The 55565-nt window shown below is 73.3% G+C and carries 54 protein-coding genes, 1 pseudogene and 1 riboswitch (2 of these 56 cut by a window edge); of the genes and pseudogenes, 27 read left to right on the top strand and 28 right to left on the bottom strand.

Features of this window, described 5'->3' with window-relative positions; all coding sequences use genetic code 11:
- Positions 1–765, top strand: partial view of an RICIN domain-containing protein gene (locus BJ961_RS33990; protein WP_271416604.1) — the 3' portion only. The gene continues 696 nt to the left of window position 1, outside the view; only the last 765 of its 1461 coding nucleotides appear in the window; the start codon falls outside the window, past its left edge; it ends in the stop codon at positions 763–765.
- Between the two features lie 21 nt (positions 766–786).
- Here the strand turns inward: BJ961_RS33990 and BJ961_RS33985 are convergent, their stop codons facing one another.
- The 3 genes from BJ961_RS33985 to BJ961_RS33975 all read right to left on the bottom strand — a co-directional run bounded on the left by BJ961_RS33985 (position 787) and on the right by BJ961_RS33975 (position 4372).
- The gene (locus BJ961_RS33985; RefSeq protein ID WP_381158786.1) at positions 787–2832 is read right to left on the bottom strand and encodes an AAA family ATPase; all 2046 of its coding nucleotides are present in this window, start codon (positions 2830–2832) and stop codon (positions 787–789) included.
- Positions 2829–3506 (bottom strand): DUF4255 domain-containing protein, encoded by a 678-nt coding sequence (locus BJ961_RS33980; RefSeq protein WP_271416603.1) that lies wholly within the window; start codon positions 3504–3506, stop codon positions 2829–2831. The genes BJ961_RS33985 and BJ961_RS33980 overlap by 4 nt, the downstream gene beginning before the upstream one ends.
- A gap of 182 nt (positions 3507–3688) precedes the next feature.
- On the bottom strand, positions 3689–4372 hold the full coding sequence (locus BJ961_RS33975; RefSeq protein ID WP_271416602.1) for a helix-turn-helix transcriptional regulator: 684 nt from the start codon (positions 4370–4372) through the stop codon (positions 3689–3691).
- Between the two features lie 349 nt (positions 4373–4721).
- On the opposite strand from BJ961_RS33975, the pseudogene BJ961_RS36320 reads away from it, so the two are divergent.
- Positions 4722–7984: pseudogene (locus BJ961_RS36320) on the top strand (AAA family ATPase).
- 29 nt (positions 7985–8013) lie between these two features.
- Here BJ961_RS36320 and BJ961_RS33960 read toward each other — a convergent pair.
- The 3 genes from BJ961_RS33960 to BJ961_RS33950 form a co-directional block, all read right to left on the bottom strand.
- Positions 8014–8895, bottom strand: a complete 882-nt coding sequence (locus BJ961_RS33960) for an aminoglycoside phosphotransferase family protein (RefSeq protein ID WP_271416600.1) — start codon at positions 8893–8895, stop codon at positions 8014–8016.
- 104 nt (positions 8896–8999) lie between these two features.
- A complete protein-coding gene (locus tag BJ961_RS33955) occupies positions 9000–10511 on the bottom strand; it encodes an MFS transporter (RefSeq protein ID WP_271416599.1) in 1512 nt (503 codons plus the stop codon).
- 79 nt (positions 10512–10590) lie between these two features.
- Positions 10591–11571: a zinc-binding dehydrogenase gene (locus BJ961_RS33950; protein WP_271416598.1), complete on the bottom strand. Its 981-nt coding sequence runs from the start codon at positions 11569–11571 to the stop codon at positions 10591–10593.
- Between the two features lie 145 nt (positions 11572–11716).
- On the opposite strand from BJ961_RS33950, the gene BJ961_RS33945 reads away from it, so the two are divergent.
- Complete coding sequence (locus BJ961_RS33945; protein ID WP_271416597.1) at positions 11717–12430, top strand: pentapeptide repeat-containing protein; 714 nt, start codon at positions 11717–11719, stop codon at positions 12428–12430.
- Positions 12431–12899: 469 nt separating this feature from the next.
- Here the strand turns inward: BJ961_RS33945 and BJ961_RS33940 are convergent, their stop codons facing one another.
- Together BJ961_RS33940 and BJ961_RS33935 are read right to left on the bottom strand one after the other, a co-directional pair.
- Positions 12900–13358 carry a glycine-rich domain-containing protein gene (locus tag BJ961_RS33940; RefSeq protein WP_271417254.1) on the bottom strand — a complete coding sequence of 153 codons (459 nt, stop codon included), beginning with the start codon at positions 13356–13358 and terminating at the stop codon, positions 12900–12902.
- Positions 13359–13512: 154 nt separating this feature from the next.
- Positions 13513–13893 carry a DUF6415 family natural product biosynthesis protein gene (locus BJ961_RS33935; protein ID WP_271416596.1) on the bottom strand — a complete coding sequence of 127 codons (381 nt, stop codon included), beginning with the start codon at positions 13891–13893 and terminating at the stop codon, positions 13513–13515.
- Between the two features lie 342 nt (positions 13894–14235).
- Between BJ961_RS33935 and BJ961_RS33930 the strand changes: the two genes are divergently transcribed.
- Both BJ961_RS33930 and BJ961_RS33925 read left to right on the top strand, forming a co-directional pair.
- Positions 14236–14838: a DUF5919 domain-containing protein gene (locus BJ961_RS33930; RefSeq protein WP_271416595.1), complete on the top strand. Its 603-nt coding sequence runs from the start codon at positions 14236–14238 to the stop codon at positions 14836–14838.
- Positions 14839–15124: 286 nt separating this feature from the next.
- The gene (locus BJ961_RS33925) at positions 15125–15322 is read left to right on the top strand and encodes a hypothetical protein (protein ID WP_271416594.1); all 198 of its coding nucleotides are present in this window, start codon (positions 15125–15127) and stop codon (positions 15320–15322) included.
- A 6-nt stretch (positions 15323–15328) separates the two neighbouring features.
- Here BJ961_RS33925 and BJ961_RS33920 read toward each other — a convergent pair whose 3' ends face one another.
- A complete protein-coding gene (locus BJ961_RS33920) occupies positions 15329–16078 on the bottom strand; it encodes a hypothetical protein (RefSeq protein ID WP_271416593.1) in 750 nt (249 codons plus the stop codon).
- A gap of 22 nt (positions 16079–16100) precedes the next feature.
- Positions 16101–16607 (bottom strand): hypothetical protein, encoded by a 507-nt coding sequence (locus BJ961_RS33915; RefSeq protein ID WP_271416592.1) that lies wholly within the window; start codon positions 16605–16607, stop codon positions 16101–16103.
- Positions 16608–16788: 181 nt separating this feature from the next.
- Here BJ961_RS33915 and BJ961_RS33910 point away from each other — a divergent pair, with 181 nt between their 5' ends.
- The gene (locus tag BJ961_RS33910; RefSeq protein WP_271416591.1) at positions 16789–18531 is read left to right on the top strand and encodes a protein kinase domain-containing protein; all 1743 of its coding nucleotides are present in this window, start codon (positions 16789–16791) and stop codon (positions 18529–18531) included.
- 231 nt (positions 18532–18762) lie between these two features.
- Positions 18763–19734: a bifunctional GNAT family N-acetyltransferase/NUDIX hydrolase gene (locus tag BJ961_RS33905; protein ID WP_271416590.1), complete on the top strand. Its 972-nt coding sequence runs from the start codon at positions 18763–18765 to the stop codon at positions 19732–19734.
- 24 nt (positions 19735–19758) lie between these two features.
- Here BJ961_RS33905 and BJ961_RS33900 read toward each other — a convergent pair whose 3' ends face one another.
- Together BJ961_RS33900 and BJ961_RS33895 are read right to left on the bottom strand one after the other, a co-directional pair.
- On the bottom strand, positions 19759–21186 hold the full coding sequence (locus BJ961_RS33900) for a M1 family metallopeptidase (RefSeq protein ID WP_271416589.1): 1428 nt from the start codon (positions 21184–21186) through the stop codon (positions 19759–19761).
- 166 nt (positions 21187–21352) lie between these two features.
- Entirely contained in the window at positions 21353–21928 is a 576-nt protein-coding gene (locus BJ961_RS33895) for a TerD family protein (protein ID WP_271416588.1), read from the bottom strand.
- 176 nt (positions 21929–22104) lie between these two features.
- On the opposite strand from BJ961_RS33895, the gene arfB reads away from it, so the two are divergent.
- Entirely contained in the window at positions 22105–22542 is a 438-nt protein-coding gene (gene arfB, locus BJ961_RS33890) for an alternative ribosome rescue aminoacyl-tRNA hydrolase ArfB (protein ID WP_271416587.1), read from the top strand.
- On the opposite strand, the gene BJ961_RS33885 is transcribed toward arfB, so the two are convergent.
- Positions 22466–23020 carry a GNAT family N-acetyltransferase gene (locus BJ961_RS33885; protein WP_271416586.1) on the bottom strand — a complete coding sequence of 185 codons (555 nt, stop codon included), beginning with the start codon at positions 23018–23020 and terminating at the stop codon, positions 22466–22468. The genes arfB and BJ961_RS33885 overlap by 77 nt on opposite strands.
- 49 nt (positions 23021–23069) lie before the next feature.
- Complete coding sequence (locus BJ961_RS33880; RefSeq protein ID WP_271416585.1) at positions 23070–23669, bottom strand: flavin reductase family protein; 600 nt, start codon at positions 23667–23669, stop codon at positions 23070–23072.
- A 325-nt stretch (positions 23670–23994) separates the two neighbouring features.
- On the opposite strand from BJ961_RS33880, the gene cdgB reads away from it, so the two are divergent.
- Together cdgB and BJ961_RS33870 are read left to right on the top strand one after the other, a co-directional pair.
- Complete coding sequence (gene cdgB, locus BJ961_RS33875; RefSeq protein WP_271416584.1) at positions 23995–25662, top strand: diguanylate cyclase CdgB; 1668 nt, start codon at positions 23995–23997, stop codon at positions 25660–25662.
- Between the two features lie 119 nt (positions 25663–25781).
- The gene (locus tag BJ961_RS33870; RefSeq protein ID WP_271416583.1) at positions 25782–26768 is read left to right on the top strand and encodes a carbohydrate-binding protein; all 987 of its coding nucleotides are present in this window, start codon (positions 25782–25784) and stop codon (positions 26766–26768) included.
- 20 nt (positions 26769–26788) lie between these two features.
- Here BJ961_RS33870 and BJ961_RS33865 read toward each other — a convergent pair whose 3' ends face one another.
- The 3 genes from BJ961_RS33865 to BJ961_RS33855 form a co-directional block, all read right to left on the bottom strand.
- Positions 26789–27721, bottom strand: coding sequence for a 1-phosphofructokinase family hexose kinase (locus tag BJ961_RS33865; protein ID WP_271416582.1), 933 nt, complete (start codon positions 27719–27721; stop codon positions 26789–26791).
- Positions 27722–27846: 125 nt separating this feature from the next.
- Complete coding sequence (gene nagA, locus BJ961_RS33860; RefSeq protein WP_271416581.1) at positions 27847–28992, bottom strand: N-acetylglucosamine-6-phosphate deacetylase; 1146 nt, start codon at positions 28990–28992, stop codon at positions 27847–27849.
- Positions 28992–30053 (bottom strand): ROK family protein, encoded by a 1062-nt coding sequence (locus BJ961_RS33855; RefSeq protein WP_271416580.1) that lies wholly within the window; start codon positions 30051–30053, stop codon positions 28992–28994. Before BJ961_RS33855 ends, nagA begins: the two co-directional genes overlap by 1 nt.
- A gap of 99 nt (positions 30054–30152) precedes the next feature.
- Here BJ961_RS33855 and BJ961_RS33850 point away from each other — a divergent pair, with 99 nt between their 5' ends.
- From BJ961_RS33850 to BJ961_RS33835, 4 genes are all read left to right on the top strand, one after another.
- Positions 30153–31418: an ABC transporter substrate-binding protein gene (locus tag BJ961_RS33850; protein WP_456300704.1), complete on the top strand. Its 1266-nt coding sequence runs from the start codon at positions 30153–30155 to the stop codon at positions 31416–31418.
- A 39-nt stretch (positions 31419–31457) separates the two neighbouring features.
- On the top strand, positions 31458–31691 hold the full coding sequence (locus BJ961_RS33845) for a DUF3263 domain-containing protein (RefSeq protein WP_271416579.1): 234 nt from the start codon (positions 31458–31460) through the stop codon (positions 31689–31691).
- Between the two features lie 65 nt (positions 31692–31756).
- On the top strand, positions 31757–32638 hold the full coding sequence (gene otsB, locus BJ961_RS33840; protein WP_271416578.1) for a trehalose-phosphatase: 882 nt from the start codon (positions 31757–31759) through the stop codon (positions 32636–32638).
- Positions 32639–32777: 139 nt separating this feature from the next.
- A complete protein-coding gene (locus BJ961_RS33835) occupies positions 32778–33350 on the top strand; it encodes a hypothetical protein (protein WP_271416577.1) in 573 nt (190 codons plus the stop codon).
- A gap of 16 nt (positions 33351–33366) precedes the next feature.
- Here BJ961_RS33835 and BJ961_RS33830 read toward each other — a convergent pair whose 3' ends face one another.
- On the bottom strand, positions 33367–34770 hold the full coding sequence (locus BJ961_RS33830) for an alpha,alpha-trehalose-phosphate synthase (UDP-forming) (RefSeq protein WP_271416576.1): 1404 nt from the start codon (positions 34768–34770) through the stop codon (positions 33367–33369).
- A gap of 93 nt (positions 34771–34863) precedes the next feature.
- Positions 34864–35808, bottom strand: coding sequence for a glucosyl-3-phosphoglycerate synthase (locus BJ961_RS33825; protein WP_271416575.1), 945 nt, complete (start codon positions 35806–35808; stop codon positions 34864–34866).
- A 141-nt stretch (positions 35809–35949) separates the two neighbouring features.
- Positions 35950–36097: riboswitch (SAM riboswitch) on the top strand.
- Between the two features lie 17 nt (positions 36098–36114).
- Between BJ961_RS33825 and thrC the strand changes: the two genes are divergently transcribed.
- The 6 genes from thrC (at position 36115) to BJ961_RS33795 (ending at position 43251) form a co-directional block, all read left to right on the top strand.
- The gene (thrC, locus tag BJ961_RS33820) at positions 36115–37425 is read left to right on the top strand and encodes a threonine synthase (RefSeq protein ID WP_271416574.1); all 1311 of its coding nucleotides are present in this window, start codon (positions 36115–36117) and stop codon (positions 37423–37425) included.
- Complete coding sequence (locus BJ961_RS33815; RefSeq protein ID WP_003974680.1) at positions 37422–37697, top strand: MoaD/ThiS family protein; 276 nt, start codon at positions 37422–37424, stop codon at positions 37695–37697. Before thrC ends, BJ961_RS33815 begins: the two co-directional genes overlap by 4 nt.
- Positions 37698–38115: 418 nt before the next feature.
- Positions 38116–38319, top strand: a complete 204-nt coding sequence (locus BJ961_RS33810) for a cold-shock protein (protein WP_004929928.1) — start codon at positions 38116–38118, stop codon at positions 38317–38319.
- Between the two features lie 383 nt (positions 38320–38702).
- Positions 38703–40328: a chaperonin GroEL gene (gene groL / locus BJ961_RS33805; RefSeq protein ID WP_007388714.1), complete on the top strand. Its 1626-nt coding sequence runs from the start codon at positions 38703–38705 to the stop codon at positions 40326–40328.
- Between the two features lie 201 nt (positions 40329–40529).
- Positions 40530–41660 (top strand): NADH:flavin oxidoreductase, encoded by a 1131-nt coding sequence (locus BJ961_RS33800; RefSeq protein WP_271416573.1) that lies wholly within the window; start codon positions 40530–40532, stop codon positions 41658–41660.
- Between the two features lie 49 nt (positions 41661–41709).
- The gene (locus BJ961_RS33795) at positions 41710–43251 is read left to right on the top strand and encodes a carboxylesterase/lipase family protein (RefSeq protein WP_271416572.1); all 1542 of its coding nucleotides are present in this window, start codon (positions 41710–41712) and stop codon (positions 43249–43251) included.
- Positions 43252–43386: 135 nt separating this feature from the next.
- Here BJ961_RS33795 and BJ961_RS33790 read toward each other — a convergent pair whose 3' ends face one another.
- Positions 43387–43995, bottom strand: a complete 609-nt coding sequence (locus BJ961_RS33790; RefSeq protein ID WP_271416571.1) for a TetR/AcrR family transcriptional regulator — start codon at positions 43993–43995, stop codon at positions 43387–43389.
- Between the two features lie 95 nt (positions 43996–44090).
- On the opposite strand from BJ961_RS33790, the gene BJ961_RS33785 reads away from it, so the two are divergent.
- Complete coding sequence (locus BJ961_RS33785) at positions 44091–44840, top strand: SDR family NAD(P)-dependent oxidoreductase (protein WP_271416570.1); 750 nt, start codon at positions 44091–44093, stop codon at positions 44838–44840.
- A gap of 35 nt (positions 44841–44875) precedes the next feature.
- Here the strand turns inward: BJ961_RS33785 and BJ961_RS33780 are convergent, their stop codons facing one another.
- From BJ961_RS33780 to BJ961_RS33765, 4 genes are all read right to left on the bottom strand, one after another.
- Entirely contained in the window at positions 44876–45463 is a 588-nt protein-coding gene (locus BJ961_RS33780; protein WP_271416569.1) for a TetR/AcrR family transcriptional regulator, read from the bottom strand.
- 1 nt (position 45464) lies between these two features.
- Positions 45465–46034, bottom strand: a complete 570-nt coding sequence (locus BJ961_RS33775; RefSeq protein ID WP_271416568.1) for a hypothetical protein — start codon at positions 46032–46034, stop codon at positions 45465–45467.
- Between the two features lie 58 nt (positions 46035–46092).
- On the bottom strand, positions 46093–47028 hold the full coding sequence (murQ, locus tag BJ961_RS33770) for an N-acetylmuramic acid 6-phosphate etherase (protein WP_271416567.1): 936 nt from the start codon (positions 47026–47028) through the stop codon (positions 46093–46095).
- Between the two features lie 98 nt (positions 47029–47126).
- Positions 47127–48098: a MurR/RpiR family transcriptional regulator gene (locus BJ961_RS33765; protein WP_361615909.1), complete on the bottom strand. Its 972-nt coding sequence runs from the start codon at positions 48096–48098 to the stop codon at positions 47127–47129.
- Between the two features lie 55 nt (positions 48099–48153).
- Here BJ961_RS33765 and BJ961_RS33760 point away from each other — a divergent pair, with 55 nt between their 5' ends.
- Positions 48154–48546, top strand: a complete 393-nt coding sequence (locus BJ961_RS33760) for a hypothetical protein (RefSeq protein WP_271416565.1) — start codon at positions 48154–48156, stop codon at positions 48544–48546.
- Between the two features lie 10 nt (positions 48547–48556).
- Positions 48557–48877 (top strand): DUF4031 domain-containing protein, encoded by a 321-nt coding sequence (locus tag BJ961_RS33755; protein WP_271416564.1) that lies wholly within the window; start codon positions 48557–48559, stop codon positions 48875–48877.
- Here BJ961_RS33755 and BJ961_RS33750 read toward each other — a convergent pair.
- A complete protein-coding gene (locus BJ961_RS33750; protein ID WP_271416563.1) occupies positions 48859–49938 on the bottom strand; it encodes a GNAT family N-acetyltransferase in 1080 nt (359 codons plus the stop codon). The genes BJ961_RS33755 and BJ961_RS33750 overlap by 19 nt on opposite strands.
- 10 nt (positions 49939–49948) lie before the next feature.
- Positions 49949–50611, bottom strand: a complete 663-nt coding sequence (locus tag BJ961_RS33745; protein ID WP_271416562.1) for an HD domain-containing protein — start codon at positions 50609–50611, stop codon at positions 49949–49951.
- Positions 50612–50709: 98 nt separating this feature from the next.
- On the opposite strand from BJ961_RS33745, the gene BJ961_RS33740 reads away from it, so the two are divergent.
- From BJ961_RS33740 to BJ961_RS33730, 3 genes are all read left to right on the top strand, one after another.
- Entirely contained in the window at positions 50710–51357 is a 648-nt protein-coding gene (locus tag BJ961_RS33740; RefSeq protein ID WP_271416561.1) for a TetR/AcrR family transcriptional regulator, read from the top strand.
- 33 nt (positions 51358–51390) lie between these two features.
- Complete coding sequence (locus tag BJ961_RS33735; protein WP_271416560.1) at positions 51391–52074, top strand: maleylpyruvate isomerase family mycothiol-dependent enzyme; 684 nt, start codon at positions 51391–51393, stop codon at positions 52072–52074.
- A gap of 84 nt (positions 52075–52158) precedes the next feature.
- On the top strand, positions 52159–52848 hold the full coding sequence (locus BJ961_RS33730; RefSeq protein WP_271416559.1) for a copper homeostasis protein CutC: 690 nt from the start codon (positions 52159–52161) through the stop codon (positions 52846–52848).
- A gap of 124 nt (positions 52849–52972) precedes the next feature.
- Here BJ961_RS33730 and BJ961_RS33725 read toward each other — a convergent pair whose 3' ends face one another.
- A complete protein-coding gene (locus tag BJ961_RS33725; RefSeq protein WP_271416558.1) occupies positions 52973–55060 on the bottom strand; it encodes a HelD family protein in 2088 nt (695 codons plus the stop codon).
- A gap of 292 nt (positions 55061–55352) precedes the next feature.
- Here BJ961_RS33725 and BJ961_RS33720 point away from each other — a divergent pair, with 292 nt between their 5' ends.
- Complete coding sequence (locus BJ961_RS33720) at positions 55353–55538, top strand: hypothetical protein (RefSeq protein WP_271416557.1); 186 nt, start codon at positions 55353–55355, stop codon at positions 55536–55538.
- 19 nt (positions 55539–55557) lie between these two features.
- On the opposite strand, the gene BJ961_RS33715 is transcribed toward BJ961_RS33720, so the two are convergent.
- Positions 55558–55565: the 3' portion of a DNA repair helicase XPB gene (locus BJ961_RS33715; protein ID WP_271416556.1), read on the bottom strand. Its footprint extends 1639 nt past the window's final position; 8 of the gene's 1647 nt are visible here — the last part of the coding sequence; its start codon lies off the right edge, out of view; the stop codon is at positions 55558–55560.

The following is a 55565-nucleotide window of genomic DNA, read 5'->3' as shown; positions in this document are numbered from 1 at the left end:
ATCGCGTTCGTGATGATCTGGATCGCCTACAAGCCGCAGGTCCGCACCAGCGCCACCGAGCAGACGCAGCAGGCCGGGGTCGCCCTGGCGCCCAGTCCCAGCGCGTCCCCGGAACTCCTGCCCAGCACGGCCGAGTCCGCGCCCGCCGACCAGCCCCAGGCGGAGCAGCCCGCGGTCACCCAGGAGCCGAAGGACGACGGCGACGGCGGGGGTGGCGACAAGGGCGACGGCGGCAAGGGTGGCGGCGGCGGAGACAAGCCCGACCCGGAGCCCAGCCTGATCCCCGCCCAGAACATCCTGCTGCGGAACACCACCAGCCACATGTGCGCCGAACTCCCCGGCCGGGAGAAGGGCGAGATCAACGGCCCCGTCCAGCAGGCCGTCTGCGACGACACCGACGGGGACAACCAGATCTGGAACCTGGAGATGAAGTACGAGAAGGGCGGCCCCGGCGGGGCGCCGCTCTTCCAGATCCGGAACATCAAGGACCAGTTCTGCATGGACCTCCCCGACCACGGTGCCGCCGCCGTGGGGACGCCCGTCACCGAGTTCCACTGCGACAGCGACACCCCGACCGACAACCAGCTCTGGTGGGCCGAGAAGCAGGAGAGCGGGGCCTACTGGATCCGCAACTTCGCCAGCAACCAGAAGTGCCTCGGAGTGGAGGGCGCGAACGGCGGCGCCCTCTTCTCCAAGATGGTGCTCGACGACTGCAGCAGCGTCGACGACCAGGAGTGGGAGATCATCCACCCGAAGAAGGACTGACGGCTCAGGCGGTCCCGGCGGTCACCAGCCGCCTTCCCCCGGGACCAGCCGGCCGGCCTTGCGGTACTCACGGCGGGCGCCCTCCAGGAGGTCGTCCGCCGTCACCGTGTCGTCGCGCCCGGCGGCGAGGTAGGCGGCGGTGACCACGGCGCTGCGGATCGAACCGCCGGCCAGCTCGAACTCCCGGGCCAGCGGCTCCGGGTCGATGCCCTCGGCGGACGGGACCCGCGACAGGCCGTGCCGCCACAGCGCCAGACGCTGGTCGACGTCCGGGAACGGGAAGTCGACCACCAGGTCGAGACGCCGGGTGAACGCCTCGTCGATGTTGGCGCGCAGGTTCGTGGTGAGCAGGGCGATGCCGTCGAAGGACTCCAGCCGCTGGAGCAGGTAGGCGCTCTCCATGTTGGCGTACTTGTCGTGCGCGTCCTTGACCTCGGAACGCTTGCCGAAGACCGCGTCGGCCTCGTCGAAGAGGAGCACGGCGTCGGTGCGGTCGGCCTCCGTGAAGATCCGCTCCAGGTTCTTCTCGGTCTCGCCGACGTACTTGTCCACGACCGACGACAACTGCACCACGTACAGGTCGAGGCCCAGGTCGGCCGCGACCACCTCCGCCGACAGGGTCTTGCCGGTGCCGGACTCGCCCGCGAACAGGCCGAGGACGCCCCGGCCGCGTCCGCCGCCCGCGCTCAGCCGCCAGTCGCCCAGCACCCGGTCGCGGTGGCGGGCGCGCAGCGCCAGTTCGCGGAGCTGGACGAGCGGCTTGTCGGGCAGCACCAGGTCCTGCCAGTCCACCGCGGGCCGGATCCGCCGGGCGTGGCGTTCCAGGCCCGAGGCGGACTGCCGGCGGGCGGCGAGCCGGACGTGTTCGGCGGTGACCGGGGTGCCGTCGAAGACGGCGAGGGCGCGGGCGGTGAGCGCGGCCCGCTGGATGCGGTCCCCGCCCAGCCGGTACGGGGCGACGGCCGAGGCCAGGTCGAACCCGTCGGCGTCGGCGCCCAGCGCGGCCCGCCAGGCGGGGGCACCGCCGGCCCGGCGGGCCGGTGCGTCCAGGACCAGCGGGTCGGTCGGGGACCAGTGCGGGTCGTAGGGGCGGGGGTCGGTCATCAGCACGGTCACGTCGGTCGCCGCGGTCAGCGCCCGCACCAGCGGCCCCGGCTTCTCGGGCAGGCCCGACACCACGACCGCCCGGCCGCCGAGGCGGGCCTCGCGCAGCAGCTCCGGGACGTGGTCCTCGGGCCCGGTGCAGCGCAGCGCGTCGACGCCCGCGGCGGCCAGGACGTGGGAGAGGGCGGCCAGGCCGTCACCCTCGCGTGTCTCGCGCAGGTAGGCGGTGAGGGGGCCGTCGTGCAGCCGGGCGGCCAGTCGGCGGACGAAGTCCTCGGCGTCGCCGGTGACGGGCAGCGGCTCCGGCATCGGGAGCAGCAGGTCGAGGAGCGCGGCGTCCGGGGTGTCGTCGCCCAGCAGATGGCCGATCAGCCGGTCCGGGACGCGCAGCGAACGGGTCAGGAAGGGACGTTCGGGCTCCTCCACCTCCAGCAGGCCCAGGGCGCGCAGCGGCGCGGAGGCGTGGAAGCGGGCGCGGGCCCCCTGGAAGTGCGCCGGGACCCCGCACAGTTCGAGGGCGAGACTCACCGTGGCGCGGCGGCGGCTCACGTCGTTGTTGAGGTAGCCGTACAGCGGCTCGAAGGTGCGGTCGATGTCCGGGGCGAGGGCGACGAGCAGGACGGTGGAGTCCAGCTCGGTCAGCCGGGCGCGTCCGGCCAGCGGAGCCAGCCGGTCCCCGGGGCGGGCCGGACCGGAGCCGGGCTCGGCGGCTCCCGCGGCCCCGGCGTCGTCGCCGGACGGCCAGGTGCGCAGCAGGTGGTGGACGGCCTCGTCGGACAGGTACAGGCCGCGCAGCGGATCGTCGGCCGTGGGGTCGTCGCCGCTGCGGTCCTCGACCAGCGCGGTCACCCGGGCCCGCAGGCCGTCGAGGCGGGCGAGCAGCGCCCGGGCGGGGTCGCCGGACGCGTCGGGCGCCGTGGCGTCGGGGGCGGCGGCCGGGCTCTGGGCGTAGGGGGCGTTCACCGTCGTCCCGTGCGGCGGTCCGTCGCGTCCTTGCGGGCGGCACGGGCCGCCGCCACCTGGTGCGGCCGGTGCGAGCGTCCCTCGGACATCGGCGGGTCGCCCTCGATGCCGCCGATCATCACCGTCGCGCCCTCGGTGACCGCGGGCCCGGCCTCGTAATCCGGGAAGGCCGGGAAGGGCACGGTCACGACCAGGTCGAGCGAGGGCTTCAGCTCGCCGCCCAGGGCGGACCAGATCTCGGCGAAGGACCGGGCCTCCGTCTGGGTGCCGGCCACCGTCACCGTCACCGAGAGGCCCAGCGCGCCGATCGCGGCGGGGAGTTCGGAGGGGGGTAGGGTCTCGCGGGGCAGCAGGGTCGCCAGCGCGGCCGACAGCAGCCGGTGTTCGTCCTGCGGCGTCTTCGTCCAGGCGGTCACCAGGTACGACAACCGGAACCAGCGAGGCGGCCTGCGCCGCTTGACGACGATGTCGTCCTGGTCGCGCACGGACATCTGACCGCGCTGCCGACGGCCCACGTCCTCACGGATGTCGTACAAGTACGTGTTGATCACGGGGGCGTTGCGCCGGGCCGCCCAGTCGCGGGTCGGCGCCTCGAAGGCCACGTCGATGCCCGAGCCCGTCAACGCCCCTCCCTTGAGGAGGGCCTTGAGGACCTCGTCCACCTCGTGGATCACGCTCGTGCTCCCGCTCTGCCCGTACTCGTGGCCGTACGCGCGCCCGTGCGCCCGTCACCGCCGCCACCTGTCACCGATCGTGCCCCGGGTGCTTCCCGGCCCGCACGCGTGCCGGGGACGACGCTCGGGCACGACGCCCTGCCCGAGCGGCCCAGGGGGACCGCTCTCGATTGCCCCTTCGGTCAGATGTAGCCTTCCCGCAGGGCATAGGCCACGGCGTGCGCGCGGTTGCGCAGATGCAGCCGCGTGGTGAGTCCGTGCATCACGTTCTTCACAGTGCGTTCGGAGTAGGACAACTTGCCGGCGATCTCTCCGGTGTCGAGACCCTCGGCGACCAGCCGCAGGACGTCCACCTCTCGGGGTGCGAGGCCCAGCGAAGGGGCGCCGGGGCGTCCCGCCGCGCCCCGGTGCAGGGTGCCGACCTGGCTGATGAGCCGCCCCAACAGGTCCGCGGGCAGGTCGCCGTCGCCGCGCGAGGCGGCCAGTACGGCCTGCACCAGCCGGTGCGCGGTGGCCTCGTGCCGCCAGACGATGGCGCCGACCCCGCACTCGACGACGTCGAGCAGTTCGCTCTCCCGGATCGCGCCGACCACGAGCACGGCGCGCGCGCCCTCGCTGCGCACGATCCGGCGCAGCCGGGTGAGCGCCGCGTCGTCGAGCGCGTCCTCGATGAGCAGGGCCACCGTGCCGGGGCCCGACTCGTCGCGCAGGTCGATCTCCGGATGCCGGCGCAACTGGCTGACCGCGCCCTCGCGGCTGATCGGGTCCGGAGCGGACACCGCCACCGGGACGCGCCGGTCGGGGACGCCGACGGCCCCGTCGGAGCCGCGGGTGGATGTGGTGGTGTTCCGGGGTGAGTTGAGCAACCGTTTCCCCCCTGTTCACGTGCCCGCCGCCCGGCACAGGCCGGTAGCGGATGTGCGTGTTCCACACTTATGCGACTGCTGGGACTTCGCAATCGTGGAGCACCACGAGGCACACCACGAGACCAGTGCGCGGACCGCCACGAGCGGCCACCGAGCCAATGTTCCAGCAGGTCAGGGCGGCTCCCGAAGGGGTGAGGAGGTCCGTGGAGGCGGCCGCGCGCCACCGTGACGCGCGCCACTCCACACCACCCTTCGGAGCGGCCGTACGTCTCACACACCGGGCTCACACACCGGGCTCACGCACCGGGCTCACCGGACGGGGGAGCACCATCCACCACAGGAGGCACCGATGACCGGACCGCTCCGTGAACGCGACGACGCGCACGCGCTCCTCGTCGCCGAGACCGAGCGCGCACGGGCCGGCACCGGCCGCCTCGTCCTGCTGCGCGGCGCCGGCGGCACCGGACGCACCGCCGTCCTGGAGACGGCGGCCCGGCACGCCGCGGACCGCGGCCTGCGGGTGCTGCACGTGCGCTGCTCCCCCGAGGACACCGCGGTGCCCCTCTCCATGGTCCGCCACATCCTCGGCCCGGTACCGGAGTTCACCGACACGGCACCCGACGGCGACGACCGGGTCAGCGCGGCCCGGCTGTGGCGGCTGCTGCGCTCGTACGCCGCCGACGGCCCGGTCCTGGTGGCCGTCGACGACGTCCACCTCGCCGACGACTCCTCGCGCCGCTGGCTGGTGGAGGCGGCCCGGCACGTCGACCGATTACCGGTACTGCTGGTCGCCACCGAGCGCAGCCAGTACGACATCGACCCGCGGCCCGCCGGACTCACCCAGGCGCTGTCGCCGTCCCTCGTGCGCACCCACACCCTCGCCCCGCTCAGCGACGCGGCCGCGGCCGGGCTGGTCCGCGCCGCCTTCCCGCACGCCGGCGAGCGGTGGACGGCGCAGTGCGTACGGGCCGGCGCGGGCAGTCCGCTGCTGCTGCACGCCCTGCTGGACGACCTGGGCGGCACCCCCCACCCCGACGGCCTCCCGCCGGTACCGGACACCAGCGCCGAGCTGTACCCCGGGTCCTATCCGGCCGCCGTCTCCTGGTGGTTGAGGAGCGCCGGCCCCGACACCGCCGACGTGGCCCGGTGCCTGGCGGCCCTGGAACAGGCCTGGCCCGCGGGCCCGCCCGAGGCCGCGGCGACCGCGCCGGACCGCCGGGTCGAGCTCCGGCATGCCCTGCCGCACCCGGAGACGCCCCCGCCGGGCACGGCGCACCGGTACGCCCACCCGACCGGTGCCGCGCGCACCCGCCGCCCCGGGGACACCGCGCCCGGCTGCCGGGACACGGGGTACGCGGACGTCGGCCACGAGACGCGGACCGGATCGCCGTACGGGGCCCCGTACGCGCGGTGGCCGGCGCACCCCGCGATCGGGAGCCCCGACCCCTGGGCCGAGCCCCTGCAGTACGGCGGCCCCTACCCGCACCCCGCCGAACCGGCCGCCGGAGAGGCACGGGAGCGGTCGTACCCGGCCCCCGCCCTCCCGTACGACGGCCGGCCCGCCCCCGCGCACGGCGCCGCCTACGGCCGCACCGATCCGCCGCCGCACGCACCGGACCCGGCGACGCGCCGGCTCACCCCCTCGTCCCCGCCCGGGCAGGGAGCGGGGACCCGGTCGACGTGCTGGCCGACGCCGCCGGGGCCGATCCCGCACGGGTCGCCGGGTGGCTCGCCGCCATGACCCGGCTCGGTCTGCTGCGCCCCGACGCCGGCGGACGCCCCCGCTACGCCCACCCGCTGCTGCGCGACGCCGTGCTCAGCGGCTGGCCCCGGCCGCGCCGGGAGGCCGTGCACCGGGCGGCGGCGGAGGCGATGCTGCGCCGCGGCGACCGGGTCGAGGCCGTCGCCCGGCACCTGCTGCGCACCCCGGCCGTCGGCCTGACGTGGGCACTGCGCGTCCTGCGGGACTCCGTGACGGTCGCCGTGCACGACGCCCGGCCCGCCGACGCCGTCCGCTACCTGCGCCGCGCGCTGGACGAGCCGCTCCCCGACGACCTGCGCCAGCGTCTGCTGACCGAACTGGGCTCCCTGGAGTACGCGTCGGCCGACACCCCGGCCGCCATCGCGCGGCTCGCCGAGGCCCAGCACCTGCCCGCCGAGCCCCGCAACCGGGTGCGTACGGCCGTCGCCCTCGGCACCGCCCTGGCCGGACGCGGCGAGATCCGCACGGCGATGGAGGTGCTGCGCCGCACCGAGGGCAGGCTGTCCGGCCACCCGGGCCTGGCCCGCACCGTGCAGACCGCCGGCGCCCTGCTGTCCGACGACGACCTGGCGACCCGTCAGGAGGTGTACCGGTGGCTGTCCGAGACCGGCCGGGTCTCCCCGGAACTGGTCGGCACCGCCGGACAGGCCCTGCTGGTGCGGTACGCGGCGACCGCCGCGCTGATCTCCGCCGACGAGGCGATGGCCCGGGTGCGCGACCTGCTCGCCCAGCCCACCGACCCGCTCGCCGAACCCTTCCTCCTCGGCACGGCCGCCGCGGTCGCCCAGTGGGCCGACGCACTCGACGAGGCGGAACGGCTCGTGGAACGGGGCCTCGCCGGACAGCACCCCTCCCTGCTGCACCCGATGCAGCACGCGCTGCTCAACACCCGCGCCGACATCGTTGCCTCGCGCGGCGACCACACCCGGCTGCTCGCCCTCGCCGCCGACCCCGGACCCGGGCCCGGCCCCACCAACCGGGACGCCCACGCCCTGATGGCGCTCGTCCACACCGGCCGCACCGACGAGGCGCAGCGCTACGCCGACCGGTTCGACCTGCGCGAGGTGCCGGAGAACTGGGAGCTGAACCGCTACCTGTACGCGCGGGGCGTGCTGCGCGCCGCCACCGGCGACCCGGCGGGCGCGCTCCACGACTTCCTGGAGTGCGGGCGGCGCCAGTCGGCCCGCGAGGTGGTCAGCCCCGTCGTCACCCCGTGGCGGACCGCCGTCGCGGAGTGCCGGCTCGCGCTCGGCGGCGGCCCCGAGGCGCTGGCCCTGGCGACGGAGGAACTGCGGCTGGCCAGGGTATGGGGCACCCCGCGCACCGTCGGCCGGGCCCTGCGCGTGCTGGGCACCGCGACCGGCGGGCGACGCGGCCTCGAACTGGCCGAGGAGGCCGTACGGACCCTGCGGGACGCGCCCGTCGACACGGACATGGAGCTGATCCCCGCGCTGCTCGCCCAGGGCCGCCAGCTCCTCGCCGCGGGCGAACGCCAACGCGCCCGCGGCCGGCTGCGGGAGGCCGCCGACCTCGCCGAACGCAAGGGCGCCCTGCGGTGGCTCACCCTGGCCGGGCAGGCCCTGCGCGAGGGCGGCGCCCGGGGCGCCGTGGCGTCCCGCACCGGCGCCGAAGCGCTGACCGGCAGCGAGCGCCGGATCGCCGAACTCGCCGCGGACGGCCGCACCAACACCGAGATCGCCGCACTGCTGCACCTCGCCCGGCGCACCGTGGAGACCCACCTGACCAGCACCTACCGCAAGCTGCGGATACGGCGGCGGACGGAACTGCCGGGCGCGCTGGAGCGCGGCGGACGCCGGGAACGGGAACCGCACCCCGGCCACCGGGGCTGACGACCGCCGGGAGCGGCCGCACCCGGCGGTCACAGAGCGCGCAGCAGCCGCCCGATCTCCAACTGCGGGGTCTCCAGCGGATCGCCGTCCTCGACGTTCCACAGGCTGTTCTGCAGCACCCGGCCCAGGGACCAGGCGCGGGCCCGCTCCCGGTCGAGGCTGAGGACGTCGGTCATGGCGTCGAAGCGCCACCGGGTCTCGGCCGGGTTGTAGCGGTTGTCCAGGGCGGGCAGCAGGTCGAAGGCGGGATCGCCGGCCAGCGGCTTGGGGTCGATGGCGAGCCAGGGGGCGCGGTCTGCGGCCAGCACGTTCTCGTAGTGCAGGTCCCAGTGCAGCAGCCGGTCGCCCGGCTCGTCGGCGACCTCGCGCACCGCGGCGGCGCAGTCGGCGACCAGCCGCCGGTCCGCCGGGTCCGCGATGCGCTCCAGCGTCCCCGGCGTCCGCTCCAGCATGCGCCGCGCGATGTCCCCGAGCCGGCGCAGGCCGGACGGTGCGGGGGTCGCGGTGAGGTGGGCGAGCAGCCGGGCGAGGACGAGGACGGCTTCCCGGGAGTCCTCGACGTGGCTGAGCATGCGGCCGGAGTCCAGCCGCTCCAACAGCATGGTGCCGGTGGCGGCGTCGTGGTCGAGCAGCCGTACCGCGCCGTCCCCGTCCCACACGCGCAGCGCGACGGGCTCGCCCTCGCTCTCCTCGTCGAGGATCTGCAGCTTCAGTACCGCCTCGGTGCCGTCGCGGCACACGACCGGCAGCACCAGCGCCGCCCACCCGTGCATCGACGGCCCGTCGAGCCGCAGCTCCCACCGCTCGAGGAACCCCGCCGCCAGCACGGGCAGCCCCTCGACGAAGGCACGCCCCGCCTCCCCGTTGTACTTCGCCTGCGCGGCCGCGAGCCCCTCCGGTACGTCGATCACCCGCCCGACGCTACCGGCGCGGCACGGCCCCGGTCACGCGGATATCGCCGCCCCGGGCACCTTCCTGCCGGTGCGTCAGCGCGTTCCGGCCCACCCCGGCGCGATCAGCGCGCCGGTTCCGGCACCTGCCGCTCGGCCGGAGTGCCGTGCTTGGGCGCCTTCGCCGTCACCATCACCCCCGCGACGACGCCCGCCAGCAGCATCACGCCGGCCGCGACCCAGATGGCGACCGTGTAGCCGTGGACGACGCCCTCCCGGACGATCAGCTCCCGCTGGGAGGGATCGGTGAGGTGGGCGGTGATCCAGGACGCGCTGGTGCTCGTCGCGATGGTGTTGAGGAGCGCCGTGCCGATCGAGCCGCCCACCTGCTGCGAGGTGTTCACCGTCGCGGAGGTCACGCCGGAGTCCTTCGGGGCGACCCCGGCGGTGGCCGTGGAGAAGACCGGCATGAACGTCAGACCCATGCCGAGGCCCATCAGGAGCAGCGCGGGCAGGATCTCGGTGACGTACTCCGAGCGCACCGTCATCCGGGTGAGGATCACCATGCCGCCGGAGGCGAGGAGCATGCCGGGCACCATCAGCATGCGCGGGCTCACGTGCGGCAGCAGCCGGGCCGAGATCTGGGTGGAGCCCACGATGATCGCCGCGGTCAGCGGCAGGAACGCCAGGCCGGTGCGGACGGGGGAGTAACCCAGGATCTCCTGGAGGTAGTAGGTCATGAACAGGAACAGCCCGAACATGCCGATGACCGCCAGCATCATCGTCAGGAAGCAGCCGGCGCGGTTGCGCTCCCGGATGACGTGCAGCGGCAGCAGCGGTGTCCGCGCGCGGTTCTGCCACCACACGAAGCCCGCCAGGAGGACGACGGACAGCGCGAACAGGGCCAGCACCAGCGCGTCGGTCCAGCCGCGCGGCTGGGCCTCGCTGAAGCCGTAGACGAGGGCGACCAGACCGCCGCAGCCGAGGATCACGCCGGGCACGTCGAGACGGGCGTCGGCGTGACCGGGCCGGTCGTGCAGCAGGGCGAACGCGCCGATCACCGCGATGATCGCGATGGGGATGTTGACGTACAGGCACCAGCGCCAGTCCAGGTACTCGGTGAGCACGCCGCCGACGATGAAGCCGATCGCGGAGCCGCTGCCGGCCAGCGCGCCGTAGATGCCGAAGGCCTTCCCGCGTTCCCTCGGGTCGGTGAAGGTGGTCGTCAGCAGGGACAGCGCGGACGGCGCGAGCACGGCGGCGAAGACGCCCTGGAGCGCGCGGGCCCCGAACAGCATCACCGACGTGGTGGCGGCGCCACCGATCGCGGAGGCGGCGGCGAAGCCGATCAGCCCGATGACGAAGGTGCGTTTGCGCCCCACCAGGTCCGCGATCCGCCCGCCGAGCAGCAGCAGCCCGCCGAACGCCAGGGTGTACGCGGTGATCACCCACTGGCGGTTGGCGTCGGACATGTGCAGGTCGCGCTGTGCCGAGGGCAGCGCGATGTTCACGATCGTCGCGTCGAGGACGACCATCAGCTGGGCCAGGGCGATCACGACCAGCCCCCACCAGCGGTGGGGATCGGCCGTCGCGGGCGCGGCCGGCCCGCCTGTCCGACCTGTCCGGGAGCCACTCATTTCGCCAGAAGACCATGATTCCGGACGGGTCGCATCCCGTTGTCCGAGCCGCCGCGCGGATCGGTTCGCCGGCCGCCGGTCATGGTTCGAGGACCACCTTCCCGGTCGTCCCCCGGTTCTCCAGGGCGCGGTGCGCGGCGGCGGCGTCGGCGAGCGGGAAGCGCCGCACGGCCGGGACCAGCCGGCCCGCGGCGGCCTCGCCGAGGGCCCGCAGTTCGAGGGTGCGCACGGGGTCGGCGCCGCCGGCCCGCTCCATCATGACCGGGCCGAGGACCTGCTGGGAGACGCCGTCGACGAGGTACGGGGTGCCGTCGTGCAGGCCCGTGCCCGACCAGCCGAACACCAGGTGCCGGCCGCCGGGGCCGAGCAGGGCGACCGCCTCGCGGGCGACGTCCCCGCCGACGCCGTCGAAGACGACGGTGGCCGCCCTGCCGCCCAGGTGGGCGCGGACCCTCGCCGGCCACCGGGGGTCCTGGTAGTCGACGGCGAGGTCGGCGCCGTTCGCGGCGACGAGCGCGGTCTTGTCCGGACCGCCCGCGAGGCCGACCACCGTGGCGCCGGCGTTCTTCGCGTACTGCACCAGCAGCGTGCCGACGCCGCCCGCGGCAGCCGGGACCACGGCCACCGAGCCGGGTCCGAGGTCGGCGAACTGCAGGATCCCCATCGCCGTACGCCCCGTGCCGACCATGGCGACGGCCTGGGCGAAGTCCAGGTTCGCGGGGATCTCGTGGACGCGGGCGAGGTCCGTCACGGCGAGTGCGGCGTAGCCTCCCGGGGCGAAGCCGAGGTGGGCGACGACGCGCCTGCCCAGCCAGCTCTCCGGCGTGCCCTCCCCGAGCGCGTCGACGAGGCCGGCGACCTCGCGGCCGGGGATCGTGGGCAGCTCCGCAAGCGCGGGCGCGGGCCCCTGGACGCCCTCGCGCAGGGCGGTGTCCAGGAGGTGGACGCCCGCCGCACGGACGGCGACCCGGACCTGGCCGGGGCCCGGCGCCGGGTCCTCGACCACGTCCAGGACGAGGTTCTCGGCGGGGCCGAAGGAGTGCAGTCGGACGGCGTACATGGCGGAACCCCCAGGGTGAGGAACGGAGCGGTCGCGGACCCCACCCAACGACCTCGAGCGGGCTTGAGGTCAAGCCCGCGCCATCCGGGCGAGCCCAGGCCGAGCACGCGGCGGGGTTGTCAGTGGTCGGGTGCAGCATGGACCCATGGCGAGGAGAACGACGCGAACGGCGGGCACGGCGGGCGGGCGCGGCACGACGACGGTACGAGGGGCGAGACGCCCGGAGCTGCGCCTGCCGCCCCTCACGCCCTACGAGGACGACGGCGGCCTGGAGCCGGACGGGGACTACGACGCGCTGGACTTCCGGGAGACGGACCTCACCGGCCGGGACGGCGCGGGCGCGCGCTTCATGGACTGCGCGCTGACGGGGTGCGTGCTGGACGAGGCGTCACTGCGCGCCGCCCGGCTGCTCGACACCCGCCTCACCGGCGTCCGGGGCGTCGGCACGAACCTCGCGGAGGCGACCCTGCGCGACGTGGAGCTGCTCGACGCCCGCCTCGGCGGCACCCAGCTGCACGGTGCGGTGCTGGAGCGGGTCCTGATCCGCGGCGGCAAGATCGACTACCTCAATCTGCGCCGGGCCCGCCTCAAGGACGTCGTCTTCGAGAGCTGCGTCCTGGTCGAGCCGGACTTCGGGGGCGCCCGCCTGGAGCGGGTCGAGTTCGTGGACTGCGCCCTGAAGGACGCGGATCTCAGCGCCGCCACCCTCACGGACGTCGACCTGCGCGGGGCCGCGCCGCTGGAGCTGGCCCGGGGCGTGGACCGGCTGTCGGGGGCGGTGATCAGCCCGGCCCAGCTCCTCGACCTGGCACCGGTGCTGGCGGCGGAGCTGGGGGTGCGGGTGGTGGGGGAGGAGTAGAAGACCCGCCCCCGGTCCCCGCCAGCACTTTGGCGAGGACCGGTTACTCAAGGGTGATCGTGGGCGCAGGTCACCCGTGGAGCTTGGCGAACTCCACGAGACCGGCGAACCCATCACGACTCCTCCGGCTCGCTCCGGGGAGTCCGGCCCTCGCGGGGACCTCCGCTCACGCACCGCTCACGCAACCCCTTGGAGTACCGCGCGGGTTGACCTGCGCAGATTCCATTGCCCCGCACTCCCCCGCTCACCACAAGGGGTAGACGTGAAGCGGCCCCGGACCGACGACGGGGGACGTCGATCCGGGGCCGCGATGAGCGGTCAGGGCTTGGGCGGGGACACGAATCCCCGGACAGGCCGCTGCTCCTTCGGGTCACGCGTGGCGGGCTGCTGCGAGCGTCTCCACGCTGCCACCAGTTCCGCGTAGCGCGGGTTGATCCATTCGGACACGGTGCCTCCCTTCACGGGCAGGCTACGCCGCCCCGGGCTTCGGCTTCGGCGTGATGATGATGGTGCACTCGGGCGCGTGCTGGCACTTCGCCGCCACGGAGACGAGGGTCTCGTCGGAGGGCGGCCCCCACAGCTCCGGGTCTGCCTCCCAGCCGAGTGCCGCGATGGTCTCGCGGGTCCGGTCCAGGATCGGCGGGTCGTAGCTGGTGGGGTCGTAGCCCGGGGAGTGGTGCACGAAGGTGCCTTCGCCGCCGAGCCGCTCGCACAGGCCGGCGTACATGTGGGTGTGCAGGATCAGTGCGTGCCAGCCCTCGTCGACGATCCGCGACGGGGCCAGGCCCACGCCCGGGTTGGTCGCGCAGACGGCCACGAACTTGAGGCCCTCGTCGACGATGCGGCCGGCCATGTCCTCGGCCATGTCCGGGTTGGCGTCCATGACGGTGCCGCGGACGCTGGCGAACTGCTGGTCGGTGATGAGCATGCGCACGAGGGCGGGCAGCGCCAGGGCGGGCGGTGGGGTCGGGCCCGGAGGTATGGTCACGGGATCTCCTTCGCTCGTTGCGGATGGGGATGGCCCGCCCGGGTCGGGGCACCTTGCCGGGTCTGCCCGGCCTGGGCGGGAGTCTGTGGGTGGCCTACGACGCGCGACCCAGGGCCTGGTGGTGGTCGGCGAGGGCGTTCGCGGTGCGGGCCATACGGACGGCGACGGACAGGCGCACCCGGTCGGTGTCGCCGTCGCCGAGGCGGAGCCGCATGCGGGCCTCTCCGATGCACGCCAGTGCGCACGCCCGGGGAACGTCGTCCTTGGGCAGTGCTCGGGTGAGGGCCTCCACCGCGGGGATCAGCCCGGCGATGTCCTCGCGCAGCCGAGCGGTCATCTCTGCGACCTCCGCGGCCTCGAATGACTCGGCGTCAGCCGCGAGCAGCCGGCGTGCCGTGGCGCGGACCGTGGCGATGTCCGGCGGGGCCGAGGTTGTCCCCGCTTCGTTGGCGGCCGGGGTTGTAGCGTTTGCCATGTCGGCGCTCCTTGCAGCGTTGGCCACGCCCCGGGGCCGTTCGCGCGGTCGCCGGGGTCTTCCAGCCCATCGTGATGCCCCATCAGGCCCTAATCGGCGCGGGCGGGCAGACAGTTGGGGCGTAAGGGCGCTAGCTTCGAAAGCGTCCAAACGTCCGCAGGGGGAGCCTTGAATACGGCCTTACGATCAGCTATGGATTCCGCCGGGCTCTCGCCGAGGCAGCTCGCGCTTCGCGTCGGTGTCTCGGGGAAGACGGTGGAGCGCTGGATCGCCGACGACGAGCTGATCCCGCACGCACGGAACAGGGAAGACGCATCGCAGGCGTTGGGAGTTGAGTCAGACATGCTGTGGCCCAAGGCCGTCAGGGACCGGCTGAAGACGGGCGGGGACCGCGAAGTCGTCCAGACGTACCCGTACCGATCTGCCTGCCCGTCGACAGTCTGGGCAGGGCTGATCGCTGACGCGTCCGAGGAGCTGCTCTTCGCCGGGTACACCAACTACTTCCTGTGGACCCAGGTACCGGCGATCGCGGCGGCGCTGCGGCAGAAGGCGGCGGCCGGGTGCCGGGTGCGGTTCCTGCTCGGCGACCCCGACGGCGACGTCACCAGGCAGCGAGAAGCCATCGAGGGTGTGGCGCTCACGGTGTCCACCCGCATCCACATGTCCTTGGAAGAGCTGGCCAAGCTAGCTGACGTTCCGCAGATCGAGGTGCGCTACTCGGCGGCCGAGGATGCAGTGAACCACGTGAGCCTGTCCGTCTTCCGCTTCGACGACCAGGCGCTGATCACCCCGCATCTGGCGCGCGTCGTCGGCCACGACTCCCCGCTGATGCACGTGCGGCGCCGAGCGCAGGGCGGACTGTTCGACCGGTTCTCCGAGCACGCCGAAGAGCTGTGGGGCCGAGGTATGCCGGTTCCCGGCGTCGTCGTCCCCGATCAGGCGTAGGGGTCCCGCTCTCACCGAAACCCCTGGACGCACGAAAGCGGCCCCGCCCTCGCCGAGGACGGCACGGCGAGCGGTGCCGTCCTCGGCGGACAGGTCTCGTTCATGCTCGCCCGCCCCCACCTTCCGCCCCCGCTCGGCATCCTTCCGAACCTCGGCGAGGGCGATGCGGTGCCCGCCGAACTCGGCGCGGACGTACTCGACGACTGGACCGCCCGGTTCGTCGCGCAGTTCGCCGCACCGCGCGCAGCGGCTCACACTGGAACGGAACGGCAGGACAGGACACGTCGTGATCGACGTGGCCGCCGCGACTTGGGCGGTCCTCTTCCGGGACGGTGCACGGTGGGTGGTGCGACAGGGCGGCCCGGCGCGGCTGTGGGACGAGATCACCGAGCGCCCTGCGCGGTGGCGGGCCGACGGGCGCCCGTCGGCCGACCGCATGCGGCTGCACGGCGGCCCCGGTGGACAGAATCTCACCTGGGTGTGACCGCTGTCAGACGTCGCCCTCGTTACCGGTCGAGGCCGAGATGTTCCGTGTGGGCACCTTCGCTTCGGTGAGGGCACGCTGCCTGAGGTCGCCGAACAACACCATCGTGGTGGCGGCCAGGACGTCGTCCCTGCCGACGGTCCGCCGGTCTCCCGTGCGGGTGGACAGGGCCCCGAGGACATCCTTGGGGAACGGGAGCGCGGCCGCTTCGTCCGGCGTCCCCAGGATGACGGTGCCGAAGCGTTTGACCCCGCCCTCGCGGACGACCACGGCCGCGCCCCGGGCGAGGTCCGTCAGGAATACGCTCGCGATGCCGTCCAGGTCGCGGACCATCGCCGGGACGGCCGTCGCACCCCGGCTCCGCAGCAGCTTCCTGACCCCCGCCTCGAACCGGTGGGCTCCGGCCACGGCACTTGGGGTGCGCGTCCCCCTGCGCTGACGAAGGGGGACGAGGACACCGTCGGCGTCGTACAGGTCACCGGTCCGGCATCGGAACGTCGGGCTGTGTTCGTACCACGTGCCCCCCACTTCCAGCTCGACGTCGCGGTCGGTCGCCGAGATCAGGTCCCCGGGTATCAGCTTCCTCCGGGACTGCTCCGCCGCCGCTCTCCTCGCGCCGTCGACGATCTCCGTCAGCACCGTCCGCGTCACCGACGCGGCGGCCCACGCGGCCGACCGGGAGACGTGCAGCGGGGTCACGTCCCGGAACACCGCTTTGACGAGGGAAGGCTTGAACGGCGCGGGCTGTGCGGTCATCGGAAGTGACGCTCCTTGTTGTCTAGTCGGAGGGCATCCGCGGGAAGCGGGCCTGCAGGGACCAGACGGCCGGGTTGTCCGCGAGGTCCTCGTGGAGGTCGGTGAGGTCGGCGAGCAGGTCGTGCAGGAAGTCCCGGGCCTCGCGGCGCAGTTCGGTGTGGGGGAAGGAGAGCGGGGGTTCGTCCGCCGACAGCCACTCCGCCTCGATGTCGACCCAGCCGAAGCGGCGCTCGAAGAGCAGGCGGTCGGTGGACTCGGTGAAGTCCAGCTCCGCCCGCTGCGGCCGGGCGGCCCGGGAGCCCGCCGGGTCCCGGTCGACGTGCTCGACGATGTCGCACAGCGCCCAGGCGAAGTCGAGCACCGGCACCCATCCCCAGGCTGTGGACAGCTCCCGGTCCGCCTTGGTGTCGGCGAGGTACACGTCCCCGCAGAACAGGTCGTGGCGCAGCGCGTGGACGTCCGCGCGGCGGTAGTCCGTCTGCGGCGGGTCCGGGAAGCGGGTGGAGAGGGCGTAGCCGATGTCGAGCACGCAGGTGATGGTGTCACGAACCAGGGCGCCGAGACGGACGGGTCCGCGGCCGCGGTCGTGGCCGCGGGTCCGGATGGGGTCAACCGCGCCGGGAGCACCGGCTTTTCCACCCGTCATTCCTTGTCTCTATCCTCGTCCCAATCCCGGTGCGCACGGTGTCGTCGGGGGAGAGGGAGCAGGCATGGACGGGTTGATTCCGGATGATCCCGAACGGATCGGCAGGTACCGGTTGCTCGGCAGGCTCGGTGAGGGCGGCATGGGCCGGGTGTACCTGGCGCGCTCCGACCGGGGCCGGACGGTGGCCGTCAAGACCGTCCGGGAGGAACTGGCCCGCATGCCGGACTTCCGACGGCGTTTCGCGCAGGAGGTGCGGGCGGCGCAGCGCGTCGGCGGTGAGTGGACCGCGCCGGTGCTGGACGCCGACACCGACGCACCCACCCCCTGGGTCGCCACCGGGTATGTCGCCGGGCCCTCGCTCGCCGAGGTCGTCGACCGGCAGTACGGGCCGCTGCCCTCCCCCACCCTGCGGGTGCTGGCGGCGGGCCTGACGCGGGCGTTGCAGGCCATCCACGGCGCAGGCCTGGTCCACCGCGACCTCAAGCCCTCCAACGTCCTGGTGACCATCGACGGCCCCCGCGTCATCGACTTCGGCATCGCCCGCGCCCTGGACGCCTCCACGCAGTCCGCGGAGGGGCTCACCAAGGCTGGCGCCGTCGTGGGGTCGCCCGGCTTCATGTCCCCCGAGCAGGTGCGCGGCGAGAAGGTGTCGTACGCGAGTGACGTCTTCTGCCTCGGCGCGGTGCTGGCCTACGCGGCGACCGGCCGGATGCCCTTCGGCACCGACGAGGGCGGGCTGCACTCGCTGCTCTTCCGCATCGCGACCGAGGAGGCGGACCTGACCGGGGTTCCGGAACACTGGCAGGGTGTCGTCTCGGCCTGTCTGGTGAAGGAGCCCGAGAAGCGCCCCACCCCCGAGGAGCTGCTGACGTCGATCGAGGACGTGGCGGGCGCGGACGCCGCACCGGGCGGCGCCTGGCTGCCCGGCGAGGTGCTGGCGGAGCTGGGCCGGCACGCCGTGCAACTCCTGGACAGCGAGGACCCGGAAGACCGTGTCCCGGTCGGGGCGCCCGTCGCGGGCTTCGGCCCGCCGCCCTCCCCGTACGGTCCGGCGACGCCCCCGTGGCAGCGCCCCTCGCCGTTCGCGGCGGGGCCGGGCCCCGCCCAGCCCTCGCCGTACTCCACCCCGGCGCCCGGGGCGGGCCCCGTCGCCCCTTCGCCGTACGCCCCGGCGCCCGCGCGCCCGGTGAAGGGTCTGGCCACGGCGCTGAACGTGCTGCTCATCCTGTTCACCGTGCCCGTGCTGTTCAACTTCAACATCCTCATGGAGGCCTACAGCCGGCTCGACGGGCGGCCGGGTTCGTCGCCCACCCACGCCATCGACGGCTTCGACACCCTGCAGTTCACGAGCTTCGCGGCCGACGCCCTGTCCCTGCTGGTGCTCCTGGCGACGGCGGTCGTCTGGGCGTGCTGGTTCAGCCGCGCGCGGCAGAACGCCGACACCTTCGCGCCGGGCCGCGTCCGCTACGGTCCCGGCCTGGCGGGCGGCTCCTGGTTCATCCCGGTCGTCAACTTCTTCATGCCCAAGCAGATCGCCAACGACATCTGGACGGCGACGACCGGCCGTCCGGCCGGCGCCGGCCGGTGGCTGATGCACACCTGGTGGTGGCTCTGGGTCGCCCACCTCACGATGGACCTGAGCCAGTTCAACAGCTGGGACGAGGAGCGGACCGCCACGGCCGCCAAGGACACCATCGTCACCGCCCTGAGCGGTGACGTCGTGGCCGTCGTGAGCGCCGTGTTCGCCGTGCTCTTCGTCTCCCGGCTCACCTCGCTCCAGCGGAACCGGGCCGCCGGGAACGCCTGAACGCCGCGCGGACGCGCTCCGCCGGGTACCGCGGCCCGGCGGACCGCGTCCGCACGGCAGCGCGCGACGGCGCGACCGGGCCCTCGACCCGCTGGTCGGCCGCGAGAAGCCCGACTCCACGGGCAGCGGCGGCGAAACGGCGACCACCGAGATGCCCGCCCTCCGCGCCGAGCACGGCGACCCGGACCGGACCCGGGCACCACGGCCATGACGGCCGGGTAGGTTGCCCCGGTGATCCTCACCCCGCTCCCCCTCACTCCCGACCGCGACATCCCGGGCCCCGTCCTCACCGAACTCACCGCCCTCTACGCCTCCCACCACGCCTTCCACGCGTTCAGCGGCGACTTCCCCGACCCGCGGGACATCCGTCCGGAGCAGGTCGCGGCCGCGCTCGCCGACGAACTGGCGCGGCCCGGCGCCGAGGTGCTGCTGGCCAGGGACGCGGGCCGGCTGGTCGGGATCGCGGTGACGCTCGCCCGGCACCCCGACCCGGCCGACCCGGACCCGTGGATCGGGCTGCTGATGGTGGACGCGGGGCTGACCCGGCGGGGACACGGCAGCCGGCTCGCCGCCCTCGTCGAGGACCGGTTCCGCGCCGCGGGCCGCACCGCCGTACGGCTCGCCGTCCTCGACGGCGACACCGACGCCCTCGCCTTCTGGACCGCCCTCGGCTACACGGCCGTCGACCACCGCCGCGACCTCCGGGCCGGCCGCCCCTGCGCCGTGCTGCGCGGGGAGTTGGAGAGCGACAGGCCGCGCACCCCGCGCCGCGCCGCCCGCGTCGCCGTGCTCGATCCCGACGGCGCGGTCTTCCTCCTGCGCTACGACAACGTCGAGGTCGGCGTGCACTGGGCGATGCCCGGCGGCGGCCTGGAGGCGGACGAGAACCCCCGCGAGGGCGCCCTGCGCGAGGTGCGTGAGGAGACCGGCTGGACCGACCTGGAACCGGGCCCGCTGCTCTGCACCTGGGAACACGACTTCACCCACCTGAGCGTCGGCCCCGTCCGCCAGTACGAACACGTCTACGTCGCCCGGGGCCCCCGCCGCGAGCCCACCGGCCCCCACCTGGCCGCCGCGTACGCCGCGGACGGCATCCTCACCTGGCGCTGGTGGAGCCGGGCCGAACTCGCCGCGGCGTCCGAGCCGCTCTGGCCCCCGGACCTGGCGCTGCTGCTCGACACCTTCGAAGGCCGCCAGCGGTGAGGCGGCGGCGGACGAGCGGGCGGCTCAGGGTGCGTCCGGCCGGCCGTCCCCGCGCAGCCAGTCGGCCCAGATCTCCGAGAAGTCCTCCTCCGGCGCCGACTTCTCCACGTACGCCGTGAAGTCCTCGGTGTCCGCGTTGCCGTGCCGGTGGGCGGCGGCCCAGCCGCGCAGCAGCTTCCAGAAGGCGTCGTCGCCGACCCTCTCGCGGATCTTGTGCAGGACCATCGCGCCCCGCTGGTAGACGGGGCTGTCGGAGATGTGCGCCGCGTCGGGCGGGTCCGCGGGCGGGAACGCCCAGATCGAGTCGTTGGCGTCCTCGTCGTCGTAGTACGTGCCGTCGTAGAGCGCCTCGAAGGTCTTCTGCGCCGTGTCGCCGCCGTGGTCCTCCTCCCACAGCCACTCCGCGTAGGTGGCGAAGCCCTCGTTGAGCCACATGTCCCGCCAGGTCTTCGGGCTGACGGAGTTCCCGTACCACTGGTGGGTGAGTTCGTGGACGAGCAGGACGGTGTCGGGGGCGCCGGGGAAGTAGGGGCGGTTCTGGGTCTCCAGGGCGTACCCGGCGTCCTCGTCGCGGTCGACGATCGCGCCGGCGGAGGAGAAGGGGTAGGGGCCGAAGTTCTCCCGCGCCCAGTCCATGATCTCGGGGATCCGCTTCAGGACCTTCCGGCTCGCGTCGGCCTGCGTCGGGTCGACGGCCGTGTACACCGGCAGACCGTCGTCCGTGGTGGAGCGGGCGGTCTCCCACTCGCCGACGGCGACGGTGACGACATGGCTCGCCATCGGCTCGGCCGTGTGCCAGGTGAACGTCGTACGGCCGTCCCGGGTCCGCTCGTCCCGCAACTCGCCGTTGGAGACCACGCCGAGGCCCTCCGGCACGGTCATCGCGAGGTCGTACGTCGCCTTGTCGGAGGGGTGGTGGCTGCCGGGGAACCAGGCCATCGAGCCCGTCGGCTCGCCCAGCCCGACCGCGCCGTCGGCGGTGGGCAGCCAGCCCTCCTCGGAGTCGTCGGCGTCGGTGATCGTCTCCGGCTCGCCGGAGTACCGGACGGTCACCCGGAACGTCTCCCCGTCGTTCAGCTCCTGGGCCGGGCGGACCGTCAGTTCCTGTCCGGCCCGGTTGAACCGGGCGTCCCGGCCCTCGACCGTGACCTTCTCGACGTCCAGACCCTTCAGGTCGAGATCGAAGGCCGACAGGTCGCGGGTCGCACGGGCGGTGATCGTCGCGGTGCCGGTGAGGTGCCCGGCGCCGGCATCGGCGTCGGATTCGGCGTCGGGGTCGTAGTCCAGCCTCAGGTCGTAGTGGCCGATGTCGTAGCCCCCGTTGCCCGCCTTGGGGAAGTACGGGTCGCGCACCCCCGGGCCGCCGGGAGCGCCCTCGACCGCGCCGCCGCCACTGCATGCCGTGAGGGCGACGACGGTGGCGGCGGCTACGAGCAGACGAGGGGTGCGCACCTCGTGATCCTATGGGGTGTTTCACGTGAAACGCCCGCTGGGAGCGGCTGTTGGGAGGCCGAGGGTCCGGTGGGCGCCGACTGCCGGGAGACCGCGGCAGAGACGCCGAAGGCCCCCCGGCCGGACGTCCGGGGGGCCTTCGTACGGAACGAACGAGCGGTGAACGTCAGACGTTCACGCCGAAGTCCTGGGCGATGCCCACCAGGCCCGAGGCGTAGCCCTGGCCGACGGCGCGGAACTTCCACTCGGCGCCGTTGCGGTACAGCTCGCCGAAGACCATCGCGGTCTCGGTGGCCGCGTCCTCGGACAGGTCGTAGCGGGCGATCTCGGCGCCACCGGCCTGGTTGAGGATGCGGATGTAGGCGTTGCGCACCTGGCCGAAGTTCTGCGAGCGGTTCTCCGCGTCGTAGATCGAGACCGGGAAGACGATCTTCTCGATGTCGGCCGGGAGACCGGCCAGGTTGACGTTGATCGCCTCGTCGTCGCCCGCGCCCTCACCGGTGCGGTTGTCACCGGTGTGGACGATCGTGTTGTCCGGCGTCTGCTTGTTGTTGAAGAAGACGAAGTGGGCGTCGGAGTAGACCTTGCCCTCGGTGTTGACCGCGATCGCGGAGGCGTCGAGGTCGAAGTCGGTGCCGGTGGTGGTACGGACGTCCCAGCCGAGGCCCACGGTGACTTCGGTCAGGCCCGGAGCCTCCTTGGTGAGCGAGACGTTGCCACCCTTGGACAGGCTTACAGCCATTGTTTGGGAGTCCCTTCCCTCGTGTACGTACGGCAAGAAAGCTACAGCTACCACCATGAACGTCGAGAGGGGTCCACAAGGTTCCGCGCCTCTTTACTTTCTTTACCGAGAGCGGGGCCGGAAGTGTGACCGGGATCCGGATATTCGGGTGACGCGGACGGCTCGCGGGCGGGAACATGGAGGGCATGTCCGGTCCCCATGTCATCCGCGGCTCCGTCTCCCTGCCCGAGGCCGAGCTCGTCTGGCGTTTCTCGCGCTCCTCGGGACCCGGCGGACAGCACGTCAACACCACGGACACCGCGGTGGAGCTGCGCTTCGACCTGGCGCGCACCGAGGCCCTGCCCGAGGTGTGGAAGCAGCGGGCGCTCGAGCGGCTCGCCGGGCGGCTGTCCGGCGGGGTCGTCACCGTCCGCGCCTCCGAGCACCGCTCCCAGTGGCGCAACCGCGAGACCGCCGCCGTGCGCCTCGCCGCCCTCCTCGCCGAGGCCACCGCGCCCCCGCCCCGGCCCCGCAGGCCGACCCGCATCCCGCGCGGCATCAACGAACGTCGGCTGCGGCAGAAGAAGGAGCGCTCCCAGACCAAGCGGGGACGCTCCCCGAAGAACTGGGACTGAGACCCGGTCGGTCCAGCTCCAGCACGCCGACCGTCTCCTCCTCGGCCTTCTCCCCGTTGGGACGGAAGCCGAGGCCCAGGTAGAAGTTCTCGGGGCCGTGCTCGCCGGGGTGCCAGGTGACGAAGCACTCCGTGCCGCCGCGGCGCCGGACCTCGGCGGCCACCGACTCCACGGCGAAGCGGCCGTATCCCCGGCCCTGTTCCCCCGCGGCGATGTTCAGACGCCACAGGCCGGAGCGCAGTGCGCTGCCGTCGTCGTACCAGTCGATGCCGAAGAAACCCATGAGGAACCCGACCGGGCGGTCGCCGTCGAGGATCAGGCGCGGCCAGGCCTTCCCGCCGTGGACGTACGCCTCGGCGAGGGACTTCACGACCGGGGAGACGGCGAACTCCTGGTCGGGCCGCACCCGTATCGCGAGGGCGGCCTCGATGTTCGCCGGGGTGATCTCCTCCAGGCGGAGCGTGGTGCCGGTCGTCATGCGCGCACCCTAGGCGGGGCCCGGGGGCACGGGCGAGCGAATTCCCCGCTCAGCCCAGCTGCCGGTACCGCCCCCGGAAATACGCCAGCGGGCCCCCGTCCGCGCTCGGCAGCGCGGCGGTCAGGACCCGGCCGATCACCAGGGTGTGGTCGCCGGCCGGCACCCGCTGCTCGGTGCGGCACTCCAGGGTCGCCAGGGCGCCGCCCGCCAGGGGCGCCCCGGTGGCCTCGCCCCGCACGTACGGGATGTCCGCGAACAGGAGGCGGTCGCTGACCCGGCCCTTCATCGCGAAGCGGCCCGCGATGTGCCGCTGGCTCTCGGACAGGACGGAGACCGCCCACAGGGGCTGCTCGTCGAGCAGGTCGTCCATGCGGGAGCCCTCGCGCAGGCTGACCAGGACCAGCGGCGGGTCCAGGGACACCGACATGAAGGCGGTGGCCGTCATCCCGACGTCCTCGCCGCGCGGCGCCAGCGGGTCGTCGGGGTCCAGCGGCGGCTCCTGCGCGGTCACCAGGACCACACCCGAGGCCAGCCGGGACATGGCGGCACGGAACTCCTCGTTGCTCACCCCCTCAGCATGCCCGGAGGCGGGCGACGGCAACGGGGACGCGGGGGACGCGGGAGACGTGAGAGACGGAGTGTTCGACACCCCGTCACGCTAATCTCCGGTGCGTGGGCCGGGCATCGGGCCCCGGTCCCAACCGGGACCTAGGACCATGGGAGGAGGCGTGCGCATACCCACAAACTTTGCGTTCGGTAAACACACGGGGAAACCGCGGAATCCCCTCTCAATTGTTCATCTTTCCCTGTGACTTGAGTCACAAGGGGCGGTAATTGTTGACCCTGTGTACCGAGTGGGGAGCGCGCTGTGATTCAGTGACGGGGAACCTGCAAGAGCACGATCCGAGGCACCCTCAGTAAAGGCGCCGAAGAGAACCCTTGATTCACTGCGAGGTCTCGGGGGGAGGGCGAGCATGGAGACCGACTCGGAGCCCTACGTCCGCCTTGCGTCCCTGCGGCAACTGCACCAGGCCATGGCCGACATGAACAAGGCCCGCAGCCTGGCCGACACGCTTCAGGCCGTCGCGGACGGCGTCGTCCAGGCCCTCGGGTACGAGCTGGCGTGCGTCAACCTGGTCGGCCCCGACGGCGACCTGGTCGTCGCCGCCTTCGCCGGCAACACGGCCGCCGAGGCGCTCATCACCGGCCGCTCCGGCTCCCGCGAGTCCTGGGACCGGCGCCTGGGCATGGGCGAGCAGTGGGGCGACCTGATCTTCATACCCCACACCGAGGGCTGGGTCCTCGACGACGACGACGTCCCGCAGTGGTACACCGACGGGCCCGCGCCCCGCTTCGAGGACGAGTGGCACCCCTCGGACCGGCTCTTCGCCCCGATGTACGCGCCGGGCCCGCAGGGCGCCGGCAACAGCGGCGAGCTGATCGGCGTCCTGTCCGTGGACCGGCCCCGCAACGGCCGCCGCCCCGGCGCCTGGGGCCGCGAGGCTTTGCAGATGTACGCGTTCCAGGCCGCCATCGCGATCAGCAACGCCCGGCTCCGCTCCAACATGCAGCGCGCCCTGGTCCGCCTGGAGCGCGACCAGCAGGCCCTGCGGGCCAGCGAGGAAAGCTTCCGGCAGGCCTTCGAGTACGCCCCCTCCGGGATGGCCATCGCCGAGATGGGCGGCGACCAGCACGGCCGCATCCTGCGCACCAACGACGCCCTGTGCCGCCTGCTGGGCCGCCGCGCCTCCTCGATGCGCCGCTACGCCTTCTCCGACCTCGTCCACCCCGAGGACATCGGCACCCTGCTGCGCACCTCCGCCGAGGGCGGCCGGGCCGAGCTGCGCCTGGGCCGCCGCGACGGCACGTACGTCTGGGTCTCGCTGCGCAACAGCGTCGTCGCCGACGCCGCCGACGGGCCGCGCTTCCTGCTCACCCACGTCGAGGACATAGAGGAACGCAAGCGCCGCGAGCTGCAGCTCGCCCACCGCGCCTCCCACGACTCCCTCACCGGCCTGCCCAACAGCGCCGAGCTGCGCTCCCGGCTCGCCGCCCGGCTGTGCCGGCGCCCGCAGTCCTCGCACGCGGCCGTGGCCGACGCCATGGACGCCGCCTACGGGCACCCCGCCGTCCTCGACTCCGGCGGCCACACCTTCGACTTCGCCGCGGTCGCCGAGCCGTACGGCGCCTTCGACCACCACGTGCACGCCGTCGCCCCCGAGGAGGGCGGCCGCGACGACGGCACCAAGGGACTCGCGGTCCTCTTCTGCGACCTGGACGGCTTCAAGTCGATCAACGACCGCTTCGGGCACAACGCGGGCGACGCGGTCCTCATCGAGGTCGCCCGGCGGCTCAGCGCAGGCGTCCGCGACGGCGACACCGTGGCCCGCCTCGGCGGCGACGAGTTCGTGATCCTCGCCAACGGGCTCGGCCGGGCCGACGCCGAGGACCTCGCGGTACGGCTGCGGGGCGAGATCATCCAGCCGATCCGGGCCGAGGGCCGGGCCGTCCGCGTGGGCGCCAGCTTCGGCATCGGCTGGGCCCACTGCGGCATGACGGCGGACGAAGTGCTGAAGTCCGCCGACGAACGGATGTACGTCGAGAAACGATCTCGTCCCAAACAGCATCGCCGAGCCGGATGATCACCAGGTCAGCGCGCTGATGCGGTCTGAGTCACCCTTTCGGGTCAGTGGGGGAGGGTAGGCTCGCCCTCTCACACCCGTACCGCACCACGCACCGCATCTGGTTAGGAGACCAAGGGATGACGCCCGGCAACAACGGCGCGAGCACGCCCGAGGACGACGACCCCTTCGGCTACCTCTACGCCGACGGGCAGGCCAACGGGGCCCAGCCGCCGTCCGGTGGCTACGGCTACCCGAACTCCGTCAACCGGGTGCGTCCCGTCGGCACACGGCAGTACGGCGCACCGCAGGGCCCCGGCGCGCAGACCGCCGCCCACGGCCAGGCCGCCCCGCCCCAGCAGGGCGCCTACGGCCAGCCGCAGGGGGCGTACGGGCAGCCGAACGCGCACTACGCCGCGCCCGAGACCTTCCCCGGCGGCGGCGGTCCCGGTGGGCCGCAGCAGCCCTCCGGGCACGGCGGGGGCGGCGGGCGCCGCGGCCCCAACACCAAGGGCCTGCTGATCGGCGCGGTCGCGGTCGTCGCCGCCGTGGTCGTCGGCATCGTCGTGGTCATGACGAGCAGCGGCTCCGACGACGACAAGGGCGGCAACGAGGCGGGCGGCGACACCGCCCCCACCCAGTCCCAGTCGACCGAGCCCAGCCCGTCGGCGAGCGACGACGCCCAGGAGGAGGTCGAGCTGCCGGCCGCCGACGCGAAGGCGCTGAGCCTGTCGCCCGGCGTGACCACCGCGTCGGACGTCGAGGGCGCCGAGTCGGACGGCGGCACCTACGTCACCAGCCTCAACCAGCCGGGCGCCTCGGTCACCTGGACCATCGACGGCATCCCCGAGGACGGCGTCTACACCCTCTTCACCAAGTACAGCGCGGCCGGCGAGGACCAGTCGATGACCCTGATGGTCAACGGCAAGGAGTTCGGCAGCAAGCTCAACCTCGGCAACTTCGCGCACGCCGAGGACGGCGACTTCGCCAAGGGCTGGACCAAGACCTACGCCTGGCCCACCCTCAACAAGGGCACCAACACGGTCACGCTGTCCTGCGCCGACGGCGACAAGTGCAACGTCCTGCTGGACCAGTTCTCCCTGAAGAAGGGCCAGGTCAAGGAGTAGGGCCCGCGGGCCCGGCGCCGTCAGGCGGCGCCCGCCTCCGCCGTCACCGCGACGCCGCGCCCGAGCAGCTCCTCGTACGCCGCCCGGTCGAACTCGCCCGCCACCGGCGCCAGCACCGTCGCCGCCGACAGTGCCACCGCGCGGGCCAGCCGGTCCGGCCAGGGCAGCTGCTCGACCAGGCCGGAGAGCAGACCCGCGACCGCGGAGTCGCCCGCACCGGTCGGGTTGCCGCGGACATGAGCGGGCGGCGCGGCCCGCCAGCGGCCCTCGGGCGTCACCGCGAGCAGCCCCTCGGCGCCCAGCGAGGCCACCACCGAGCGGGCACCGCGGCGCCGGGCCGCCTGCGTGGCCCGCAGCGGCTCGTGCGAGCCGGTCAGCTCGGCCAGCTCGTCGGCGTTCGGCTTGATCAGGTCCGGACGGGCGGCGAGGCCCCGCCGCAGCGGCTCCCCGCTCGTGTCCAGCAGCACCGGCACACCCGCGGTACGCGCGGCGCGCACCAGCCCGGCGTACGCGCCCACCGGGACGCCCGGCGGCAGGCTGCCGCACAGGGCCACCGCGGCGGCGCCGGCCAGCAGGTCCTCGTACGCCTCCTGGAAGGCGTTCCACTCGGCGGGGGTCACGGTCGGGCCGGGCTCGTTGAGCTGGGTGGTGTCGCCGGTGCGCTCGTCGACGACGGCGATGGTGCGCCGCGTCGGCCCGGCGACCGGCACGAGCGCGTCGCTCACCCCGTGGACGCCGGTCAGCCCCTCGCTCACGAGGCGGCCGGTGGTGCCGCCCGTGAAGCCGGTGACCGTCACCTCGTGCCCGAGGGCCGCCAGCACGCGGGCCACGTTCAGCCCCTTGCCGCCGGGCCGCTCCGTCACCCCGGTGACCCGGTGGGAGGCATGCGGCCTCAGGCCGGCGACCCGATAGGTGATGTCGAGAGCGGTGTTGAGCGTGACGGTGAGGATCACCTGGGTCGACCTCCCCCGATCGCCTGCGGCTGCCGTGTGGACACGATCATGCCAAACGGATGGTGGCGGGCCCAGCCCCCGGGTCCCCCGCCGTCCCTCGCTCGGGTGGCGGACCCGGGGACGGATCAGCCCAGTTGGGGATCGACCACCCATTCGCCCCGGCGCATCACGCCCACCACGTCGAAGGCGTCGTCCAGGACGACCAGGTCGGCGTCCCGGCCGGGTTCCAGGGAGCCGATGCGGTCGGACAGGCCCAGCAGCCGCGCCGGATTGGCGGAGATCGCCGCGACGACGTCCCCGACGGGCAGCCTGTCCACCGTCACCGCCCGCTTGAACGCGCGGTCCAGGGTGAGCGTGGAGCCCGCGATCGAGCCGCCCTCCACCAGCCGGGCCACGCCGTCCGAGACCTCGACCTCCAACGGGCCCAGCAGGTAGCGGCCGTCGCCGAAGCCGGCCGCGTCCATCGCGTCGGTGATGAAGGCGACCCGGTCCGCGCCCGCGTGGTGGAAGGCCAGCTGGAGCGCGGCCGGGTGCAGGTGCGTGCCGTCGTTGATCAGCTCGACGGTGATCCGCTCGTCCTCGAGCAGCGCCGTGATCGGACCGGGGGAGCGGTGGCCGAGCGGGGGCATCGCGTTGAAGAGGTGCGTGGCGACGGTGGCGCCCGCGTCGATCGCCTGGACCGTCTGCTCGTAGGTGGCGTCGGTGTGCCCGACCGCGGCGATCACCCCGTGCTCGGCGAGCAGCCGCACGGAGTCCAGGCCGCCCGGCAGCTCCGTGGCCAGCGTCACCATCTTCGCGTGGCCGTGCGCCGCGTCGATCAGCTTGCGCACCTCGGCCGGATCCGGGTCGCGCAGCAACTGCTCGTCGTGCGCGCCCTTGCGGCACGGGGAGATGAACGGCCCCTCGAAGTGGATGCCAACGATGTCACCCTGCTCGGCCAGCTCGGCGAGCACCCCGGCACGCCGGGCGAGGAAGTCCAGTTCACCGGTGACGGCGGAGGCGACCAGTGTGGTCGTGCCGTGCCGGCGATGGGTCTCGACGCCCCGGAGGATCTCCTCGGGGGTGCCGCTGGTGAAGGACGCGCCGCCGCCGCCGTGGTTGTGGATGTCGACGAAGCCGGGGACCACCCAGTGGCCCGACAGGTCGAGGACGTCTGCCTGCGGGGACGCCGTGTCCGCGATCCGCGTGCCGTCGACGATCACGCGGCCGTCGTCCACGGTCCCGGTGGGCAGTACCACCCGGGCACCGGCGAGAACCTTGCTTGGGGCCATCAGGTGGTTACCTCCGGGGGAGTCACGGTCGTAGGAGAGGTGCTGTGCGGGTCGGTGCTGTGCGGATCCGTGCGGTGCGCACCGGTGCGCGGGGGGTCGGAGCGCTGGGGGGCGATGCCCCGCGAACCGGTCCCCTGCGGACCGGCTTCGAGCAGGTCCCAGGCCATCAGCCCGGCACCCAGGCAGCCGGCGGTGTCCCCCAGTGCGGCGGGGACGATCTCCGGCAGCTTCTGGAAGGTGACGCGACGCCGGACGGCGTCCCGCAGCGGTGTGAACAAGGTTTCCCCCGCCTCGGCGAGGCCGCCACCGATGATCAGGACGCGCGGGTCCAGCAGAGTGAGCGCGGTGACCAGCCCGTCGGCGAGCGCGTCCACGGCGTCCTGCCACACGGCGAGGGCGCGGGCGTCGCCCGACTCGACGGCCTTGGCGCAGTCGGCTGCGTCCGCGTCCGGGTCGCCGCAGGCCTCGGCCCACGCCTGGCTGACCGCCGACGCGGACGCGAACCGCTCCAGACAGCCGCGCTGCCCGCACGGACACGGGATGCCGCCGGGACGCACGACCACGTGGCCGATCTCGCCCGCGAAGCCGTGGGCGCCCGACTCGACCCGCCCGTCGATGCCGATGGCGCCCGCGATACCGGTGCCCAGCGGCACGAACAGGAACCGGTCGGCGCCCTTCCCGGCCCCGACCCGGCCCTCGGCGAGCCCTCCGGTGCGCACGTCGTGGCCGAGGGCGACCGGAATGCCGCCCAGCCGGTCGCCGAGCAGCGACCGCAGCGGCACGTCGCGCCAGCCGAGGTTGGCCGCGTACACGGCGACGCCGTGCTCGTCGTCGATGATGCCGGGGACGGCGACGCCCGCGGCGCGGGCCGGCTCGCCGAACCGGTCGGCGCCGTAGGCCCGCAGCTCGGCGGCGAAGTCCAGGATGCCCGCGACGACGGCCTCGGGTCCCCGCTCGCGACCGGTGGCCCGGCGGGCCTGGTGCAGCAGTTCGCCCTCCGGCCCCGCCAGGGCGGCCTTCATCCCGGTGCCGCCCACATCGAGGGCGATGACATGTCTCACGGGGACAGTGTGGCCCGTCTACCCGGGAGAGGTCTAGTCCACTCGCGTGGTGTAGACCTTAATCCGGTAAGCGGACGGGCGCAGGGTTGGGGATTTCGGGTGCGGCGGCGTAGGACAGGAACGATCGCGGCGGTGTCCGCACTGGGCATGACGGCGGTCCTCGGCGGCTGTGGACTCACCGGCGACTCCGACGGAGTGACCCTCCGGCTCGTCGCCGCCGACTACGGCGACGGCAAGGACAACAGCTCCCAGAAGTACTGGGACGATCTGGCCGAGTCCTACGAGGCCAAGAACCCCGACGTGCACGTGGACGTCACCGTCTACTCCTGGAACGACGTCGACCGCAAGGTCCGCGAGCTGGTCGAGGCGGGCAAGGCGCCCGACCTGGCGCAGATCGGCGCCTACTCCGACTACGCCGACAAGGACCTGCTCTACGCGGCCGACGACGTGCTCTCCATCCCGGTCCAGGCCGACTTCGTCTCCCAGCTCGCGGGCGCGGGCCAGGTCAACGGGGTGCAGTACGGACTGCCCTTCGCGGCCTCCACCCGGGTGCTCTTCTACAACAAGACCCTCTTCGACAAGGCCGGTCTCCAGCCGCCCAAGTCCTGGGACGACCTCGCCGACGCCGCCGAGGCGCTCGACGAGAAGGGCGTGAAGTACCCGTACGCCCTGCCGCTGGGCGCCGAGGAGGCCCAGGCCGAGACGATGCAGTGGATGCTCAGCGGCGGGGGCGGCTACACCGACGACGTCGGCACCTACTCCCTCGACTCGCCGCAGAACGTCACCACCTTCACCTGGCTGCGGGACGAACTGGTCGGCAAGGGCCTCACCGGCCCCGTCGCGCCCGGCAGACTCGACCGCGCCGACGCCTTCGCCGCCTTCGCGAACGGCGACGTCGGCATGCTCAACGGCCACCCCTCGCTGATGAAGGCGGCATCCGACAAGGGCGTGAAGTACGGCATGGTGACCACCCCCGGCGCCGACGGCGAGAGCACGAGCACCCTCGGCGTCTCCGACTGGATGACGGCCTTCAGGAAGAACGGCCACCAGGAGGAGATCGGCGACTTCCTCGACTTCGTCTACAGCGAGGAGAACGTCCTCGACTTCTCCCGCGAGTACGACCTGCTGCCGGTGACCACCTCGGCGTCCCGGACCATGAGCACCGCGGCGGAGGACAGGAACCTCAAGCCGTTCCTGGACGAGCTGCTGCTCTCCGAGCTGTACCCGGTCGGCAAGACCTCCTGGGCGTCGGTCAGCGCGGACGTCAAGAAGCGCATCGGCCAGGCGGTCGCCCCGGGCGGCAGCCCCAAGGAGGTCCTGGGACAGCTCCAGGCGACGGCGATGCGGGCGGGCAGCGCCGAGTAGCGGCCGCCGCTGTCGGTGGCGGGCGGTACGGTGCCGTACATGGACCCGGGAGAGCTGGCCGAGCGGGAACGCGGCATCCTCGCGCTGGAACGCCGGGGCTTCTCCGGCCCCGGCGCCAAGGAGCGCGCCGTCCGCGAGGAGCTGGGCCTGGCCCCCGTCCGCTACTACCAGCTCCTCAACGCCCTCCTCGACGACCCCCGCGCCCTGGCCTGCGACCCGGTGACGGTCAACCGCCTGCGCCGGGTGCGGGAATCCCGCCGCGCGGACCGCTGAGGCCGCACGGACCGCTGAGTCCGCGGCGACGCGTGGGACCGGCGGCCGCGGGATAGGTTCGCGGTATGGGCAGCCACCAGGACTCCACCCGAGACGACTCCCCGCACGCCCCGCACTCCTTGCCGACGCCCGCGACGGCCGCCGGACGCGAGGGGCTCGACGCCCTCCTCGCCCGCCCCGGCCGCGCGGTGATCGCGCTGGACTTCGACGGCACGCTCGCCCCGATCGTGCCCGACCCGGACCGGGCCCGCGCCCACCCGGAGGCCGTACCGGCGCTCGCGGCCCTGGCCCCGAAGGTCGCCTCGATCGCGGTGATCACCGGCCGCCCCGCCGAGACTGCCGTCCACCACGGCGGCTTCGCGGACGTCCCCGGCCTCGACCACCTCGTCGTCCTCGGCCACTACGGCGCCGAGCGCTGGGACGCCGCCACCGGCACCCTCACCACACCCGAACCGCACCCCGGCGTCGCCGCCGTCCGCGCCGGGCTGCCGGAGCTGCTGGAGCGGTCCGGGGCGGCGGCACAGGGCACGTGGACCGAGGACAAGGGCCACGCGGTCGCCGTCCACACCCGCCGCGCCCCCGACCCGCAGGCCGCCTTCGACACCCTGCGGGCCCCGCTCACCGACCTGGCCTCCCGGCACGGCCTGATCGTCGAACCGGGGCGCATGGTCCTGGAGCTGCGCCCGCCCGGCATGGACAAGGGCGCGGCCCTGCGGTCGTACGCGCACGCCCTCGACGCCGGGTCCGTCCTCTTCGCCGGTGACGACCTCGGCGACCTCCCGGCCTACGCGGCGGTCGACACCCTCCGGGAGGAGGGCACCCCCGGCCTCCTGGTCTGCAGCGGCAGCGACGAGGTGACGGAACTCAGGGAGCGCGCCGACCTGGAGGTGCCCGGCCCGGCCGGGGTGGTGGCCCTGCTGTCCGCCCTCGCGAGCCGACTCGCCTGAGACAACGTCACGAACGGTTCCCCCGCATGTCACAGGCGTGTCCTGACGGCACCGGCGGGGGAACCCGGACCGGTGCCCCTGCGCTCTTGGATGCCGTAAGGCCTGCTCGGCCAGGCACAGAACCGTGGAGGAATACGTCATGCCCGCTCGGAAGACCCCGATGCTCGCCCTCGCCGCCCTGGCCCTCGGCCTCTCACTGACCGCCTGCGGCAACGGCGGCAACGGCGGTACCGACGACGCCGCCCCCGCCACCACCGCCACGAGCACCGCACAGTCCCCCGCCGCCACCACCGGCACCTCCTCGGACGCCTCGAAGGGCAACGGGGAGAAGTGCACGGACCAGAAGGACTACGCCGGCGACCCGAGGTCGAACGCCGAGATCAACTCCATCGGCGAGGACACCGGCACCTGCCCCGCGCCCCGGTCGGGCGGCGGCGCGGCCCCGGACGCCCCGAAGGACAGCGGGGAGAAGTGCACGGACCAGAAGGACTACGCCGGCGACCCGAGGTCGAACGCCGAGATCAACTCCATCGGCGAGGACACCGGCACCTGCCCCGCGCCGCAGTCCGCCGGCACGCCGTCCGGCACCCCGAAGCAGGACGGCGTGAAGTGCACGGACCAGGTGAACTACGCGGACGACTCCCGGTCGAACGCCGAGATCAACTCCATCGGCGAGGACACCGGCTACTGCCCGCCCGTCCAGGCACGGTGACCGGCGCCCGCCTCTCTCAGCCCCGCAATGCCTCCAGCTGATCCAGGAACCACCGGGCCGGAGGCAACGCGGTGGCGGCGGCGGACAGCCGCTTCGACCGCTCGGCCCGCTCTCCCGCCGACAGGCGCAACGCCTCGTCCAGGGCCCGGGCCGTCCCCGTCACGTCGTACGGGTTGACGACGACGGAGTCCTCGCCCAGCTCCTCGAACGCCCCCGCCTCCCGCGACAGCACCAGCGCGCACCCCGCGTCGGAGACGACCGGGACCTCCTTCGCGACGAGGTTCATCCCGTCCCGCACCGGATTGACGAGGGCCACGTCCGCCAGCCGGTACGCCGCCAGCGACCGCGCGAAGTCGTCCTTCACGTGCAGTACGACCGGCGTCCACCCCGCTGTGCCGAACTCCTCGTTGACCGCGTCCGCGACCCGCCGCACCTCGGCCGTGTAGTCCCGGTACACGGCGAGGTCCTGCCGCGACGGGTAGGCGAACGCGACGTGCACCACCCGCTCCCGCCACTCCGGCCGCTCCGCCAGCAGCTCCCGGTACGCCAGCAGCCCCCGCACGATGTTCTTGGACAGCTCCGTCCGGTCCACCCGCACGACGACCCGGCGCGTCCCGCCGTCCGGTGCGGTGCCGATCTCTTCCCGCAGCGCCGCCATCCGCTCCTCGACGTCGGCCTCGTGCGACCGCCCGCGCAGGAAGTCCGCGTCGGCGCCGAGCCCGTGCACGCCGGTCTCCGTGCCGCCGGTCCCGCCCACCAGGGCGTCGCAGCAGGCGGTGAACGCGTCGGCCCACCGCCGGGTGAGGAACCCGAGCCGGTCGGCGCCCAGCATCCCGCGCAGCACCTGCTCGGCGATGTCGTCCGGCAGCAGCCGGAAGTAGTCGACCGGGGCCCACGGCGTGTGCGAGAAGTGGCCGATCCTGAGATCGGGCCGCAGCTCGCGCAGCATCCCCGGCACCAGCGTCAGGTGGTAGTCCTGCACGATCGCGACCGCACCCTCGGCGGCCTCCTCGGCCAGCGCCCGGGCGAACGCCCGGTTGTACGCCTCGTAGGAGGCCCACTGCCGCCGGAACTCCGCGTCGAAGACCGGCTCCAGGGGCGTCTGGTACAGCATGTGGTGCACGAACCACAGCACCGAGTTGGCGATCCCGTTGTACGCGTCCGCGTGCACGTCCGCCGGTACGTCCAGCATCCGCACGCCGTCCTCGCCGACCCCGCGCCGCACCGCCTCGCGGTCGCCGTCGGACAGCGCCGAGCACACCCACAGCGCCCCGGCGTCCGGCCCGATGGCCGACAGTCCCGAGACCAGCCCGCCACCACCCCGTCGGGCGTGCAGCGACCCGTCCTCCCGCACCTCGTACGAGACCGGCCCCCGATTGGAGGCGACCAGCACCTGAGCAGCACCGAAGCTTGAAGCCATACGCCTCAACCTAGCCCGGCCCCGAAAACCTCAAACGTGCCCACGCGTCACCTCTGCGTTCCGGGGGACGCCATGCGCGCTCCCGGGCCGTCCTCAGGCCACCTTCCGGGCCGCGTACTCCGCGATCTCCGTCATCGGGGGCCGTTCCTCGGTGTCCACCGCGTAGGTGTGCGGCTCGAAGCCGTCGACGCCCCGTTCGAACTGGGTGAGGGTAGGCCGGACCAGGTGGCCGCGGGCCAGCCGGAGCTGCGCGGTGCGGTAGATCGCCGCGGCCATCCGGCCCAGGGCCCGCCCGTCCTGGTGGCGGTGGACGCGGACGCCGACGTCGACCTGCGCGAGCGCGTCCAGGCCCACCAGGTGCAGGGCGTCGACCAGCATGCCCAGCTCGACGCCGTACCCGACGGGGAAGGGCAGCCGTTCCAGCAGCGAGCGCCGGGCCGCGTACTCGCCGCCCAGCGGCTGGACGAACCCGGCCAGCCGCGGCCAGTGCAGGTTGAGCAGCGGGCGGGCCATCAGCTCGGTGACCCGGCCGCCCTGCCCGGCCGCTCCGTCCAGCGGACGGTCGTACATGGCCTTGACCAGGTGCACGTCCGGGTCGGTGAGCAGCGGGCCCACGATCCCGGAGACGAAGTCCGGGGAGAACTCGCGCAGGTCGGCGTCGACGAAGCACACGATGTCGCCGCCGGTGACCAGCAGCGAACGCCACAGCACCTCGCCCTTGCCCGGCACGGCGGGTATGCGGGGCAGGATCGCGTCCCGGTGCACGACCCGCGCGCCCGCCGCGGCGGCGACCTCCGACGTACGGTCGCTCGAACCGGAGTCCACCACCACGATCTCGTCGACGAGCGGGTTCCGCAGCATCAGCTCCCGCCGGACGACCGCGACGATCTCGCCGACCGTCGCCTCCTCGTCCAGTGCGGGAAGGACCACGCTGACCGACTGCCCGGTGGCGTGCTTGGCGGACAGAAGCTGCTGGATCGGCCGGTCCCCGGCGGACCAGGAGCGTGCGTTCAGCCAGCGCTCGACTTCTTCCAGCACGTCCCCTGGCTCCTTTGTGATCCATCTCGCGGTACGGACGACTATCTCAACCGCCCTGGCCTTCGGTTACAGTCTTGAACAACGCGTGGGGCCACCGCATGCCGGGGTCGCCGCGCGCACAACCGAAAAACAACCACATACCGCTCATCCAGAGGGGCAGAGGGATACGGCCCGATGAAGCCCCGGCAACCCTCCAGCCGGCTCTTGTCACGCAGACGTGGCGAGGCTCCCGGCTAGGGAAGGTGCCAAATCCGTCTCACGGCGAGATGCGTCGTGAGGAAGATGAGGAGAAAGGGCCTCGCCTCCATGGCTGTGCAGACTGCCGAATCCACCCCGAACTCCGGGAACCCCGCGAACGCCACGGCCGCAGCGGTCGACCTCGGCCCCGCCGCGGCGCTGAGCTGCCGGGAGTGCGGCCACCGGGTCCCGCTCGGACCGGTCTTCGCCTGCGAGGAGTGTTTCGGCCCCCTCGAGATCGCCTACGACTTCTCGGCGTACGACACCGAGGAACTGCGTCGGCGCATCGAGGCCGGCCCCGCGAACATCTGGCGCTACGCCCCCCTCCTGCCCGTCCCCGCCGACGTGGCCGACAAGCCGAACATCAACCCCGGCTGGACCAAGCTCGTCAAGGCCGACAACCTCGCCCGCGAGCTGGGCGTCACCGGCGGGCTGTACGTCAAGGACGACTCCGGCAACCCCACGCACTCCTTCAAGGACCGCGTCGTCGCCCAGGCCATCGAGGCCGCCCGCGCCTTCGGCTTCACCACCCTCTCCTGCTCCTCCACCGGCAACCTCGCGGGTGCCGTCGGCGCCGCCGCCGCCCGCGCCGGCTTCCGCTCCTGCGTGTTCATCCCGCACGACCTGGAGCAGGGCAAGGTCGTCATGGCCGCCGTCTACGGCGGCGAGCTGGTCGGCATCGAGGGCAACTACGACGACGTGAACCGCTTCTGCTCCGAGCTGATCGGCGACCCGGCCGGTGAGGGCTGGGGCTTCGTCAACGTCAACCTGCGCCCGTACTACGCCGAGGGTTCCAAGACGCTCGCCTACGAGATCTGCGAGCAGCTCGGCTGGCGGCTGCCCGACCAGCTCGTCGTCCCGATCGCGTCCGGCTCCCAGCTGACCAAGATCGACAAGGGGCTGAAGGAGCTGATCGAGCTCGGCCTGGTCGAGGACAAGCCGTACAAGATCTTCGGTGCGCAGGCCGAGGGCTGCTCGCCGGTCTCCACCGCGTACAAGGCGGGCCACGACGTGGTCCGCCCGCAGAAGCCGAACACCATCGCCAAGTCGCTGGCCATCGGCAACCCGGCCGACGGCCCCTACGTCCTGGACATCGCCCGCCGCACCGGCGGCGCCGTGGAGGACGTGACCGACGAGCAGGTCGTGGACGCGATCAAGCTGCTCGCCCGCACGGAGGGCATCTTCGCGGAGACCGCGGGCGGCGTGACGGTCGGCGTCACGAAGAAGCTGATCGAGGACGGCGTGCTCGACCCGTCGCTCACCACCGTCGTCCTGAACACCGGCGACGGCCTGAAGACCCTCGACGCGGTGGCCGGCACCGGCCTGACCGCGACGATCCGCCCCAACCTGGACTCCTTCCGAGAGGCTGGCCTCGCATGAGCGTGACCGTTCGCATCCCGACCATCCTGCGCACCTACACCGGCGGCAAGGCCGAGGTCAGCGCCGACGGCGCCAACCTCGGAGAGGTCATCTCCGACCTGGAGAAGAACCACACCGGCATCGCCGCCCGCGTCCTGGACGACCAGGGCAAGCTGCGCCGCTTCGTCAACGTCTACGTCAACGACGACGACGTCCGCTTCGAGCAGGGCCTCCAGACCGCGACCCCGGACGGCGCGGGCGTCTCGATCATCCCGGCGGTCGCCGGCGGCTGATCCCACCGCGCACACGTCTCGTAGTGCGTATTGCCCTCTCCGTAAGAGAAACGGAGGGGGCAATTCCATGTGGTTGAGCACGGTAGAGTTGGGGAACGCGCTCCCGATCACGAGATCGGGAACCTTGAATTCCTGCCGACCGTCCGACAAGAAGTAGCCAAAGTGCGGGCGTGTTTCGCGGCTTTTGCTCCCTTTGCGTGCCCTGACTTGACCCGTATTCAGGCGAATGTTCGCCATATTCCGGACCGGGTACGTCCAGATTTCTCGTCCGACTGACCTGTTGCAGACGGCAGTTGGACAGATACATTCAGCCGCGGTCGACGCGTTCCGGCGCACGCCCCCAGTCGTGGGGGGCGAGGTCTGACCCGGGTTCGCGAAGTGCGGATCTGTGCAAGGGCCAGTAATAGGGGAGTTAGGCATGGCTCAGGGCACCGTCAAGTGGTTCAACGCGGAGAAGGGGTACGGCTTCATCGCGGTCGACGGTGGTGCGGATGTATTCGTCCACTACAGCGCGATTCAGATGGACGGCTACCGCACCCTCGAAGAAGGCCAGCGGGTCGAGTTCGAGATCTCGCAGGGTCAGAAGGGCCCGCAGGCCGACATGGTTCGCCTCAGCGCCTGAGACGCGCGGCCACCACAGCACCCGGTCTTCATCCGAAGGGCCCGTACCCGCTGGGTACGGGCCCTTCGGCCTGCCCGGACGGGCCCCGCGGCGCTGTTCGCGGGTGGCGGACCACGGACTCCGATCCCCGAGAGGCGCTTGCGCCCGCCCGTCACCCGACCACCACCCCTCAACGAGCCCGCTTTGCGGGCGCACCTTGCACTCGGGCATGCCGAGTGCTAATCATTGCGTTAGCACTCTGAAGGTGAGAGTGACAACGAAGGACCGGGTCGGTGAGGCCCGCAGGCCGGGTGGGGAAGGAACCGCACGGCAGGCGAGCCGTCCGTCGCGGGCGCGGGCGCGGTCCGAAGGAATCACCCCCAGTCCTGGAGGGACCACTTCACATGGCCAAGATCATCGCGTTCGACGAGGAGGCGCGGCGCGGCCTCGAGCGCGGCATGAACCAGCTCGCGGACGCCGTCAAGGTGACGCTCGGCCCCAAGGGCCGCAACGTCGTCCTCGAGAAGAAGTGGGGCGCCCCCACGATCACCAACGATGGTGTCTCCATCGCCAAGGAGATCGAGCTCGAGGACCCGTACGAGAAGATCGGCGCCGAGCTGGTCAAGGAAGTCGCCAAGAAGACGGACGACGTCGCCGGTGACGGTACGACCACCGCGACCGTTCTCGCCCAGGCCCTGGTCAAGGAAGGCCTGCGCAACGTCGCGGCCGGCGCCAACCCGATGGCCCTGAAGCGCGGCATCGAGAAGGCCGTCGAGGCCGTCTCCGCCGCCCTGCTGGAGCAGGCCAAGGACGTCGAGACCAAGGAGCAGATCGCCTCCACGGCCTCCATCTCCGCCGCCGACACCCAGATCGGCGAGCTCATCGCCGAGGCCATGGACAAGGTCGGCAAGGAAGGCGTCATCACCGTCGAGGAGTCCCAGACCTTCGGTCTGGAGCTGGAGCTCACCGAGGGTATGCGCTTCGACAAGGGCTACATCTCGGCGTACTTCGCCACCGACATGGAGCGTATGGAGGCGTCGCTCGACGACCCGTACATCCTGATCGCCAACTCCAAGATCGGCAACGTCAAGGACCTGCTGCCGCTCCTGGAGAAGGTCATGCAGTCGGGCAAGCCGCTGCTGATCATCGCCGAGGACGTCGAGGGCGAGGCCCTGTCGACCCTGGTCGTCAACAAGATCCGCGGCACCTTCAAGTCCGTCGCCGTCAAGGCCCCGGGCTTCGGCGACCGCCGCAAGGCCATGCTCGGCGACATCGCCATCCTCACGGGCGGCGAGGTCATCTCCGAGGAGGTCGGCCTCAAGCTCGAGAACGCCACGCTGGACCTGCTGGGCAGCGCGCGCAAGGTCGTCATCACCAAGGACGAGACCACGATCGTGGACGGCGCCGGCTCCGCCGACCAGGTCCAGGGCCGGGTCAACCAGATCCGCGCCGAGATCGAGAACAGCGACTCGGACTACGACCGCGAGAAGCTCCAGGAGCGCCTGGCGAAGCTGGCCGGCGGCGTGGCCGTCATCAAGGCCGGTGCCGCCACCGAGGTCGAGCTCAAGGAGCGCAAGCACCGCATCGAGGACGCCGTCCGCAACGCGAAGGCGGCCGTCGAGGAGGGCATCGTCGCCGGTGGTGGCGTGGCCCTGCTCCAGGCCTCCCAGGTCTTCGAGAAGCTGGAGCTCTCGGGTGACGAGGCGACCGGCGCCAACGCCGTGAAGCTCGCCCTGGAGGCCCCGCTGAAGCAGATCGCCGTCAACGGTGGTCTCGAGGGCGGCGTCGTCGTGGAGAAGGTCCGCAACCTGACCGTCGGCCACGGCCTGAACGCCGCGTCCGGCGAGTACGTCGACATGATCGCCGAGGGCATCATCGACCCGGCGAAGGTGACCCGTTCCGCGCTGCAGAACGCCGCCTCCATCGCCGCGCTGTTCCTCACCACCGAGGCCGTCATCGCCGACAAGCCGGAGAAGGCCGCCGCGGCCGGTGCTCCGGGCGGCATGCCGGGCGGTGACATGGACTTCTGATCGCCTCTCGGCCGATCACTGTCCTGCGTACCGAGGGCGGTACCCCCTGTTCCGGCAGGGGGTACCGCCCTCGGGCGTGTCCGGGACCACATCCTCCCGGGAGCGGCGGGCGGAATGCGGGTGCGGGACGGGGCGGTTGACGCCCACGCAAGGTGCATGCACGCGCACACACCCGACGGCACCCTCCGAAGGAGCCCCCACGTGACCGTTACCACCGACGAGGCCGCGACCCGCGCCGCCCGGCTGCTCGCCCGGCCCGCCACCCTGGGCGGCCTCACCGTGCCGAACCGCGTCGTGATGGCGCCGATGACCCGGATGTTCTCCCCCGGAGGCGTCCCCGGCGAGGACGTGCGGTCGTACTACTCGCGTCGCGCCGCCGCCGGCGTCGGACTGATCGTCACCGAGGGGACGTACGTCGGGCACGACTCGGCCGGGCAGAGCGACCGCGTCCCGCGCTTCCACGGCGAGGAGCAGCTCGCCGGGTGGGCGAAGGTCGCCGCGGCGGTGCACGAGGCGGGCGGCACGATCGTGCCGCAGCTGTGGCACATCGGCATGGTGCGCAAGGCCGGCCAGCCGCCGTTCGCCGACGCCCCCGCCGTCGGCCCCTCCGGACTGCGCATCGGCGAGACCGAGCCCACCGGCCGGGCGATGACCCAGCGCGACCTGGACGACGTCATCGGCGCCTTCGCCGAGGCCGCCGCGGCCGCCGAGCGCATCGGCTTCGACGGCGTGGAGATCCACGGCGCCCACGGCTACCTCGTCGACCAGTTCCTGTGGTCCGGCACCAACCGCCGCACCGACGCCTACGGCGGCGACCCCGTGGCCCGGACGAAGTTCGCCGCCGAGATCGTGGCCGCCGTACGGGAGACGGTCTCCCCCGGCTTCCCCGTGATCTTCCGCTACTCCCAGTGGAAGCAGGAGGCCTACGACGCCCGCCTCGCCGAGACCCCGCAGCAGCTGGAGGCCGTCCTCGCCCCGCTCGCCGCGGCCGGTGCCGACGCCTTCCACGCCTCCACCCGCCGCTACTGGCTCCCCGAGTTCGACGACTCCGACCTCAACCTCGCCGGCTGGACCAAGAAGCTCACCGGCAGGCCCGCCATCACCGTCGGCTCGGTCGGCCTCGACGGCGACTTCAACAAGGCATTCCAGGGCGAGGGCGCACCGGTACACGGCCTCGACAACCTCCTCGACCGCATGGAACGCGACGAGTTCGACCTCGTCGCCGTCGGCCGCGCGCTGCTCCAGGACCCGCAGTGGGCCGAGAAGGTCCTCACCGGCCGCTTCGACGCCCTCGCCCCCTACGACGCGGCGTCCCTGAAGACCCTGAGCTGAGCGGGCCCTGAACCGAGCGCGGCGCGCACCACGGCGTAGGGTCCGGAGGATGACGATCCCTGGGCACGTCGAGTCAGTGGAACCCGTGGTGCGCACCGCCGGCGGCGCGGTACGCGGCCGGACCGAGGACGGCCTCACCGTCTTCCGCGGCATCCCCTACGCCCAACCCCCGGTGGGAGACGCCCGGTTCGCCGCCCCGCGCCGCGCCCGGACCTGGGACGGCATACGCGACGCGTACGCCTTCGGCCCGCCGCCCCCGCAGGACCTCGGCATCGCGGGGGCCACCGGCGTCCCGGGCGCCGCCGAGGGCGACGACTGGCTGACGGTCAACGTCTGGACGCCCGCCCCCGACCCGGCCGCCCACCGCCCCGTCATGGTCTGGATCTACGGCGGCGCCTACAAGATGGGCCACGCCGGCAGCCCCGGCTACGACGCCCGCCGCATCGCCGCCGACGGCGACGTCGTCGTCGTGACCCTCAACTACCGCGTCGGCATGGAGGGCTTCGCCCACATCGAGGGCGCCCCCGCCAACCGGGGCCTGCTCGACCAGATCGCGGCGCTGGTCTGGGTGCAGGACAACATCGCCGGGTTCGGCGGCGACCCCGACCGGGTCACCGTCTTCGGCGAGTCGGCCGGCGCCGGATCCGTGGCCGCGCTGCTCGCGATGCCCCGCGCGGCCGGACTCTTCCGGCGGGCCGTCGCACAGAGCGTGCCGGGCACGTTCTTCTCCCCCGAACTCGCCGAGGACCTCGGCGCCGCCCTCGCCGCCGAGGTGGGCCTGCGCCCGACCGTCACCGACCTCTCGGACCTCGCCCCGGCCGACCTCGTCAAGGCCGGGCAGGCGCTCACCCCGAAGATGCCCGGCAACGTCGCCCGCTGGGGCCAGGCGGCGCCCACGGTGACCCCGTACGCCCCGGTCGTGGACGGCGAGTTCCTGCCGGTCGCGCCCTGGCAGGCGCTGGCGTCCGGCGCGTCCCGCGGCGTCGACCTGGTCGTCGGACACAACCGGGACGAGAACCGGCTGTTCAGCGCGATGGCCGGCAAGCTCGGGCAGATCGGCGAGGACCGTGCGAACGCCGCGCTGCGCCTGTACGCGCCGGGCGGCGAGGACGCCTACCGGACCGCGTTCCCGGACGCCTCCGCCAACGACCTCTACGAACGCGTCCAGACCGACTGGCTGTTCGGCATGCCCTCCCTGCACCTGGCCGAGGCCCACCTCGCGGGCGGCGGCCGGGCCCACGTCTACGAACTGACCTGGCCCGCCCCGGTCGACGGCGGCGCCCTGGGCGCATGCCACGCCCTGGACGTCCCCCTTCTCTTCGGCACCTTCCAGGCGGACATGGCGCGGCTCCTGTTCGCCGGCGCGGAACCGTCGCAGGAGGCGCTGGCCCTGTCGTCGAGGTTCCGCGCCTCCTGGACGGCGTTCGCCCGCACCGGCGACCCCGGCTGGCCCGCGTACGACACGGACCGGCGCCTGGTCCAGGTCCTGGACACCGAGCCGACGGTCGCGCCGTACCCGGAGGAAACCTCCCGACGCCTGTGGGAGGGCTACGAGTTCGCGCCGCTGCCGTTGGTGGGGCCGCGGGTGTGACCTTCCGGGGTCTCTGCTCGGCCTGTTCGTCGTACCGGCCGCCGTCGGCCTGAGACGTCGCCGTTCCTGAGGCACGGGTCTTGGCGGCGTCCCGGGCGTCCCCCCAGGAGAGCGTACGGCCCCAGGGAGGGGCCGTCAGGCGGGTGGCCAGTTGCGCAGGGCCGTGTCGGCCACCCGCTGGAGGTCTTCCCGGGCGGCGCCCCCGGCGGCCTGTACGGAGATGCCGTTGGCGAATGTCATGAGGTAGCGGGCGATGTGCAGGGGGTCGGTGCCGGGCGGCAGGTCGCCGTCGTCGACGGCCTGGCGGAACCGGTCGCGGAGTTGGTCGACGCCCCCGTTGCGCCAGTCGGCGAGCAGGTCCCGCGCGGCGCGTCCCGTCTCGCCGGAGGCGAGGGAGCCCTGGACGCCCAGGCAGCCGGACGGGCAGTCGGGGCGTGTGGTCGTGTGGACGGCGCCGTTCAGGAACGCCGTGGCGACCTCGCGGGCGGTGGGCTTGCGCAGAGCGCGGGCCACGTAGGCGGCGGGGCCCTCCTCGTAGCGCTGGAGCGCCTTGCGGAACAGGTCCTCCTTGTTGCCGAAGGCCGCGTACATGCTGGTGCGGGTGATGCCCATGGCGCTGGTCAGGTCGGTGAGGCTGGCGCCTTCGTAGCCCTGTTCCCAGAAGATCCGCATGGCCTTCTCCAGGGCCTCGTCGGCGTCGAAACCCCTCGGCCGGCCGATCGGCCCCTTCTGTCGCGTCTCCATGCCCCCATCCTACGCCTTCGGTACCGACCGATACGGATGTGCTACGGTCCATTTCAGTACCGAGCGGTACAGAAAATTCTCGGAAGGCGTTCACCATGGGGCAGCTCGAAGGCAGGACCGCCGTCGTCACCGGCGGCAGCACGGGGATCGGCCTGGCCAGCGCCGTGCGGCTGGCGGATGAGGGCGCGCACGTGTTCATCACCGGGCGGCGCAAGACCGCGCTGGACGCGGCCGTGGAGACCATCGGCGCGCAGCGGGTCACGGCCGTGGCCGGTGACGTCTCGGACCCGGCCGGCCTGGACCGGCTCTACGACGCGGTGCGTGCCCGCGGCCGGGGCCTCGACGTGGTCTTCGCCAACGCGGCGATCGCCACGCTCGTGCCGCTGGAGGAGATCACCGAGGAACGGTTCGACGAGATGTTCCGCGTCAACGTGCGCGGCACGCTCTTCACCGTGCAGAAGGCACTCCCCCTGCTGAACGACGGTGCGTCGGTGATCCTCAACGCCTCCACCGCCGCCGACAACGGCGCGGAGGCGTTCAGTCTGTACGCCGCCTCCAAGGCCGCCGTCCGGACCTTCGCGCGGGGCTGGGCCAACGAGCTCAAGGGGCGCGGCGTCCGGGTCAACGCGATCTCCCCGGGGCCGGTCGACACCCCCGGGATCACGAACCTCTTCGGTGAGGAGAACCGGTCCGCCGCCCACGCGAACCTCGGCGGGAGCATCGCGATCGGCCGGATGGGGCGCCCCGAGGAGGTCGCGGCGGTGGTGGCCTTCCTCGCCTCGGACCAGAGCAGCTTCGTCCTCGGGGCCAACTGGTACGTCGACGGCGGCGAGAACCAGATCTGACCCGGCGGGCCGCCCGGTCAACGGTCTCCGGGCGGCTAGCGGTCCCCGTCCGGCGCCACGATCCGTTCGACCGCCGCCGCCACCAGCTCGTCGCGCTCGGCCGGGGTGAACACGTCCGGCAGGGTGAGCTGCTCGACGATCAGCCAGTTCAGGGTGAGGATGAGCAGCTTGACGGCCGTGGCGTCGCCGGGCAGGCCCGACGCCTCGTGGTAGGCGACGTTGGCCGCGACGTCCTCGCGGACGCGTGCGGTCAGCAGCGCGCGCAGCTCGGGGCGCCGGGTGGCCTCCAGGCGCAGCTCCAGCAGGGCGAGGTAGCCGGTGCGGAACGAGGCGACGCGGTCGACCAGTTCGCGCATCAACTGGACGTAGGTGTCCCGGTCGCGGCCCGCCGTGCGCTGCCGGGCGTAGGTGGCCTCGTCGGGGTGCAGGCGTTCGTAGACCCGGGCGCCCGCCTGGGTGAGCAGGTCGTCGCGGTGGGCGAAGTAGTTGGACGCGGTGCCGGCCGGGACGGCGGCCTCCGTGTCCACCGCCCGGAAGGTCAGGCCCCGGGCACCCTGCGCGGCCAGCACCTCGATCGCGGCGTCGACGAGGGCGGCCCGGCGGAGGTCGTTCCGTCTCACCACGTCAGATGCCGCCCATCGGCTCGATGTCCACCCGCATCGGCGTACCCCACACCCGCAGCACCTCATAGTCCGTGAACTCGTGGACGAGCCGGTACGCCATCGCGGCGTGCGGACCCCGCAGCTGGGCCGCGATGTACAGCTCGGCCTCCCGGCGGTCGCGGCGCGGGGTGCCGCACAGCTGCCACGCCTGGCCGTTCCACAGTTCGGGCAGCCAGCGCTGCTGCGGCTGCGGCCTCTCGCCCCGCATCCCGTACCGGGACTGGACCGGTTCGGTGGGGCGGGCCGGGGCCGGGCCGCCGCCGTACTCGGCGCGGCGGGCGGTGCGGCGGCGGGTCTCGCACAGCAGGCACAGGTCGGGGGCGGCCTTGTCGACCGGGCCGTTCGGATGCTCCGGGCAGCGCGTGCTGGGGGCCGCCGTCGTGACGCTCTCCTCCAGCTGGTCCAGCGCACGCTTCAGGTCCGCGCGGACCTCGTGCAGCTTGGCCTCCGGCGTGTCGACGGTCAGGGCCTCGCCGTGCTCACCGAGGAGACGCAGGGCGCGGCCCAGGGCGGTCAGCTGGGCGTGGTTCATGTCCTTCAGAATCGCACACGGCGCCGACCGTGCCGGGCGCGCGCCCGGCACGGGGCGGTCAGCCGTGCGCCCCCGCGAGCGCCGCCCGCAGGTGACCGTCGGACTCCGCGAGCAGGCGGGCGGCCGTCGGGCCGTCCACGTCGGCCAGCAGGACCAGGATCGCGTGCTTGACCTCGCCGCCGGCCGCCGTCAGGGCACGCTCGACGTCGTCGTCGGCGGCGCCCGTGGCGAGCGCGACGATGCGGCGCGAGCGGGCCCGGAGCTTCTCGTTGGAGGCGCGGACGTCGACCATCAGGTTCCCGTAGGTCTTGCCGAGCCGGATCATCGTGATCGTCGACAGCATGTTCAGGACCAGCTTCTGTGCCGTGCCCGCCTTCAGCCGGGTCGAGCCGGTGAGCAGCTCGGGCCCGGTGACCACCTCGATGCCGTGCTCGGCGGCGGCGGCCAGGGCACTGTCCCGGTTGCCGGAGACGCCGACGGTCAGGGCGCCGAGCGCGCGGGCGTGCTCGACGGCGCCGACGGCGTACGGGGTGCGCCCGGAGGCGGAGACGCCGACCACCGTGTCGTCGGCGGTCAGACCGAGCGCGTCCAGGTCGGTGCGGGCCAGCTCCGGTGCGTCCTCGGCGCCCTCGATCGAGGTGACCATGGCGTCCGGGCCGCCCGCGATCAGGCCGACGACCTGCCCGGGGGCGGTGTTGAAGGTGGGCGGGCACTCCGAGGCGTCCAGCACGCCGAGCCGGCCGGCCGTACCGGCGCCCGCGTAGACCAGGCGCCCGCCGCGCGCCATCCGGGCGGCCACGGCGTCGATGGCGGCGGCGATCTCGGGGAGCCGCTCGGCGACCGCGGCGGGCACGGTGGCGTCCTCGCCGTTCATCAGCCGCGCGATGCCAAGCGTGTCCAACTGATCGATCTCGGCCAGTTCCGGCCGAAACGCTTCGGTGGTCAACGTCTCCAACTGGGAACGCAGATCGGGGTGATGGGGGGTGGAGGTCATGAGGATGCGGCCCTTTTCAACGTCCGGTGTCTGTACATACCTAGGGGCGCGGGGAACTGCGCGACCAGCCACAGCGGACCCGCGGCCCCCCGCAAAGCTCAAGCCCTACGGTCCCCCGCAACCCCGCGGAGCGCCCCGTGCCGATGCGCCAACGCCTCGTAGGACGCCGCCAGAGCCGGCGCGGCCGATTCGTACGTCCGCTGCGCCACCCCCACGAACAGGCAGTCCACGACCAGCAGCTGACTGGTCCGCGACGACATCGCCGCCGGCCTCAGCTCGCTCTCCCGGGCCGTGGACGTGGTCAGCACGTGGTCGGCGTACTGGGTGACGGGGCTGTCGGGGCGGCCGGTGACGGCGATGGTCGTCGCGCCGCGCTCGAAGGCCACCCGCAACGGTTCGATGACGTCCCCCGTGGACCCGGAGTGCGTGATCGCGAGGGCGACGTCCCCGGTGCGCAGCTGCACCGCGTTGGTGACGGCGAGGTGCGTGTCGCCCGGGGCGTGGGCTATGAGCCCTATGCGCAGCATCTTCTGGGTGAGGTCCTGGGCGACCAGCCCGGAGGCGCCGATGCCGTACACGTCGGTGCGGCGGGCGGCGGCGAGCGCGGCGACGGCCGCGCCGAGCTGGACGGTGTCCAGACCGGCGGCGGTGTCGGCGAGGGTCTGCTGCTCGTCGTAGGCCAGTTTCGCGACGACGTCCGCGATCGGGTCGTCGACCGCGATGTCGGTGGTGATGGCGGGCGCGCGGCCGGACTGCTGCTGGGCGGCGAGCCCGGCCAGCGCGAGGCGCAGATCGCGGTAGCCGGGGTAGCCGAGCAGCCGGGCGGTGCGTACGACGGTCGCCTCGCTGGTGCCGGTCAGCTCGGCCAGGCCGGTGACCGTGAGGGCCGCGCAGCCGGCCGGGTCGCCGGCGACCGCCTCGGCGACCCGTTGCATGGACCGGGTCATCGACGGCGCCAGCGTGCGGACCTTGGCCGCGAGGGCGGCGGGCGCGGGCGGCGCGTTCCCACCACCGGCGGCGCGGCGGCCCCCGGACGCGTGCGCGAAAGTTTCCTTCACTTCATCGGTCACTCATGAAAGATATTTTCGTTTCGGTCCGCGGGTCAAGAGTGCGCACAATGGGTGTATGAATCCCATCAGCCCCCTGGAGCAGACGCTGCACGCCGCGCGCGCCCTCGTGCTCGCCGACCTGGTGGCGGGCGAGGTCGCCGAGCCGGACGTCGTGTCGCTGGTCGAGGAGTCCGTCGTGCAGCGGCGCTGGTGGGTCGAGCAGTGGCCCGAGGGTGCGGAGTTCGTGGCCGGGCTGGTCGCCCAGGACGTGCAGGACGCCCTGCTGGAGCGGTACGGCCGCTGGCCGCTGTGCCCGGTGTGCGGCTCCGGCGACCCGCACGCGCTGGACGTCGAACCCGAGCTGGGACCCGACCCGCACTGGGTGTGCGGCAAGGCGGGCGTGAAGGTCGCGGCGGTCGGCTCGCTGGGCGGCGCGGCCGGCGGCGCGACCGGCGGCACCCCTTCGTGAGGCCCCTCCGGTGACGCTGTACATCGACCCGCCGACCTGGCCGGGACACGGCCGCCTGTGGTCGCACCTGGTCAGCGACGTCTCCTACGCCGAACTGCACGCCTTCGCCGCGCTGCTGGGCGTGCCGCGCCGCGCCTTCGAACGCGACCACTACGACCTGCCCGCCCAGCGGTACGCCGACGCGGTGTCCGCCGGCGCCCTGGAGGTCAGCAGCCGTGAGGTGGTGCGGCTGCTGCACGGGGCGGGACTGCGCCACCGCAAGGGCTCCCCGGGCCCCGGAACCGGTTCCGGTCCCTCCGGTCCCTCCGGTCTTCAGCCGCGCAGCTCGTAGGCGAACTGCTCGCCGCCCTCGGCGTCCTCCGCGGCGACCCGGGCGAACCCGGCGCGGACGATGACGGCCTGCGACGCGGTGTTCTCCGGATCCGTCGTCGCGAACACGGACGTCACGTCCTGCCGTGCCAGTGCCCACGCGGACAGGGCGCGCAGCGCCTCGGTCGCGTAGCCGTTGCCCCGGGCCGCCTCGGAGAGGTCGTAGCCGATCTCCACCCGGCCGTCCTCGTCCGGCGGTCCGTGGAAGCCCATGCCGCCGACCGCGCGACCGTCCTCCTCCCGGACGAGCACGAAGACGCCCCACACCGGCCGGTGCGTACCCGTCTCGTACGTCTTCAGCAGCGCTCCGGAGGCGTCCCGGGTGCCCTGGAAGGGGCCGCTGTCGACCCACGCGAAGCCGCCGTCGCCGCCCGCGGCGAGGTCGGCGGCGGCGGCGGGCGTGACGCCCTCGAGGGTGAGCCGTCCGGCCGGGATCACCATGTTGTTGCGCCAGCGCCACTCGGTGACCGGGGCGCGTCCGGCGAGGTCGCCGCGGCCGGTCGCCCACAGCAGGGTGCGCCAGGGGTCGGCGCCGGGCCGGACGTGCGGGAAGATCCGGGTGAGGACGCCCGTGCACAGCTCGGCGGGCGGCTCGTAGGCCAGCCCGAGGGTCTCGGCGATGTCGTGGGTGTGCAGGAACACCTCGGCGACCGCCATCGCGGCGAAGCCCTCGCGGTTCGCGCTGCGGTGCGGGTACGGGTGGAAGGCCCGCACCCCGCGCGGGGTGGTGCGGAGGGTGGCGGCGAGCAGCGCGCCGGCCGTCTCGAGCACCTGGAGCACGTCCTCGTTGCCGGTGCCCTCGTCGAAAGTGATCTCGAAGGGGACCCACGCCTCGGTGGCGCGTCCGGCCAGCTGGCCCGCGTAGGCGACCAGGATGCCCGCGACGTGCTCCGCCGTGTACCGGCAGCTCCACTCGGACCGTCCGGGCCGCGCCGCCTCCCAGTCCCGGTCCGTCGCCGTCCGCAGCAGCGCCACGGCGCCCGCCACGGCCTCTTCCACCTGTTCCCCGCCCATGCTTCGCATGCCGGGCAGGCTAGACGTCCGGGGTGTCCGGGAGCGACAGCATTTCCAGCTCGCCGACGAGGTTGTGGCGGGCGGTCGCCTCCCACTCCCGGCGCCCGTACGGGGTGTGGAACAGGGTGGGCAGGCCGAGGAGTTGCCGGAGGATCTCGGCCCGTCCCCCGCGGAAGGCGTCGTTCGGCACGAAGTGGTACTCCTCGCGCACGGCCGCCGTGTACGCCGCGTACGCCGACGGCGGCGAGGCGAGGACCGCCAGGTCCGCGTCGCACAGCAGCTGCCCGTCGCGGTCGTCGCCGGCCGGGGCGTGGGTGGCGGTGAGCCGGACCAGCCGGGCCACCTCGGCGGTCCGCTCCGCCGCGAGCCCGGCCTCGGACAGGGCGCGTTCGGCGAGCCGGGCCGAGCGCTCCTCGTTCTCGGACCGGTCGGGCCGGTAGACGGCGTCGTGGAACCACGCGGCGAGCCGTACGGCGTCGGGGTCGTCGGCGTGATCGGCCAGCGCGTCGACGTGGTCCAGGACCGCGGTGAGGTGCGCCAGGGTGTGGTAGCGCCGCTGGGGTTCCTGCCAGCGGGTGAGGAGACTCCCGGCGTACGGCGCGGGGTCCGGCCCCGGTGCGGAGCCCCTGGCCCCGTCGAGGGCGCGGGCGAAGCGGGAGCGGAGGGCGTCGAGGTCGACCATGTCCGCATTCTCCCAGATCACTGTCGTGATAGCTTCTAACTGATACGTGAGTCCCGGCCGGGCGGGCCGGGCGGAGGCCGAGAGGCGGCGGGCGGACCATGCCGGAGGCGCGCACCACGACCCCGCGCGAGCGCTACCGCAGCCAGGTGCGCGCGGAGGTCAAGGAACACGCGTGGGAGCAGATCGCCGCGGCGGGGGCGTCCGCGCTCTCCCTCAACGCGATCGCCAAGCGGATGGGCATGAGCGGGCCCGCGCTCTACCGGTACTTCGACGGCCGCGACGAGCTGATCACCGAACTCGTCAAGGACGCCTACCGCAGCGAGGCCGACGCCTTCCGGGCGGCCGCCGAGGCCGGCGCCGACCTGGCCGGACTGGCGCACGTCCTGCGCGGCTGGGCCCTGGACGACCCGCAGCGCTACTTCCTCATCCACGGCACCCCCGTCCCCGGCTACCGCGCACCCGACGACATCACCGAGATCGCCGCCGAGACCATGGCGGTCATCGTCGACGCCTGCGCCGCACTGCCCCCGGACGGCACCGCCACCGCGTTCGACACCCACCTCGACACCCACCGCCGGTGGGCGGGGAGCCGTCCGGCGCCCGCACCGGCCCTGCACCGCGCGCTGTCCTTCTGGTCCCGGCTGCACGGCGTCCTGTCCCTGGAACTCGCCGGACAGTTCACCGGCATGGGCTTCGACCCCGCCCTCCTCTTCGCCGCCGAACTGGACGATCTGCTCGGACGCTGACCGCCCGCCGGGCCCGGCCCTAACGTGGGGTCCATGACGACTTCCGCAGACGTGCACGACGTACGCGACCCCGAACTGCCCGGGCGGCTGCTGACCATCGAACGGGACGCCCTGCTACCGCTGCTGAGGTCCCGGCCGGACGCGGACTTCGCGCTGCCGGTGGCCGCGTGTCCGGGCTGGAGCGTGCGCGACATGCTGGCGCACTGCTCCGCGGCACTGATCCGGGTGGTGGAGAACCGCTTCGAGAAGGGCGTCTTCTCCCCCGAGTGCAACGACCGCGACATCGCGGAACGCGCCGACTGGACCAACGACCGGATCGTCGGCGAACTGGAACGCGGCATGACCGAGGCCGGCCCGGTGATCGCCCGCGCGGGCGGCGTACTGGACGCGGTCGCACTGGGCGAGTGGGTGCACGCCGGTGATGCGCGGACGACCTTCGGCACACCGGGGGCGTACGCGGGGAGCGGGCTGCCGGAGGCGCTCGCGCTGCTCGCCACGATCACCCGCGAGCGCGGTCACGTGCCGCTCCACGCCGACCTCGACGACCTCGACGAGCCCCTGAAACTGGGCGAGGCGAGCGGCGCTCGGCCGCCGGGCCGGTACATCGGCGACGCCGCCACCCTCGTACGGCTCTACGCGGGCCGCCCCCTCGACGGCGCGGCCGGGTACGAGCTGGCCGGCGTGGAGCCGGCGGAGCTGAACATCTTCGGCGGCTGAGCGACGACGCGGGCACCCCGGCCTGCCATCGGGGCGTAGTCTTGGATTGGACTAGACCTGTAGCAGGCCGACGAATGGGGTCTCATGAGCAAGCGTGCAGTCCTGGAGGTGATCGCCCTCGACGTCGAGGACGCGGTCGCCGCCCAGGCCGGAGGCGCGGATCGCCTCGAACTGGTCACCGACATGGCGGCCGACGGACTCACCCCGTCGGTCGCGACCGTCGCCGCCATCCGCGGGGCCGTCGACATCGACGTACGCGTGATGCTGCGGCTCGCGGACGGGTTCGCCGCCGGGGACGTCGAGCGGCTGACACGGGTCGCCGGTGAGATGCGGGAGGCCGGGGCCTCGCAGTTCGTGCTGGGGTTCCTCGACCCGGAGGGCGACGTGGACCTCGGGACGGTGGAGCGGATCGCCAAGGTGCTGGACGGCTGCCGGTGGACGTTCCACCGCGCGATCGACCGCGCCGCGAACCGGGACGCCCTGCGCAAGCAGCTCGCCGACTTCCCGGGCCTCGACACGTATCTGACGGCCGGGGCCGCCGGGGGCGTGGACGAGGGCCTGACGGTGCTGTCCGCGGAGGCGCGGCGGCGGGGGGAGCCCGGGTACGAGCAGCAGCTGCTGGTGGGGGGCGGCCTGCGGCTGGAGCACGTACCGGGCCTGCTGGACGCGGGGATCGACGGGTTCCACATCGGCGGGGCGGCGCGGCCCGCGGGGTGGGCGGGGCCGGTGTCGGCGGACGCGGTCGCGGAGTGGCGGCGAGTGCTCGGCCACTGAGCGTTCGGCTGGGGCCGTGTGCCTGTGCCCGCGCTGGTGCGGGCGCGGGTGGGGGAGCGCGGCCCGGCGTCGCGGGGTGCCGCTGCGCCCACCCGTGCCGCCCCAGCGGCACGACTGCCCGCAGCTAGGTGAGTTGCGGCGGCAGCCCCGTGGCGTGGGTGACGACGAGGCCCGAGACCGCTCGGGTCAGCGCCACGTACAGGCGGCGCAGGCCCGTCCGTTCGTCCGGTTCGCCGTCGACCACGGCCTGCGGCTCGTCCAGGACCACGTAGTCGTACTCCAGCCCCTTGGCCAGCGAGGCCGGGACCAGGGTGAGCCGGGTGGCGCGGGTCGTCTCCTCGCCCGGGCCGACGTACCCGATCCCGGCCGCCGCCAGGGCCGCCGCCAGCTCCGGCACTCTGGCGTCGGCGGCGATGAGGCCGACCGAGCCCTCGCGTTCCAGCAGCTCACGGCACGCGCCGACCACGTCGGCCGTCCCCTCCGGTGCCGTACGGATGTCGAAGAACCCCGGGTTCTCGCGGATCGACGCCACCGGCGTCAGACCCGGCGCGATGTGCGGCAGCAGCCGGGAGGCGTACGCGATGACGTCCGTCGGCACGCGGAAACCGGCCGTCAGCTCCTCGACCACCGCCTCGCCCTTGCCCAGGTGCCCCAGTGCCTCCGCCCAGCTCCGGGTCGCCCACGGCGTGGTGCCCTGCGCCAGGTCGCCGAGGACGGTCGCCGAGCCGGTGGTGCAGCGCCGGCCCACCGCGCGGTACTGCATCGGGGACAGGTCCTGCGCCTCGTCGAGGACCACGTGCCCGAGGGAGTGGGTCCGCTCGACGAGGTCGGTCGCCTCGTCGATCAGTACGGCGTCCGCGGGCGACCACCTGGCGGACTTCACCGAGCGGGCCGGCTTCACCCACAGCACCGCCTTCCGCTCGTCCTCCGTCAGGACACCCTCGGCGTGCTCGGCGAGGAAGTCCGCGTCGGTGAGGAGCCGCAGGACCAGCTTGGCCGGGTCGACCTGCGGCCAGACCGTCTTGACCAGCGCCTTCACGGACGCGTTGCGTGCCACCGTGTTCTGCACCCGGTCGTCCGGCGCCTCGCCCGCCCGCTCCATCTGCACCAGCACGGCGTGCGCGATCCGCTGCGGCAGCGCCTCGCGGGCGGCGCCGTAGCGGATGTCCCGGGCGAGCAGCTCACGGACGATCTCCTCCAGCTCGTACACCGGCACCCGCCAGCGTCGCGAGCCGCGCACCACCACGATCCCCTCGGTGGGCATCGTGACGTGCGCGTACAGGGCCCGGCGCAGCACCTCCGCCATCCGCGCGTCGCCCTTGATCACCGCCGTCGCCGCCTCGTCCGCGCCGCGCACCTCGACGTGGGCGACCAGGTCGTCGACGGTGGCCTGGCGCACCGTCAGCTCGCCGAGCGCCGGGAGAACCTGCTCGATGTAGTGCAGGAAGGACCGGTTCGGCCCGATGACCAGGGTGCCGGTGCGGGCGAGGCGCTCGCGGTGCGCGTACAGGAGGAAGGCGACCCGGTGCAGGCCCACGGCGGTCTTGCCGGTGCCGGGACCGCCCTGCACGCAGACCGAGCCGGCCAGCCCGGCGCGCACGATCTCGTCCTGCTCGGGCTGGATCGTCGCCACGATGTCCCGCATCGGTCCGACGCGGGGGCGCTCGATCTCCTGCTGGAGCAGTTTGCTGGTGGTCGCCGCCTCCGCCGGGTCGAGGAGGTGCTCGTCCTCGTACGCGGTCAGGTCCCCGGCGGTGTAGCCGAAGCGGCGGCGCAGCGACACGTCCTGCGGGTCCTTCTTCGACGCCCGGTAGAACGGCTGCGAGACCGGCGCGCGCCAGTCGATCACCATCGGGTCGCCGTCCGTGTCGTGCACGTGACGACGCCCGACGTGCAGTGTCTGATATGCGGCCTCCGGCCGCGGGCGTTCCCCCTCCCCGCCCTCCGCCTGCTCGGCGCCCGGGGCGTGCAGATAGTCGAGCCGGCCGAAGAAGAGCGGGGTCTCGCTGAGGTCGGCGAGCGCCTTGATGCGCTGCTCGATCTGCGCCTCCAGCACCGCGGCGTTGACCCAGTTCGCGGTCACGTCGGTGATGTCCAGGGACTCGACGTCCTCACGCATGGCGCGCAGGGCGGAACGGGACGCGGCCAGGTGGGCGCGTTCCCGGGAGAGGGGGTCGTCGGAGAGGGCGTCGTCGTGGACGGGCGTGGACAAGGGGGTGCCTCCGGATGACCTGCGGTGCGGTGGGCGCGGGACGCGCGCGGGGGGCCGACCGGTTTCCGTCCGGACGGCAGCGCTCCGTGGGGGAGGCGGGCAAGAGCGGAGATTCTAGGGGAACGGGCCCGGCGCGGGCCAACCGGTTTTCTCCGCCGGGCGCGTCCGACCCCTAGGGGATCGCGTCATCCGCGCTGAGGGACGCGCTCCCTCCAGGGTCGTAGCGCGGGACGACGGAGGTTGGGCCCGCAGACCGATGCCGGACGGGGGTGGGCAGTCGCACCATGGAGACATGAGCGCAGCAACCATCTCCCCCGCCCCGGCACCGGGCCGCGCGTCCGGTGCCACGTCCGTGGCCGGCAGCCACCGGCACCGGCTCGGTGACACCCTGCGCGCCGTCAGGGTGTTCGCCGGTGCCGCCTTCGACGTGGTCGTGCTCGGCGAGTACGGCGAGGAGGCCGGCGTCCGCCGCCACTAGCGAACCCCCGGGGGCCCGCTCAGGCGT

It is taken from the genome of Streptomyces lienomycini (assembly GCF_027947595.1).
In the GTDB taxonomy this organism is placed as follows: domain Bacteria; phylum Actinomycetota; class Actinomycetes; order Streptomycetales; family Streptomycetaceae; genus Streptomyces; species Streptomyces lienomycini.
Note: the sequence above shows the minus strand (reverse complement) of the source record. Positions and strands in the feature narration are given on the sequence as shown.

Excerpts from the sequence above, each read along its gene's own strand:
- BJ961_RS33955 (WP_271416599.1), bottom strand. The coding sequence starts at position 10,511 with ATGAGTGGCTCCCGGACAGGTCGGACAGGCGGGCCGGCCGCGCCCGCG.
- BJ961_RS33950 (WP_271416598.1), bottom strand. The coding sequence starts at position 11,571 with ATGTACGCCGTCCGACTGCACTCCTTCGGCCCCGCCGAGAACCTCGTC.
- BJ961_RS33945 (WP_271416597.1), top strand. The coding sequence starts at position 11,717 with ATGGCGAGGAGAACGACGCGAACGGCGGGCACGGCGGGCGGGCGCGGC.
- BJ961_RS33940 (WP_271417254.1), bottom strand. The coding sequence starts at position 13,358 with ATGCTCATCACCGACCAGCAGTTCGCCAGCGTCCGCGGCACCGTCATG.
- BJ961_RS33935 (WP_271416596.1), bottom strand. The coding sequence starts at position 13,893 with ATGGCAAACGCTACAACCCCGGCCGCCAACGAAGCGGGGACAACCTCG.
- BJ961_RS33930 (WP_271416595.1), top strand. The coding sequence starts at position 14,236 with ATGCTGTGGCCCAAGGCCGTCAGGGACCGGCTGAAGACGGGCGGGGAC.
- BJ961_RS33920 (WP_271416593.1), bottom strand. The coding sequence starts at position 16,078 with ATGACCGCACAGCCCGCGCCGTTCAAGCCTTCCCTCGTCAAAGCGGTG.
- BJ961_RS33910 (WP_271416591.1), top strand. The coding sequence starts at position 16,789 with ATGGACGGGTTGATTCCGGATGATCCCGAACGGATCGGCAGGTACCGG.
- BJ961_RS33895 (WP_271416588.1), bottom strand. The coding sequence starts at position 21,928 with ATGGCTGTAAGCCTGTCCAAGGGTGGCAACGTCTCGCTCACCAAGGAG.
- arfB (WP_271416587.1), top strand. The coding sequence starts at position 22,105 with ATGGAGGGCATGTCCGGTCCCCATGTCATCCGCGGCTCCGTCTCCCTG.
- BJ961_RS33885 (WP_271416586.1), bottom strand. The coding sequence starts at position 23,020 with ATGACGACCGGCACCACGCTCCGCCTGGAGGAGATCACCCCGGCGAAC.
- cdgB (WP_271416584.1), top strand. The coding sequence starts at position 23,995 with ATGGAGACCGACTCGGAGCCCTACGTCCGCCTTGCGTCCCTGCGGCAA.
- BJ961_RS33870 (WP_271416583.1), top strand. The coding sequence starts at position 25,782 with ATGACGCCCGGCAACAACGGCGCGAGCACGCCCGAGGACGACGACCCC.
- nagA (WP_271416581.1), bottom strand. The coding sequence starts at position 28,992 with ATGGCCCCAAGCAAGGTTCTCGCCGGTGCCCGGGTGGTACTGCCCACC.
- BJ961_RS33845 (WP_271416579.1), top strand. The coding sequence starts at position 31,458 with ATGGACCCGGGAGAGCTGGCCGAGCGGGAACGCGGCATCCTCGCGCTG.
- otsB (WP_271416578.1), top strand. The coding sequence starts at position 31,757 with ATGGGCAGCCACCAGGACTCCACCCGAGACGACTCCCCGCACGCCCCG.
- BJ961_RS33835 (WP_271416577.1), top strand. The coding sequence starts at position 32,778 with ATGCCCGCTCGGAAGACCCCGATGCTCGCCCTCGCCGCCCTGGCCCTC.
- BJ961_RS33830 (WP_271416576.1), bottom strand. The coding sequence starts at position 34,770 with ATGGCTTCAAGCTTCGGTGCTGCTCAGGTGCTGGTCGCCTCCAATCGG.
- thrC (WP_271416574.1), top strand. The coding sequence starts at position 36,115 with ATGGCTGTGCAGACTGCCGAATCCACCCCGAACTCCGGGAACCCCGCG.
- BJ961_RS33815 (WP_003974680.1), top strand. The coding sequence starts at position 37,422 with ATGAGCGTGACCGTTCGCATCCCGACCATCCTGCGCACCTACACCGGC.
- BJ961_RS33810 (WP_004929928.1), top strand. The coding sequence starts at position 38,116 with ATGGCTCAGGGCACCGTCAAGTGGTTCAACGCGGAGAAGGGGTACGGC.
- groL (WP_007388714.1), top strand. The coding sequence starts at position 38,703 with ATGGCCAAGATCATCGCGTTCGACGAGGAGGCGCGGCGCGGCCTCGAG.
- BJ961_RS33795 (WP_271416572.1), top strand. The coding sequence starts at position 41,710 with ATGACGATCCCTGGGCACGTCGAGTCAGTGGAACCCGTGGTGCGCACC.
- BJ961_RS33790 (WP_271416571.1), bottom strand. The coding sequence starts at position 43,995 with ATGGAGACGCGACAGAAGGGGCCGATCGGCCGGCCGAGGGGTTTCGAC.
- BJ961_RS33785 (WP_271416570.1), top strand. The coding sequence starts at position 44,091 with ATGGGGCAGCTCGAAGGCAGGACCGCCGTCGTCACCGGCGGCAGCACG.
- BJ961_RS33775 (WP_271416568.1), bottom strand. The coding sequence starts at position 46,034 with ATGAACCACGCCCAGCTGACCGCCCTGGGCCGCGCCCTGCGTCTCCTC.
- murQ (WP_271416567.1), bottom strand. The coding sequence starts at position 47,028 with ATGACCTCCACCCCCCATCACCCCGATCTGCGTTCCCAGTTGGAGACG.
- BJ961_RS33760 (WP_271416565.1), top strand. The coding sequence starts at position 48,154 with ATGAATCCCATCAGCCCCCTGGAGCAGACGCTGCACGCCGCGCGCGCC.
- BJ961_RS33750 (WP_271416563.1), bottom strand. The coding sequence starts at position 49,938 with ATGCGAAGCATGGGCGGGGAACAGGTGGAAGAGGCCGTGGCGGGCGCC.
- BJ961_RS33745 (WP_271416562.1), bottom strand. The coding sequence starts at position 50,611 with ATGGTCGACCTCGACGCCCTCCGCTCCCGCTTCGCCCGCGCCCTCGAC.
- BJ961_RS33740 (WP_271416561.1), top strand. The coding sequence starts at position 50,710 with ATGCCGGAGGCGCGCACCACGACCCCGCGCGAGCGCTACCGCAGCCAG.
- BJ961_RS33735 (WP_271416560.1), top strand. The coding sequence starts at position 51,391 with ATGACGACTTCCGCAGACGTGCACGACGTACGCGACCCCGAACTGCCC.
- BJ961_RS33730 (WP_271416559.1), top strand. The coding sequence starts at position 52,159 with ATGAGCAAGCGTGCAGTCCTGGAGGTGATCGCCCTCGACGTCGAGGAC.
- BJ961_RS33720 (WP_271416557.1), top strand. The coding sequence starts at position 55,353 with ATGAGCGCAGCAACCATCTCCCCCGCCCCGGCACCGGGCCGCGCGTCC.